The organism is Streptococcus pacificus, assembly GCF_016481305.1.
Lineage (GTDB): Bacteria > Bacillota > Bacilli > Lactobacillales > Streptococcaceae > Streptococcus > Streptococcus pacificus.
Map to the genome: position 1 here is coordinate 1 of NZ_JAENBO010000002.1, position 57470 is coordinate 57470.

General features: G+C 36.2%; 62 protein-coding genes and 1 rRNA gene (1 of these 63 running past the window's edge). 7 read left to right on the forward strand and 56 right to left on the reverse strand.

All coding sequences use genetic code 11. The annotated features are described in order from the left end of the window. The 4 genes from JHK62_RS03140 to JHK62_RS03155 all read right to left on the reverse strand — a co-directional run. Window positions 1–78 (reverse strand): 16S ribosomal RNA (locus tag JHK62_RS03140); the annotation flags it as partial. Window positions 79–380: 302 nt separating this feature from the next. Beyond that, window positions 381–929 carry a ribosome hibernation-promoting factor, HPF/YfiA family gene (gene hpf, locus JHK62_RS03145; protein ID WP_199575249.1) on the reverse strand — a complete coding sequence of 183 codons (549 nt, stop codon included), beginning with the start codon at window positions 927–929 and terminating at the stop codon, window positions 381–383. A 76-nt stretch (window positions 930–1005) separates the two neighbouring features. Next, window positions 1006–1668 carry a ComF family protein gene (locus JHK62_RS03150; protein ID WP_199575250.1) on the reverse strand — a complete coding sequence of 221 codons (663 nt, stop codon included), beginning with the start codon at window positions 1666–1668 and terminating at the stop codon, window positions 1006–1008. After that, the gene (locus tag JHK62_RS03155) at window positions 1668–2966 is read right to left on the reverse strand and encodes an ATP-dependent helicase ComFA (RefSeq protein WP_199575251.1); all 1299 of its coding nucleotides are present in this window, start codon (window positions 2964–2966) and stop codon (window positions 1668–1670) included. The genes JHK62_RS03150 and JHK62_RS03155 overlap by 1 nt, the downstream gene beginning before the upstream one ends. Window positions 2967–3022: 56 nt before the next feature. On the opposite strand from JHK62_RS03155, the gene JHK62_RS03160 reads away from it, so the two are divergent. Genes JHK62_RS03160 through cysK form a run of 3 tightly spaced genes read left to right on the forward strand, consistent with a single transcriptional unit; the run spans window position 3023 to window position 4620 of the window. Next, the gene (locus tag JHK62_RS03160) at window positions 3023–3649 is read left to right on the forward strand and encodes a YigZ family protein (protein ID WP_199575252.1); all 627 of its coding nucleotides are present in this window, start codon (window positions 3023–3025) and stop codon (window positions 3647–3649) included. Then, window positions 3633–3707, forward strand: coding sequence for a hypothetical protein (locus JHK62_RS07980; protein WP_425507444.1), 75 nt, complete (start codon window positions 3633–3635; stop codon window positions 3705–3707). The genes JHK62_RS03160 and JHK62_RS07980 overlap by 17 nt, the downstream gene beginning before the upstream one ends. After that, complete coding sequence (gene cysK / locus JHK62_RS03165) at window positions 3700–4620, forward strand: cysteine synthase A (RefSeq protein WP_199575253.1); 921 nt, start codon at window positions 3700–3702, stop codon at window positions 4618–4620. Before JHK62_RS07980 ends, cysK begins: the two co-directional genes overlap by 8 nt. 31 nt (window positions 4621–4651) lie before the next feature. Here the strand turns inward: cysK and JHK62_RS03170 are convergent, their stop codons facing one another. From JHK62_RS03170 to rpmG, 16 genes are all read right to left on the reverse strand, one after another. Then, window positions 4652–5008 carry a S1 RNA-binding domain-containing protein gene (locus JHK62_RS03170; RefSeq protein WP_199575254.1) on the reverse strand — a complete coding sequence of 119 codons (357 nt, stop codon included), beginning with the start codon at window positions 5006–5008 and terminating at the stop codon, window positions 4652–4654. Beyond that, window positions 5008–6405, reverse strand: a complete 1398-nt coding sequence (locus tag JHK62_RS03175; RefSeq protein WP_199575255.1) for a bifunctional Cof-type HAD-IIB family hydrolase/peptidylprolyl isomerase — start codon at window positions 6403–6405, stop codon at window positions 5008–5010. Before JHK62_RS03175 ends, JHK62_RS03170 begins: the two co-directional genes overlap by 1 nt. Before the next feature lie 30 nt (window positions 6406–6435). Continuing rightward, window positions 6436–7077: a response regulator transcription factor gene (locus JHK62_RS03180; protein ID WP_199575256.1), complete on the reverse strand. Its 642-nt coding sequence runs from the start codon at window positions 7075–7077 to the stop codon at window positions 6436–6438. Beyond that, the gene (locus JHK62_RS03185; protein ID WP_199575257.1) at window positions 7064–8077 is read right to left on the reverse strand and encodes an envelope stress sensor histidine kinase LiaS; all 1014 of its coding nucleotides are present in this window, start codon (window positions 8075–8077) and stop codon (window positions 7064–7066) included. The genes JHK62_RS03180 and JHK62_RS03185 overlap by 14 nt, the downstream gene beginning before the upstream one ends. Further along, on the reverse strand, window positions 8074–8772 hold the full coding sequence (liaF, locus tag JHK62_RS03190; RefSeq protein WP_199575258.1) for a cell wall-active antibiotics response protein LiaF: 699 nt from the start codon (window positions 8770–8772) through the stop codon (window positions 8074–8076). The genes JHK62_RS03185 and liaF overlap by 4 nt, the downstream gene beginning before the upstream one ends. 133 nt (window positions 8773–8905) lie before the next feature. Beyond that, on the reverse strand, window positions 8906–10762 hold the full coding sequence (gene pknB / locus JHK62_RS03195) for a Stk1 family PASTA domain-containing Ser/Thr kinase (RefSeq protein WP_199575259.1): 1857 nt from the start codon (window positions 10760–10762) through the stop codon (window positions 8906–8908). After that, window positions 10762–11499 (reverse strand): Stp1/IreP family PP2C-type Ser/Thr phosphatase, encoded by a 738-nt coding sequence (locus tag JHK62_RS03200; protein WP_199575443.1) that lies wholly within the window; start codon window positions 11497–11499, stop codon window positions 10762–10764. The genes pknB and JHK62_RS03200 overlap by 1 nt, the downstream gene beginning before the upstream one ends. 41 nt (window positions 11500–11540) lie before the next feature. Next, window positions 11541–12863, reverse strand: coding sequence for a 16S rRNA (cytosine(967)-C(5))-methyltransferase RsmB (gene rsmB / locus JHK62_RS03205; RefSeq protein WP_199575260.1), 1323 nt, complete (start codon window positions 12861–12863; stop codon window positions 11541–11543). Continuing rightward, entirely contained in the window at window positions 12853–13788 is a 936-nt protein-coding gene (gene fmt, locus JHK62_RS03210) for a methionyl-tRNA formyltransferase (RefSeq protein ID WP_199575445.1), read from the reverse strand. The genes rsmB and fmt overlap by 11 nt, the downstream gene beginning before the upstream one ends. Before the next feature lie 48 nt (window positions 13789–13836). Continuing rightward, window positions 13837–16227: a primosomal protein N' gene (locus JHK62_RS03215; RefSeq protein WP_199575261.1), complete on the reverse strand. Its 2391-nt coding sequence runs from the start codon at window positions 16225–16227 to the stop codon at window positions 13837–13839. Between the two features lie 40 nt (window positions 16228–16267). Next, entirely contained in the window at window positions 16268–16585 is a 318-nt protein-coding gene (rpoZ, locus tag JHK62_RS03220; protein WP_199575262.1) for a DNA-directed RNA polymerase subunit omega, read from the reverse strand. 21 nt (window positions 16586–16606) lie between these two features. Then, window positions 16607–17233 (reverse strand): guanylate kinase, encoded by a 627-nt coding sequence (gene gmk, locus JHK62_RS03225; protein WP_199575263.1) that lies wholly within the window; start codon window positions 17231–17233, stop codon window positions 16607–16609. A 170-nt stretch (window positions 17234–17403) separates the two neighbouring features. Next, window positions 17404–17871, reverse strand: a complete 468-nt coding sequence (smpB, locus tag JHK62_RS03230) for an SsrA-binding protein SmpB (protein WP_199575264.1) — start codon at window positions 17869–17871, stop codon at window positions 17404–17406. After that, a complete protein-coding gene (gene rnr, locus JHK62_RS03235; protein ID WP_199575265.1) occupies window positions 17834–20200 on the reverse strand; it encodes a ribonuclease R in 2367 nt (788 codons plus the stop codon). Before rnr ends, smpB begins: the two co-directional genes overlap by 38 nt. Before the next feature lie 48 nt (window positions 20201–20248). Next, window positions 20249–20485 (reverse strand): preprotein translocase subunit SecG, encoded by a 237-nt coding sequence (gene secG / locus JHK62_RS03240; protein ID WP_018369796.1) that lies wholly within the window; start codon window positions 20483–20485, stop codon window positions 20249–20251. Between the two features lie 47 nt (window positions 20486–20532). Next, window positions 20533–20679: a 50S ribosomal protein L33 gene (gene rpmG / locus JHK62_RS03245; RefSeq protein WP_199567817.1), complete on the reverse strand. Its 147-nt coding sequence runs from the start codon at window positions 20677–20679 to the stop codon at window positions 20533–20535. A 384-nt stretch (window positions 20680–21063) separates the two neighbouring features. On the opposite strand from rpmG, the gene JHK62_RS03250 reads away from it, so the two are divergent. Next, window positions 21064–21264, forward strand: coding sequence for a cold-shock protein (locus JHK62_RS03250; RefSeq protein WP_199575447.1), 201 nt, complete (start codon window positions 21064–21066; stop codon window positions 21262–21264). A 63-nt stretch (window positions 21265–21327) separates the two neighbouring features. Here the strand turns inward: JHK62_RS03250 and coaE are convergent, their stop codons facing one another. From coaE to rplK, 12 genes are all read right to left on the reverse strand, one after another. Beyond that, window positions 21328–21924, reverse strand: coding sequence for a dephospho-CoA kinase (coaE, locus tag JHK62_RS03255; RefSeq protein WP_199575266.1), 597 nt, complete (start codon window positions 21922–21924; stop codon window positions 21328–21330). Then, a complete protein-coding gene (gene mutM, locus JHK62_RS03260; RefSeq protein ID WP_199575267.1) occupies window positions 21921–22742 on the reverse strand; it encodes a DNA-formamidopyrimidine glycosylase in 822 nt (273 codons plus the stop codon). The genes coaE and mutM overlap by 4 nt, the downstream gene beginning before the upstream one ends. 9 nt (window positions 22743–22751) lie before the next feature. Beyond that, window positions 22752–23651, reverse strand: coding sequence for a GTPase Era (era, locus tag JHK62_RS03265; RefSeq protein WP_199575268.1), 900 nt, complete (start codon window positions 23649–23651; stop codon window positions 22752–22754). Window positions 23652–23666: 15 nt separating this feature from the next. After that, window positions 23667–24071: a diacylglycerol kinase family protein gene (locus tag JHK62_RS03270; protein WP_199575269.1), complete on the reverse strand. Its 405-nt coding sequence runs from the start codon at window positions 24069–24071 to the stop codon at window positions 23667–23669. Then, the gene (ybeY, locus tag JHK62_RS03275) at window positions 24055–24549 is read right to left on the reverse strand and encodes an rRNA maturation RNase YbeY (protein ID WP_199575270.1); all 495 of its coding nucleotides are present in this window, start codon (window positions 24547–24549) and stop codon (window positions 24055–24057) included. Before ybeY ends, JHK62_RS03270 begins: the two co-directional genes overlap by 17 nt. 109 nt (window positions 24550–24658) lie before the next feature. After that, window positions 24659–25618: a PhoH family protein gene (locus tag JHK62_RS03280; RefSeq protein ID WP_199575271.1), complete on the reverse strand. Its 960-nt coding sequence runs from the start codon at window positions 25616–25618 to the stop codon at window positions 24659–24661. A 114-nt stretch (window positions 25619–25732) separates the two neighbouring features. Next, on the reverse strand, window positions 25733–25948 hold the full coding sequence (locus tag JHK62_RS03285) for a YozE family protein (RefSeq protein WP_199575272.1): 216 nt from the start codon (window positions 25946–25948) through the stop codon (window positions 25733–25735). 69 nt (window positions 25949–26017) lie between these two features. Then, window positions 26018–26884, reverse strand: a complete 867-nt coding sequence (locus JHK62_RS03290; protein ID WP_199575273.1) for a CvfB family protein — start codon at window positions 26882–26884, stop codon at window positions 26018–26020. Between the two features lie 93 nt (window positions 26885–26977). Beyond that, window positions 26978–27535, reverse strand: a complete 558-nt coding sequence (frr, locus tag JHK62_RS03295; protein ID WP_199575274.1) for a ribosome recycling factor — start codon at window positions 27533–27535, stop codon at window positions 26978–26980. A 25-nt stretch (window positions 27536–27560) separates the two neighbouring features. Then, complete coding sequence (gene pyrH / locus JHK62_RS03300; protein WP_199575275.1) at window positions 27561–28289, reverse strand: UMP kinase; 729 nt, start codon at window positions 28287–28289, stop codon at window positions 27561–27563. Window positions 28290–28452: 163 nt separating this feature from the next. Beyond that, complete coding sequence (gene rplA, locus JHK62_RS03305) at window positions 28453–29142, reverse strand: 50S ribosomal protein L1 (protein WP_199575276.1); 690 nt, start codon at window positions 29140–29142, stop codon at window positions 28453–28455. Window positions 29143–29237: 95 nt separating this feature from the next. Then, window positions 29238–29663 (reverse strand): 50S ribosomal protein L11, encoded by a 426-nt coding sequence (gene rplK / locus JHK62_RS03310; protein WP_199567805.1) that lies wholly within the window; start codon window positions 29661–29663, stop codon window positions 29238–29240. A 243-nt stretch (window positions 29664–29906) separates the two neighbouring features. Here rplK and JHK62_RS03315 point away from each other — a divergent pair, with 243 nt between their 5' ends. Beyond that, complete coding sequence (locus JHK62_RS03315) at window positions 29907–30254, forward strand: DUF3397 domain-containing protein (protein ID WP_199575277.1); 348 nt, start codon at window positions 29907–29909, stop codon at window positions 30252–30254. Window positions 30255–30335: 81 nt separating this feature from the next. On the opposite strand, the gene JHK62_RS03320 is transcribed toward JHK62_RS03315, so the two are convergent. The 5 genes from JHK62_RS03320 to JHK62_RS03340 all read right to left on the reverse strand — a co-directional run bounded on the left by JHK62_RS03320 (window position 30336) and on the right by JHK62_RS03340 (window position 37038). Next, window positions 30336–31295, reverse strand: coding sequence for a Gfo/Idh/MocA family protein (locus tag JHK62_RS03320; RefSeq protein ID WP_199575278.1), 960 nt, complete (start codon window positions 31293–31295; stop codon window positions 30336–30338). A 191-nt stretch (window positions 31296–31486) separates the two neighbouring features. Continuing rightward, the gene (gene ahpF, locus JHK62_RS03325; protein WP_199575279.1) at window positions 31487–33019 is read right to left on the reverse strand and encodes an alkyl hydroperoxide reductase subunit F; all 1533 of its coding nucleotides are present in this window, start codon (window positions 33017–33019) and stop codon (window positions 31487–31489) included. 12 nt (window positions 33020–33031) lie between these two features. Further along, window positions 33032–33592: an alkyl hydroperoxide reductase subunit C gene (gene ahpC, locus JHK62_RS03330; protein ID WP_199575280.1), complete on the reverse strand. Its 561-nt coding sequence runs from the start codon at window positions 33590–33592 to the stop codon at window positions 33032–33034. Between the two features lie 288 nt (window positions 33593–33880). Continuing rightward, the gene (locus JHK62_RS03335; protein WP_199575281.1) at window positions 33881–34639 is read right to left on the reverse strand and encodes a protein NO VEIN domain-containing protein; all 759 of its coding nucleotides are present in this window, start codon (window positions 34637–34639) and stop codon (window positions 33881–33883) included. A gap of 65 nt (window positions 34640–34704) precedes the next feature. Next, window positions 34705–37038, reverse strand: a complete 2334-nt coding sequence (locus JHK62_RS03340; RefSeq protein WP_199575282.1) for an FtsK/SpoIIIE family DNA translocase — start codon at window positions 37036–37038, stop codon at window positions 34705–34707. Window positions 37039–37129: 91 nt separating this feature from the next. Between JHK62_RS03340 and JHK62_RS03345 the strand changes: the two genes are divergently transcribed. Continuing rightward, window positions 37130–37882 (forward strand): peptidylprolyl isomerase, encoded by a 753-nt coding sequence (locus JHK62_RS03345; RefSeq protein ID WP_199575283.1) that lies wholly within the window; start codon window positions 37130–37132, stop codon window positions 37880–37882. A 97-nt stretch (window positions 37883–37979) separates the two neighbouring features. On the opposite strand, the gene JHK62_RS03350 is transcribed toward JHK62_RS03345, so the two are convergent. The 12 genes from JHK62_RS03350 to JHK62_RS03405 all read right to left on the reverse strand — a co-directional run bounded on the left by JHK62_RS03350 (window position 37980) and on the right by JHK62_RS03405 (window position 49222). Beyond that, on the reverse strand, window positions 37980–38924 hold the full coding sequence (locus JHK62_RS03350; protein WP_425507443.1) for a metal ABC transporter substrate-binding lipoprotein: 945 nt from the start codon (window positions 38922–38924) through the stop codon (window positions 37980–37982). 1 nt (window position 38925) lies between these two features. After that, the gene (locus JHK62_RS03355) at window positions 38926–39762 is read right to left on the reverse strand and encodes a metal ABC transporter permease (RefSeq protein ID WP_199575284.1); all 837 of its coding nucleotides are present in this window, start codon (window positions 39760–39762) and stop codon (window positions 38926–38928) included. Further along, window positions 39759–40487 (reverse strand): metal ABC transporter ATP-binding protein, encoded by a 729-nt coding sequence (locus tag JHK62_RS03360; RefSeq protein ID WP_199575285.1) that lies wholly within the window; start codon window positions 40485–40487, stop codon window positions 39759–39761. Before JHK62_RS03360 ends, JHK62_RS03355 begins: the two co-directional genes overlap by 4 nt. 311 nt (window positions 40488–40798) lie before the next feature. Further along, a complete protein-coding gene (locus JHK62_RS03365; RefSeq protein WP_199575286.1) occupies window positions 40799–42112 on the reverse strand; it encodes a cell division protein FtsQ/DivIB in 1314 nt (437 codons plus the stop codon). Between the two features lie 11 nt (window positions 42113–42123). Next, complete coding sequence (locus JHK62_RS03370) at window positions 42124–43197, reverse strand: UDP-N-acetylglucosamine--N-acetylmuramyl-(pentapeptide) pyrophosphoryl-undecaprenol N-acetylglucosamine transferase (protein ID WP_199575287.1); 1074 nt, start codon at window positions 43195–43197, stop codon at window positions 42124–42126. A 1-nt stretch (window position 43198) separates the two neighbouring features. Further along, a complete protein-coding gene (murD, locus tag JHK62_RS03375) occupies window positions 43199–44554 on the reverse strand; it encodes a UDP-N-acetylmuramoyl-L-alanine--D-glutamate ligase (protein ID WP_199575288.1) in 1356 nt (451 codons plus the stop codon). 122 nt (window positions 44555–44676) lie between these two features. Further along, complete coding sequence (locus JHK62_RS03380; RefSeq protein ID WP_199575289.1) at window positions 44677–44937, reverse strand: DUF3165 family protein; 261 nt, start codon at window positions 44935–44937, stop codon at window positions 44677–44679. Between the two features lie 22 nt (window positions 44938–44959). After that, window positions 44960–46810 (reverse strand): translational GTPase TypA, encoded by a 1851-nt coding sequence (gene typA, locus JHK62_RS03385; protein ID WP_199575290.1) that lies wholly within the window; start codon window positions 46808–46810, stop codon window positions 44960–44962. Window positions 46811–46995: 185 nt separating this feature from the next. Continuing rightward, the gene (locus JHK62_RS03390) at window positions 46996–47388 is read right to left on the reverse strand and encodes a rhodanese-like domain-containing protein (protein ID WP_199575291.1); all 393 of its coding nucleotides are present in this window, start codon (window positions 47386–47388) and stop codon (window positions 46996–46998) included. A gap of 9 nt (window positions 47389–47397) precedes the next feature. After that, entirely contained in the window at window positions 47398–48369 is a 972-nt protein-coding gene (locus tag JHK62_RS03395) for an ROK family glucokinase (protein ID WP_199575292.1), read from the reverse strand. Then, window positions 48359–48568: a YqgQ family protein gene (locus JHK62_RS03400; RefSeq protein ID WP_199575293.1), complete on the reverse strand. Its 210-nt coding sequence runs from the start codon at window positions 48566–48568 to the stop codon at window positions 48359–48361. Before JHK62_RS03400 ends, JHK62_RS03395 begins: the two co-directional genes overlap by 11 nt. 120 nt (window positions 48569–48688) lie before the next feature. Next, the gene (locus tag JHK62_RS03405; protein WP_199575294.1) at window positions 48689–49222 is read right to left on the reverse strand and encodes a Dps family protein; all 534 of its coding nucleotides are present in this window, start codon (window positions 49220–49222) and stop codon (window positions 48689–48691) included. A gap of 371 nt (window positions 49223–49593) precedes the next feature. Between JHK62_RS03405 and JHK62_RS03410 the strand changes: the two genes are divergently transcribed. Next, a complete protein-coding gene (locus JHK62_RS03410; RefSeq protein ID WP_199575295.1) occupies window positions 49594–49863 on the forward strand; it encodes a prepilin peptidase in 270 nt (89 codons plus the stop codon). 399 nt (window positions 49864–50262) lie between these two features. On the opposite strand, the gene JHK62_RS03415 is transcribed toward JHK62_RS03410, so the two are convergent. The 7 genes from JHK62_RS03415 to JHK62_RS03445 all read right to left on the reverse strand — a co-directional run. Beyond that, a complete protein-coding gene (locus JHK62_RS03415; protein ID WP_199575296.1) occupies window positions 50263–51483 on the reverse strand; it encodes a dihydrolipoamide acetyltransferase family protein in 1221 nt (406 codons plus the stop codon). 14 nt (window positions 51484–51497) lie between these two features. Then, complete coding sequence (locus tag JHK62_RS03420) at window positions 51498–52529, reverse strand: alpha-ketoacid dehydrogenase subunit beta (RefSeq protein ID WP_199575297.1); 1032 nt, start codon at window positions 52527–52529, stop codon at window positions 51498–51500. 18 nt (window positions 52530–52547) lie between these two features. After that, window positions 52548–53471, reverse strand: a complete 924-nt coding sequence (locus tag JHK62_RS03425; RefSeq protein WP_425507445.1) for a thiamine pyrophosphate-dependent dehydrogenase E1 component subunit alpha — start codon at window positions 53469–53471, stop codon at window positions 52548–52550. A 180-nt stretch (window positions 53472–53651) separates the two neighbouring features. Then, entirely contained in the window at window positions 53652–54992 is a 1341-nt protein-coding gene (gene lpdA / locus JHK62_RS03430) for a dihydrolipoyl dehydrogenase (protein ID WP_199575298.1), read from the reverse strand. 262 nt (window positions 54993–55254) lie between these two features. Further along, on the reverse strand, window positions 55255–55722 hold the full coding sequence (locus JHK62_RS03435) for a VanZ family protein (protein ID WP_199575453.1): 468 nt from the start codon (window positions 55720–55722) through the stop codon (window positions 55255–55257). A gap of 122 nt (window positions 55723–55844) precedes the next feature. Continuing rightward, complete coding sequence (rlmN, locus tag JHK62_RS03440) at window positions 55845–56912, reverse strand: dual-specificity RNA methyltransferase RlmN (protein ID WP_199575299.1); 1068 nt, start codon at window positions 56910–56912, stop codon at window positions 55845–55847. After that, window positions 56909–57470, reverse strand: the 3' portion of a protein-coding gene (locus tag JHK62_RS03445; RefSeq protein WP_199575300.1) for a YutD family protein. Its footprint extends 29 nt past the window's final position; 562 of the gene's 591 nt are visible here — the last part of the coding sequence; its start codon lies beyond the right edge, outside the window; it ends in the stop codon at window positions 56909–56911. Before JHK62_RS03445 ends, rlmN begins: the two co-directional genes overlap by 4 nt.

A 57470-nucleotide genomic window follows, 5' to 3' on the forward strand; every position in this document is an offset into this window, starting at 1 on the left:
GATCAAAATGCGTTCCACTTGCATGTATTAGGCACGCCGCCAGCGTTCGTCCTGAGCCAGGATCAAACTCTCATTAAAGTTTGAGTCTTTACTCATTACTGTCGTCTGACAGATTTATTGCTTTTTTACTTTTTGACAGGTTACTTTCATAACCCTGCACGTTTGGTTTCTTGTCTTGTTCAGTTTTCAAAGGTCAAGCCTCTTTCGAGACAACTATTATATTCTAGCACCTCAGCTTTAATTTGTCAATAACTTTTTCTTAAAAATTATAGTTTTATTTCTACACGGCAAACATTAATAGCTGAGTAGTCAAAAACAATGGTCTTAAAAACCCCACCAGTAAAACTGGTGGGATTTTTATCTATCCATTAGTCTTGGAATTATTTAGCCTCAATAAGACCAATTTGTCCATCTTCTCTACGATAAAGAACGTTTGTAGTATTATCTTCACCATCAGTATAGATAAAGAAGTCATGACCAAGTAGTTCCATTTGTAACAATGCTTCTTCAACATCCATTGGTTTTAGAGTCACATTTTTTGTTCTAACAATTTTTGAAACTGGTGCTTCTTCAACTTCTTCTGCTTCAAAAACAGAAGAGAAAACTTCATGAGATGGTAGTTTTTCTCTGTGTTTTCTTTCAATTTTTGTTTTATTTTTACGAATTTGACGTTCAATTTTGTCAACAACCAAATCGATGGAACCATACATATCTTGTGATACATCCTCTGCTCTTAATGTGATAGAGCCTAATGGAATAGTTACTTCTACTTTTGATGTTTTTTCACGATAAATTTTTAAATTAACTCTTGCATCTAATTCTTGTTCTTCGTTAAAATATTTTTCGATTTTTGAAAGTTTTGCTTCAACATAGTCACGTATAGCATCTGTCACTTCAATATTTTCGCCTCGAATACTATATTTAATCATACTTATACCTCTTTTCTATTAATAGGGGTTCCCTTACTTATATTATAACGTTTTCATGGATATTTGCAAGTTTTTATTACCTCGCTAAGGAAAAACTAATGACTTTTCTGACACCGTTTTGGTATAACAATTTCTGAACACTTGCAATCGTAGCACCTGTTGTATAAATATCATCAACTAAAAGAATATTCTTTGCTGTTTTGACCTTTGATTTTAGCTTAAAAAGATCTGTAGTACTCAAACGTTCTATTTTTGTTTTCTTTGACTGAGCTATACTTTCATTTTTTATTAATATATCTTGGTAAGCTATTTTAGCAGCATCTAATAATCCAATAACTTGATTAAACTGTCGTTGGGAAAATCTTTTTTCTGTTGTTGGTATAGGAACAATTGTATAGTTTTTATAGTTTTTAAAAAAATTTTTGATATCTCTAGAGAAAACTTTTCTAAGGAGATAATCACCCTCAAATTTATATTGACTAAAAAAGTTCTTCATTGCATCATTGTAGAGATATAAACTTTGATGGGATGGCTTAACCCCCTTTTTTTCCCAATAATGGCAATCATCGCAAATCTCAGAACTTCCTTCTTTAAAACACAAAGGACAATGGCAGTCTGGAATTTTTGTAAATTGAGACAAACAATCATTGCAAACTGTTGGCGTTTCTTTTTGGAGTAGCATTATCTCAGATATTTTAAAGCTTTCCACCATTTGTTGTCCACATAAGAGACAATTCATTAAAATCCACCCTTTCGATTCATTAACTTAATGTCTTTTATAGCCCTTTTAATACTAATAGTTAGTCCATCATGAAAGAAGAAAAGGTCTCCAGTCGGTCTTTCACTACTTCTTCCGACTCTGCCAGAAATTTGTACTAGTGAGCTCTTTGAATATAGTTTATGATTGGCTAATAGGACAAAAACATCCACACATGGAAAAGTAACTCCTCTTTCTAAGATGGTTGTCGTAATCAAAATTCTTACTTTCCCTTGTCGAAAATCATCAACAATCGCTAAACGATCTTCTGATAAACTAGAGACAAAAGCGATGGTTTCTTGTGGAAAATAGCTTTTCATCACTTCTAATAATTGTTTTCCCAAAACGATATCAGGAATGAATACTAGTAAAGGAAAGGTCGTCTTTGCTTGTTGTTTAATTTTTTGTTGCAGTTTTTGAGGTAATTTCCCTTTGACAATATTTTCTCTTAGTTGCGATAACCACAATGGCTTTGGCACTACTAAGGGATTAGCATGAAATCGTCTAGATAAGTCAACTTTTCGCAATCTTTTTTTTGCCACTTCTCTATCTAGTTTATCTGTTGAGGTTGCGGTTAAAAATATGGTTAGGCCATCTTCTTTTAAAGCATTTGTCACTGCTTGGTATAAGCTGTCATTATCTACAAAAGGAAAGGCATCCACTTCATCAATAATGATTAAATCAAAGGCTTGATAGAACTTAAATAATTGGTGGACGGTAGCAACAACTAAAGGGGTTCTTTGATAGGGTTCTGAGGCACTATGGAGTAAACTAATCGGGCAAGAAAAATCACGAGAAAAACGCTGATGCAACTCACGACAAACATCAATTCTAGGACTTACCAGAGCAACACTTCGACCTGTTTTTAAGTAGCTTGAAACAATTGGATAAATCATCTCTGTTTTTCCAGCACCTGTCACAGCATGGACTAAACTATTGACTTTTTCTTTGGTAGCTTCTAGCAGTTTTTTTGACACTTCAGCTTGTAAATCAGTTAACTTCCCTTGCCAGTTTAAATAGTCTTTTTCAAGAAAAGGTTTTTGTGGCAGATAATAGAGTTTCTCTGAACTTGTTAGTCTGCCAAAAACCAAGCATTCTCTACAATAATAATCACCATTAGGCAAAGTAGCTTCATGATCAGCTTTTGAACGACAACGTCGGCAATAAAAAACACCACTTCGCTTTTCCATCGCAGGCATACTTTCAACGTGTTCTCTTGCAATTTCCGGTAATGTATTCTGGGTAAAAAGTCTACCATAATAATCATCTAAATTAGTCATTACTTTTATATTCGCTAATTTTTGTCAAAAAAATGGAAAAAAGGTAAAATAAAGCTATGAATTATAAAACAATTGCAAAAAATGGAGAAAATGAACAAGAGATTAAGAAATCACGCTTTATTTGTCAAATGAAACGTATTTCTTCTGAAGAAGAGGGAAAGGCTTTTATTGCTGACATTAAAAAGAAACATTATAAAGCTACCCATTCTTGTTCTGCTATGATTATTGGAGAAAATGGTCTTATTAAAAAAAGTAGTGATGATGGCGAACCGAGTGGAACAGCGGGTGTGCCAATGTTAACCGTTCTTGAAAAACAGCAACTAACCAATGTTGTTGCTGTAGTGACACGCTATTTTGGAGGCATCAAATTAGGTGCTGGTGGTTTAATTAGGGCTTATGCCGGTAGTGTCTCAGAAGCCATTAATACTTTAGGAAAGGTTGAAGTGAAACAATTGGAAGGTCTAAAAATACAACTATCCTACACCCAATACCAAACACTTTCCCAGTTTTTAGAAGCTGAAAACTTACAAGAATACCATACTGAATTTTTAGCTGATGTCACAACCTTTATTTACTTGGAAAAAGAAAAAATTGATGCTACAATGGCACGTTTAGTCGAATTTTACAATGGAAAAATAAAAACTTCTCTAGAAGGAAACCAAATTGTTGAAATTCCATTTTGATAGTGATAATATATTATCCTATAAAACCTTAAAAAGATTGGAGAATGTTTATGACTAAACTCTATAACAATATTACTGAACTCGTTGGGAATACACCGATTGTCAAATTGAATAAGTTGGTTCCTGAAGGAGCTGCCGATGTTTATGTTAAACTAGAATCTTTCAATCCAGGTTCCTCTGTAAAAGACCGTATTGCTTTAGGGATGATTAATCAAGCTGAAAAAGATGGTCTTCTAAAAGAAGGCGACACCATTGTTGAAGCAACTAGTGGAAATACTGGTATTGGTATTGCTTTTGTTGGTGCTGCAAAAGGCTATCGTGTGATTATTGTTATGCCTGATAGTATGAGTGTTGAGCGACAAAAATTAATTAAAGGCTACGGCGCAGAATTAGTGTTAACACCTGGTAGTGAGGGAATGCCTGGTGCTATTAAAAAAGCAAAAGAGATTATAGCTGAAAAAAATGCAGTTGCCCTCTCTCAATTTACTAATCCAGCTAATCCATCTGCCCATGAAACAACTACTGGACCAGAAATTATTGCTAGTTTTGAAAATATTGGTCTGGATGCCTTTGTTTCTGGTGTTGGAACTGGTGGAACAATCTCTGGGGTTTCTCACGCTTTGAAAAAATGGCAACCAAGTATTGGTATTTATGCTGTTGAAGCAAAAGAATCTGCTATACTTTCAGGCGAACCCAAAGGAAAACACGGGATTCAAGGGATTTCAGCAGGATTTATTCCAGATACATTAGATACTTCGAGCTATGATGGTATTGTGACCGTCTCAACAGATGAAGCCTTACAAACCTCTAGAGACGTTGCTCAAAAAGAAGGTATCTTAGTTGGAATTTCAGCAGGAGCTGCCCTTTTTGCAAGTATTGAAGTGGCTAAAAAATTAGGAAAAGGCAAGAAAGTCTTGGCGATTTTACCAGATACTGGGGAACGCTACCTTTCAACAAGTTTGTTCCAATAAAATAAATAAAGGTTGTCCATATGGACAACCTTTATTTATTTTTAAGAAAGTGAAGCGTCTCATTAATCCAATGAGGTAATTGATTTTCTAATGTTTGAAACCCAATTTTAATACGACCATTTGAAAAACGATGGCGATACGATTTGGATTGTTTTTCTTCTTCCAAACTTCTTAAAGAAAGGCTCACTTTATGATTATACTCGTCATAATCAATCACTTGAGCTAATACTTCGTCACCAACCTCAAGCATTTTATGAATATCATCAATATAACCAGCCTTAATTTCTGAAATATGAATCAAGCCTATTAAACCATTATCTAAATGAACAAAAGCGCCATATGATTTAATACCTGTGATTACACCCTTATGCTTTTCACCAATTTTCATTAGTCAATAACCTCTATTGTTAAAATGGTGACGTCTTGTACTGGTTTATCAGCAAAACCTGTTTCAACACTAGCGATTTCATCTAACACTTTATAAGACTCTTCTTCTAATAATTGACCAAACACAGTGTGACGATTATCTAGATGAGGAGTGCCACCTTCAGTGTAGCGTTTTGCTATTTCTTCTGGCCATCCACCTCTTACCATTTCTTTTGGACTATATGGTAAGGTTTTATTTTGTACAATAAAGAACTGGCTACCATTTGTGTTTGGTCCGGCATTTGCCATTGACAACGCCCCACGAAGATTATATAACTCTTTTGAAAATTCGTCTTCAAAACGTTCACCATAGATGGATTCTCCGCCCATACCAGTACCTGTAGGGTCCCCACCTTGAATCATAAAGTCATTTATCACACGATGGAAAATCACACCATCATAATAACCATCTTTACTAAGGGCAATAAAATTAGCCACTGTTTTAGGGGCATGTTTGGGGAACAATTTAAGTTTTAAATCACCCAAGTTTGTTTTAATAATGGCCACAGGCCCTTCACTTTTTTTCACATCTAATTGTGGAAAATGTAATTCTTTTTCTACCATTCCTAGCTCCTCCAAGGCATTAATAATGCCATCTTCTTCTACTGTTCCAGTAATATAATCTGCTTTTTCCTTGATTTCATCAATAGCATTGCCCATAGCAATGGTCAATCCTGCATAATCAAAGATTTCAATATCATTTTTTTCATCGCCAAATACGAGAACATTCTCTGGTTTTAAGCCTGATGTTTCAAGCACTTTAGCTAATCCAGAAGCTTTTGAAATCCCTTTTCTAACCACGTCTGAGGAATGCTTGTGCCATCTCACCAATCTCAACTCTTTAGAAAGATTTTCTGGTAAGGTAAGGCTATCTCCCACCTCTTCAAACGTCCACATTTGATAAATATCGTTAGTGTGATAAAAATCTGGTGCAACATCCAGTTCACCATAGACTGGCACAATTGCATCATCAATTAGAGTTGTCCTTTTTGATACCACTGCTTTTTGTGAGCCAACAAAACCATAGTCGATTCCAACTGAATGACACCAATTGACAAAGCCCTCCACCAATTCTTTAGGAATAGGATTTTTAAAAATTTCTTTTCCTTTTCCAGTTTCTACATAACTCCCATTAATGGTAACAAAGTAATCTGGTTCTAGTGCTTTAATTTCTGGAACAACCCCATAAATGGCACGACCAGAAGCAATCCCTGTTATAATTCCTTGTGTTTTTAGCGAGTTAAAAACTAACTTAATTGACTCTGGCATATAGCCTGTATCTTTAATGCGTAATGTATCATCTATGTCAAAAAAGACGGCTTTAATTTTCTTTGCTTTGTATTTTGTTTTTAAGTCCATAAGGCTCCTTCATTGTTTGTAATGGTCTAATTATTGATTATTCTCTGGGACCAGGTGATGTTGAAAGGCGTAAACAACAGCTTGAGTACGATCATCAACATTTAGTTTTGAGAGAATATTTGAGACATGGGTTTTCACAGTTTTCAAGGAAATAAACAGCTCATCAGCAATTGTTTGATTATCATACCCTTTCACCAAGAGATTTAAGATATCTCTTTCTCTAGCCGTTAAGTCATCGTGAAGCTCTGGGTGTTGTTTATGATGTTTGAATTTTTTATCAACCTCTGTCTCAATAGCCAACTCACCTTGATAAACTTTTTTGATGGCACGTAATATTTCAACAGCACTTGAAGTCTTCAGCATATACCCTCTAGCACCAGCTTCTATTACTGGATAAATCTTTTCATTATCAAGATAACTGGTAAGTACTAAGATTTTAGCGTCTTTCCACTCTTTTAAAATTTCTAATGTTGCTTTAACACCATCCATTTCAGGCATAACCAAATCCATGACAATAACGTCTGGCTTTTTTTCTATGGCTAAATGAACACCTTCAAGACCATTTTTTGCCTCAGCAATCACCTCAACATCTGGTTGCATATTTAAAAAACTACTCAAACCCAGTCTTACCATTTCATGATCGTCAACTAACATGACTTTAATCTTGCTCATCTTGTTCTCCTTCTTGCATCAGTGGCATACGAATGTCCATTGATACTCCTTTTCCTTTAGCACTTTTAATATCAAGTGTTCCTGCTAAATCATCAACACGTTCTTCGATATTTTTAAGACCATAGCTAAGACTTCTGGCCTGGTCAACATCAAAGCCTTGACCATTATCCACCATTTTTAATTGAATTTCAGAATCTTTTTGGTTGAGATAAACTTCTATTTGACTGGCTTTAGCATGTTTTAGCGTATTACTGATGAATTCTTGAGCTATTCTAAAAAGATTATCCTCTATCGTTTTAGGCAATTGTTTAATATTTTCCTTATAAACAACTTTAATCCCACTTTTATCGGTTAATTCCTGTAAAATCATAGCAAAACCTTCAGAAAGTGTCTTATCTTCTAACTCTGTTGGTCTAAGATGTAATAGCATGACCCGTAAATCATTTTGTGCATCCGTCAAAATACTCTCAACGGTTAATAACTGGTTTTTAAGAGTCTCCTTGTCTAGCTGATCAATATTTTGAGAAACCCCAGATAAAATCAATGCTGACGCAAACAACTCTTGACTGACCGTGTCATGAAGGTCACGAGCGATACGATGTCTTTCTTTCTTGACAATTTCTTCACTATTTTGGATGTAGGCATTTTCAGTACGTTGTAAATTAGCCACAAGATGTTTCATCTTATGCGATAAATGGCTGATATTATTTCCCAACTCACTAGTACTTTGTTTACTAATGGGTTTGTTATTGATAATTCTTCTTAAGTTGTTATTCAACTGTCTTTTACTGTATTCATCCATTAAAAACCAAACTATTAGTAAAAAGAAGGTTAAGGAGATAATAACAGAAAATGTCGAAAAAATAAACTTGATGAGAATAGACTGATTACTCACAAGAAGTTCTATATCAAGCCCTAAACTGTCAATAATAATATAGATGATTGATAAAATAGCAATGACGGCATAAAGGAATAAGAGAAGGACGGTATGTTTTTTCATGTGCGTCTCACCTCAACGTTTCCTGCAATAACACTGATAACAATTTTAACGGTTTTAACGGACTCATCGTAATCTTTTTCTTGAAATTTTATCGTCTCATTTCGCAAATCATACTCTGGAAAATCAAGAAATTGAACACTGCCGTATACACTACTAATGTCAAGTTTAATCCCAACATCAATGGGAACTTTGATAATAGTTGGTCCATAAATTTTTCGAATGAGAATGATATTATCATGTCCTGTTACAATGACTTGACTCAAATCAATCGTATCTGTGCCACTTAATCGGATAATATTGATATCATCAAAAGCATAAACAGAAGAATTGAGGTGATTGTTATTACCTATCCACTGATTAGCCATTGGTTTACTAGATAAACGACGCTCTTGAAATTTAATCAATGCATAACGATTTTTGCGTTTGACTTGTGAAAAATGATTGATAATCATGTATAAGATGCCCAAAATAATAGCAGTAATTACATAAGGATTCAACATCAAGATTAAAAAGAATAACAAAACACTGGATGTTAAAAAAAAGTTACCACGATTATCACGATTATAAAATCTTAATGCTAGTAGAGTCAAAACAACAATCAAGACAAAACCAGTTAAATCATTTGAAAGTATTGTCATAAAAGCTAAAGCCATCAAAACACTTTCAACAATTAAAAAAATTTGAAACTTTCTCATAGGATTCCTCATATCATGGTGGTCTATTCTTGTCATTTTAACAAAAAAACAAGAAAACTTCATCTTCCACCTTCAAAAAAATATCTTTAGGTGATGCCCCTCCCTAACAAGGGGCACCAACCTAAAGATAGTGTTACTGAGTGGTTTCTTCTTGAGAAGGTGTCGGTTCCTCAGTAGTTGTTGTTCTTGGACTTTCTGTTGTCGGTGCTTGCGTTGTTTTATTCTCAGTTGTTGCTCTGCTTGTTTCTTCATCATTTGTTGGTTGAAGATAGATGATAATGTCATCTTTTGCAGAAAGAATAATCTCCGCACCATAGTACGGTTCTTGTGCAACAATCAAACTAGATGTTGGTGGTGATTTCACTTCAACATAGCCTGTGCTAGTTGCTACAAAAGTCTTAATCCGAGATGTAGATATACCCAACTCTTTTAAGATATTAAGGGCGTTACCATAGGTATCACCGGTAATATTTGGCATAGTCGTAGAATCATTGACAGCCACTTCTAATGTGATTTTAGAAGAACCTTTTGGATTATAGGTTTTACCTGGAGCAGGTGTTTGTGCCACAATAGTATCTTTTTCAAACTCTGTTGTCGGCACTTCTTTAATCATGATTTTATCTCTTGGAACACCAAAATTTTGGACAAGTGAATCCACGATGATTTGATAAGGTTGTCCCACATAATCTTCCATGGCAAATGTTGTATTACCAATTGAAACATAGATATCAACATCAGACCCTTTACGTCTACTAACGCCAGCTGAAGGGTTGGTTCTCACCACATTTCCTTCTTCTATTGTTTCACTTTCAACTTCTTTTATTTCGCCAACAGAAAGCCCAGCATCCTTAATCATATCTTGCGCCACTGCTAAAGTCTTGTTTTCGACATCAGGCACTTTAACTGTACTTGGTTGCGTCAAAACAAGGTAGGCAAAACCAACAATAGCTAGAATAACAAGACCAAAGAATAACTTTAAAGCGATTGATAAAAAAGGATTTTTTCGTCTTTTCTTCTCTGTAGCTACTTCTTTTAACTCCTGGGTTTCCTCTTGTGCTTTTAAAAGTTCAGTTGTTGAAATAGTAGCTGTACTGGAAGTAAACTTAGGCAACACTTTGGTATCAGTCTGTTGCTCAAAAACAACTTTCCTATCTTTGATATGCTTTGGATCTAAAGCTGCCGTTAAATCACTGCCCATTTCAACTGTTGAAGAGTAGCGATTTTCAAGTTTTTTTGCTGTGGCTTTAATCACAACATTTTCAAGAGACTGGGGAACATTTAAATTCTCAGCTGTGATAGATGGTAGAGGATTTTGAAAATGTTGCAAGGCTATCGTGACAGCACTATCTCCATCATAAGGAATATGACCTGTCAACATCTCAAAAAGCATGATTCCCATGGCATAAATGTCACTTTGAACTGTGGCTTTAGAGCCTCTTGCTTGTTCTGGTGACAAATAATGCACACTACCTAACATAGAGTTGGTTTGTGTTAAACTAGTCTCAGCAAAAGCAACGGCAATTCCAAAGTCGGTAACCTTAGCCATCCCATCTGCTGTGAGCAAAATGTTCTGTGGCTTTAAATCTCGGTGAATAATGCCTTTTTGATGGGCCAATGTCATTGCTGATAAGACTTGTGTCATAATTGACACGACTTTTTGGTTAGATAGTGGTGCATGTTCTTTGATGAATTTTTTTAAATCTGGGCCATCAACATATTCCATGACTAGAAATTGTTGACCTTCTTCTTCTCCAATATCTCTTATCGCAACAATATTGGGGTGGTTCAGTTCGGCCATAGCTTTTGCTTCACGTTGGAAACGCGCTACTGCCACATGATCTGTTTGATAGTTGGTTCGAAGCACTTTGATGGCAACTTCTTCATTATCCAAAATCAAATCATTTGCTAAATAAACATCAGCCATCCCCCCGCGACCAATCGATTTGAGGATTCTATAACGCCCAGCAAATAATTTTCCTATCTGGATCATTAGGATTCCTCTCTTTCAATCTTAACAAGAGCAACAGTGATGTTATCTAACCCACCAGCCTCATTAGCCAGTTCAACTAATTTTTTTGTTTTTTCATCTAGACTCAATTCTTCTGCCAAGACAGAGATAATGGTCTCATTAGCCAACATATTTGTTAGACCATCACTATTAATCACTAAATAGTCTTCATCTTCAAGAATTTGAACGCCTAAATCAGGCTCAACAGGAGCTGCTTGACCAATTGACTGAGTGATAATATTTTTTTGTGGGTGAACGGAAGCTTCCTCTTCAGTTAGTTGACCAGCTTTCACAAGTTCATTAACTAGCGAATGATCACTTGTTAACTGTATATACTCACCGTTTCTAACAAGACCAATCCTTGAATCACCAACGTGAGCATATAAGGCGTTTTTATCTACAATAGCAACGGCTTCAATCGTTGTCCCCATACCTTTATAATCTTCAGATTTTCCTAAATCGTGGATTTTTTTATTTTCTGTTTCAATAATTGAAATAAGCCAATCTTTTATTTGATTTAATTCAGTAAAATCCGTATTGACCCACTCACGTCCTAGATCAGTAACAGTCATTTCACTGGCAATATTCCCAGCTCTATGACCTCCCATACCATCTGCTAGAACAATAAGGGTAATCCCACTTTTATTATCAAATTTATTGATAAAATCTTGATTATTGGAACGCTTTTGCCCAATATCTGTTAACAATGAAATTTTCATATGATTCATACTTTTTCTGACTTTGTCAGTCTCCTTTCAAACTATGAAATACGTTTTATTTGCCCGATAAAGAAACCATCTGTATGGTATTGTTCCGGGGTGATACTTATAAAGCCATTTTTAGTAATATCCTTAAGAGGATGTTTTAATGCCACTTGTTTGAAATTGGGGTGATTTTCTAAAAATTGAGAAATCACCTGATTGTTTTCTTCTTCAAATAGTGTACAAGTACTATAGGTTATTATACCACCTTTTCGTAGTGTTTGACAAACACTAGCTAGTATTTGCAATTGAATCTTTTGCAATGCCATTAAATCATCTTCTTTTTTTTGATACTTGATTTCTGGTTTACGTCGAATGAGACCTATTCCAGAACAAGGAGCGTCAACTAGAATCTTATCAAAACTGTCTTTAGGAAAATGCTTGTGAACTGTTGTTGCGTCTAGTTTCTTTGTTTTGATTTTATCAGCCACCTTCAATCGTTCAGCATTTTCTTTGACAAGGTCTAATTTATGATCATAAATATCTAGAGCAGTTATTCTACCACTTGTTAGATACGAAGCCATGTGAACTGTCTTTCCTCCTGGTGCACTACAAGCATCAAGAATTTCTTCATCCCCTTTTATCTTTAGGGTAGGAGCCACCAATTGACTAGACTCGTCTTGAATAGTTATCTCACCGTTTTTAAAAACGTCTGTGTTGGACACATTACCTGATGTTTTTACTAAACCAACAGGGGATACTACGGATGGACTAGCATCTAATACTTCTGCTAGTTTTTCTTTGTTCTCAGATTCTACCACACGAAAACTAGTTTTGTTGCGAATAAAAAGACTCTCAAAAATAGCAATTGCTCGCTTTTCTCCATATTGGGCAATCATTTTTTTAACTAGCCAAACGGGTAAAGAATATTGAATAGAGTATCGTTTATTAACTCGTTTGATGTTTAAAAAATCAGGTCTTTGGGTTCTTAAAAATTGGCGCAAGACCGCGTTGATTAATTTTTCCTTGCCTCGATTGTGACCTTTATCTTTAGCAATAACGACTGCATCGTTTACAATAGCATGATCTGGTATTTTGTCTAAATAGATGATTTGATAAAGACTCATCATCAAAAGATAATAAAGCCATGGTTCTAATTTATTGCGATCTTCAATAAAATGGGAAAGATACCATTCTAAAGTGATTTTTCGAGAAACAGTGCCATAAACCAGTTCGGTGATAAGAGCTTTATCTTTATCAGATAATTGACTATTTGCTAAGTGTTGTTGCAAAAGAATATTAGAATAGGCACCGTCTTCAAAAATAGCGCAAAGAATAGCTAACGCTTTTCCTCTAGGCATTTTTTTCCATTTATTTCCCAAAAACATCACCTACTTCAATCGTTCTTCCAACACCATTTAAAAAGTCAGTGATTGACATTTTGGGCTTTCCTGCTAATTGAACAGTTTTTAAGGAAATAGCGCCATCAGATGTGGCAATAATTAATTCTTTTTTAGTTTTTACAATGACTGTGCCAGGTTTCCCTTCTCCTATTGTTTCTTTGGCTTCATAAATCTTAAAACGTTTCCCATTTAAAAATGTATGAGCTACTGGCCATGGATACATGCCTCTAATCTGATTAAAAATACTTCTAGCAGAGTTTTGCCAGTCAATTTTTTCTTCTTGTGGCGTGATATTAGGTGAAAAAGTCGCCTTGTCTTCTTCTTGAGCAATAGGGATTAAATCTCCAGCAATATAGGCTGGTAAAGTCTCTAAAAGTAAGTCTCTACCAATGACAGCCAATTTATCAAATAAACTACCCACATTATCATCATCCGTAATAGGGAGTTTAGCACTTGAAATCATTGCACCAGCATCCATTTGTTTAACCATTTCCATAATGGTCACTCCCGTTTCCTTTTCATCATTCATGATAGCATAATGAATAGGAGCACCTCCTCGATATTTAGGAAGAAGCGAGGCGTGAACATTTATCGCAAAATCAACTGATTTCAAAAATTTTTCTGGTAAAAATTGACCAAAAGCAGCCGTAACAATACCATCAGCTCCTAAAGCCATTAAGTCATCCAGTTCCTGACTTCCTGATAACTTTTCTGGTTGGTAAACACTAATTCCATGCGTAAGAGCTAATGTTTTTACTGGTGTCATCTTGATCTCTTTTTTGCGACCAACTGCTCGATCGGGTTGTGTGACCACTGCAAGTATTTCATAATCAGTTTGTTCTAACAGCCCTGCTAAAACAGTAGCTGAAAAATCGGGTGTCCCCATAAAAATTAGTTTTGTCATCATACTTCCCTTTCCTTATTCAAACTATTATAGCATAAGACGTAGCAGCTACATAAAGTTTTGAGGTTCATAATCAATTGCTAAACGTAACTGTTTGTTTTCTTTAGCTTGGGTCAACGCTAAAATATGATTCATCGCTTCTTCTAAATGGTCTTCAAAGCGATACTTGATGATTAGTTGATAATGATAGTAATTATTAGTTCTTGCTACTGGTTTTGGTGTTGGACCAAGAATCGTCACTTGATGGCTGAGTTGATTCTTTAAAATGTCCAGGACCTCGTAGGATTTTTTGATCACTTCTTCTTCACTGCGATGTGATAAGGTTAAGCCAATTGTAAAGAAATAAGGTGGGTAACCCAGTTGATGTCTTAACTTCATTTCATAGTTATAGAAACCCTCATAATCCTGATTTTTAGCTAGTTGAATCGCATAATGATTAGGGTTATACGTCTGAATAATCACTTCTCCTGATTTATCAGAACGTCCCGCACGACCTGCTACTTGGGTTAAGAGCTGGAAGGTCCTTTCAGAAGCACGAAAATCTGGCAGATTAAGAGAGGTATCAGCATTTAAAACACCAACAAGAGTAACATTTGGAAAATCAAGCCCTTTTGCAATCATCTGAGTTCCTAGAAGAATATCAGCTTCTTGTCTTTCAAACTGTGCTAAAAGAGATTCGTGTGCTCCTTTTTTTCTCGTTGTATCAACATCCATTCTTAAAATTCTGGCAGTTGGAAAGGCTTGTTGTAACTCATCATAAGCTTTTTGAGTCCCTGTACCATAGTATCTGATGCTTTTACTACCACAGTTTGGACAGGTTCTTGGAATTGCTTTTGAAAAGCCACAATAATGGCAATTCATCGTCTTTGTTGTCATGTGAAGCGTCAAAGAAATATCGCAGTTTGGACATTCGTCAACATAAGCACACTCACGACACATGATAAAACTAGAATAACCTCGTCGATTTAACATCAAAATACTTTGTTCTTTTTTCTTGAGACGGTCGGCAATTTTTTCAAGCAATAAAGGAGTATAGTTGCTCAATTCTTGTTGGCCTACATAATCTCTAAAGTCAACAACGCTGACTTTAGGAATGGTTGCATTTGGAACTGCTCTTTTTGTCAAATGAAGAAAATGATACACATCTTTACTAGCACGTGCTCGGCTTTCAATACTTGGGGTTGCACTTCCCATGATTAAAACAGCTTGATGGTATCTCGCTCTTATAAGAGCAACATCACGCGCATGATATCTTGGATTTGAATCTTGTTTGTAAGATGACTCATGCTCCTCATCAATAATAATGGCACCAATATTATCAAGTGGTGCAAAAATAGCTGACCTTGCCCCAACGACAACCTTAGCTTTTTTGCTCTTAATCTTTCGCCATTCATCAAATTTTTCGCCTTCAGATAAGCCTGAGTGCATGATAGCGACTTGATTACCAAAGCGCGAAATAAAGCGACTCGTCATTTGAGGTGTAAGAGAGATTTCAGGTACCAAAACAATGGCTGTTTTCCCCATTTTCAAAACCTGATCAATCACATGTAAGTAAACTTCTGTCTTCCCACTACCCGTTATGCCTTCTAACAAGTAGGGTTTGTTAGCTTTTCCTACCTTTGCAACAATTTCATCTACAATTTGTTTTTGCTGATGGTTCAGCTGTAAAAAGTCTGTTTTAGAAATACTATCAAAATAGGTCTGATTGCGATTGATTTCCACTTCAGAAACTGTGATTAGCTGATTGTCAATGAAATAGTTAACGACACTTCTTGAAAAGTGTTGGTAGAGATCAGATAATTTCCCTTGTTCAGGGTGTTCTAGGAGATATTCTTTCAAAACTAGTCTTTTTTTAGCGCGTGTAGAAATCTCTGCCTGTGATAAGCTCTTTGAAACATCGTAGTATTTTTCAACTTTTATTGTTTTTTTATCTTTGGCCTCATAGGTTACTGAAATTTGCCCTGAAGCGATTAGCTTAAGGCTTCTTTTTTGGTCCTCATCAGACAAGGATGAAAATAAAATACTTTCTTGATCTTTAAAAATAAGTTTAACATCTTCTTTATCTCTAGTATTTTTTGGTGTTAAACGCTTGTCATAATTAGAGTTTAAAAGATTAGGAATCATTGCTTTTAAGATAGAGACTTTATAAGAAAAAACCGTTTTTCTCATCTCAGATGCTAAATAAAGCTGTTCTTCATTTAGTACTGGTGTAAAATCTAACACACTAACAATCTCTTTTAGATCATTTGACTCATTTGATTCAGAAGAATCAATATGAAGCACAAACCCTTGTAACAAACGATTACCACGCCCAAAAGGAACATGAACTCTTGAGCCAACAGCAACGAGGTCGAGTAAGTGATCTGGAATCTTGTATGAAAAAGGTTTATCTGTTTGCATCGATGGGATATCAACGATGACTTGAGCCGTTTTTTTCATTAGCTACCTCCATACGAAAAATCTAAGATTGTTAACAATCTTAGATTTTTTCACCTTCTTCTTCTTTTTCTTTTGCAATTTGTTCTTTTATCTTACGTTCTTCAGCTTCTTTAGCAAGTTTCTCTGCTTCAATCTTGGCACGTACTGCAGCACGTTTTGCGACTGGGTCGGGATGGATAACAACATTTCCAGACTCAATTTCTTCTAAAGCACGTAAAGTGGATTTCACTGATTTGAATTCTTGTGTTGGGGTTGCTCCCATCTCCAATTCGTGAGCTCTTTTGGCTTGGAGAACACAAAGTGAATATTTAGATGGTACTTTATCTAATAAAGTATCAATGGAAGGTTTTAACATCATAAGTTTGATCTCTTTTCTATATTATCTCACAGGTATTTCTTTGGGTATCATGGCATTATAATGACCAATCACACGCTCAACTCTAAAATGTTCAACTTCTATAATTCGCTTAACACGTTCTGCTGCTAAAGCCACTTCGTCGTTAACAACAGCATAGTCGTACTCGCGCATGAGGGCAATTTCTTCTTTGGCCCGTTCAATTCTTTTAGCAATCATTTCCTCGCTATCGGTTCCACGACCAATTAAACGGCCTTCTAACTCTTCTAAGTCAGGTGGTGTCAAGAAGATAAAAACACCGTCAGGAACTTTCTTTTTAACTTGAAGGGCACCTTGAACTTCAATTTCTAGGAAAACATCAATGCCTTTATCAAGCGTTTCATTGACATAAGTGAGAGGGGTTCCGTAGTAATTGCCAACGTATTCTGCATACTCCAACATCAACCCTTTTTTAATAAGGTCCTCAAACTCTTCACGCGTCCTAAAGAAATAATCAACACCATCTACTTCCCCAGGTCGTTGAGGTCTTGTTGTCATCGAAACGGAGTACTCAAATTTATGATTGGGTGTTGAAAAAATTTCTTGTCTAACTGTGCCTTTTCCAACACCAGATGGTCCAGAAAAGATGATTAATAACCCACGTTCAGACATTCTATTCTCCTTATCATTTTATTCTCTTTAGTCTATCAAAAATCGATCATTTTTTCAAGTTTATTTCACAAAGACTAGCCTCTACTACTTGTATTCTCGCCATTTATTTTCTCTTTTTAAAAGATTGTTATAGAAAGCTTTTAATAAACTCTATGACATCCATGAGTCACTTATCGTTTGTTAAATTGTTTCATCTGACGGTTGATGTCTCTTTCTTGCTCACGGCGCTTGATGGTTTCTCGTTTATCATAGTCATGTTTACCTTTTGCTAAACCAATCAAAACTTTAGCAAATCCATTCTTAAGATAGACCTTCAAAGGAACAAGGGTCATCCCAGTACCTTTTAATTCTTTTTCAATTTTTTCAATTTCTCTTTTTTTGAGTAATAATTTTCTGGTTCTATCAGGATCTTGATTCCAGATATTTCCTTGTTCATAAGGGGTGATATGCACATTATTAAGCCAGACTTCACCATTCTTAATTTGGGCAAAACCATCTTTTAAAGTGATTCTTGCTGCCCTGACACTTTTAATTTCTGTTCCTGTAAGCACAATGCCAGATTCATAGGTGTCGATAATATTGTAATCATGCCTTGCCTTTTTATTTTGTGCGACGAGTTTTCCCTCTTCTTTTACCATGGCCTCCTCCTTTTTTAATCACTTCCTTGTATTTCATTTTTTCGCCTTTTTTCTTGGGAATGGCCTTCGTGATTTTTTTATTAAGTGATTGTTTATTAGCTTTTTTCTCACCGTGTTTGGTTAAAGGGTTCTTTTCTTTGGCTTTTGAACGACGGCGATGGTTTTTTTCGACTTTGATCCGTTTTTCTACAACGTCAAAATCACTTGGTAGATATTCAAAATCAATGTCACCTGTTTCTTTATCGGCATTAACCAGTTTGACTCTAATAGGTTGACCAACTCTAAAAACCTTGCCTGATTTTTCTCCTTGTAATAACATGCCACGTTCATTGTAATGATAATACTCTGGTAGGTTAGTGACATGAATTAAACCTTCAATGGTATTTGGAAGTTCAACAAATAGGCCAAACTTAACGATACTACCAATAATACCATCAAATTCTTCACCTACATAAGCAGACATGTATTCTGCTTTTTTCATTGACTCAACGGTTCTTTCAGCATCGACAGCTCGTCTTTCTAATTGTGACGATTGACTAGCAATTTCTGGTATTAGATGGTTAAAATGGTCTATTTTTTCGTGAGAGACATTTTCATATTCTCTTATCAAGCGATGAACCAGTAAGTCTGGGTAACGTCTAATAGGACTTGTAAAATGCGTATAGTACTCAGCTGCCAAACCATAATGACCATGATTATGCTCAGAATATCTAGCTTGTTGCATGGAGCGTAACAACATCATTGAGAGGACTTCACTACCTGGTTGCCCTTTTATGTTTTTCATAAAGGTTTGAAGAGCTGTTTGGGTGATTTTATTAGCCGTTCCTTGAATTTTGACACCAAAAACACTGGCATAGTCAATAAATTTTTGAACTTTTTCAGCTTTAGGTTCTTCGTGAACACGATAGATAAATGGTAGTTCTAATTTGGCAAAATGTTCAGCAACACATTCATTGGCGGCTAACATAAAGGATTCAATCATCCTTTCAGACAAACCACGCTCACGCACAGCGATATCAATCGGAAAACCTTTGTCATTGACAATAATCTTAGCTTCTGTTGTGTCAAAATTAAGACTTCCTCTTTTTTCGCGCATTTTTTCAAGACGGTTGTGAAGCACCACCATCTGCTCGACACTTTCTTTAATAGCTGAGTAGGTCTGTAGCAATTCTTCGTCACCAGCAATCATTTGGTTGACATCACTATAGGTCATTCTATAAGTGGTATTAATCACTGACGGCGCAATCTGATAGCGAACAACCTTGCCTCTTTGATTAATTTCCATGATGGCTGAAAGTGTTAGGCGATCAACATTTGGATTAAGCGAACAAATACCATTTGACAAACGTTCTGGTAGCATAGGAACCACACGGTCTGTCACATAAACACTGGTTCCTCTTGCTAGTGCTTCCTTATCAAGTGGCGAGTTTTCTGTCACATAATAGGAAACATCAGCGATGTGAACTCCCAACTCAAAATGACCATTATCAAGTGCTTTGATATGAATGGCATCATCTAAGTCTTTGGCATCTGCACCATCAATGGTAAAGGTGATTTCATTTCTTAAATCAACGCGACCAAGATAATCTTTTTGGCTTGGTTTATCTGGTATGCTATTGGCTTGTTTGATGACTTCATCAGGAAATTTAGAGGCAATGTCCATTGACTCTAAAACTTCTAAGACATCAATACCGACTTCGCCTTTATGGCCAATAATATCAGTAATTTCTGCTACAAAGTAATCATTTTCTTTAGTTGGGTAACTACTGATGTCAACTTTTAAAACTTCTGTCCCATCTAAAACAAGTGGTGTCTTTTTGAGATAGATTTTTTGACTAATTTTTTGGTTTTTACTCTTAATATAACCGATAAAACCATTTTTTTCTGTGCTTGGGACAAAGGAGCCGACAACCGTTTTAATACTTCGTTCAACAATTTCAACAATTTCTGCTTCTGCCGAGGAATCACTCAAACGATTAGCCACTTTTTTAATGCTGACTTTAACAATGTCACCATCAATGGCATTAGCGGTATCTTGTCGACTGACAAAGAGGTCTGCTTCTTCACCTTCAATTGAGATAAAGCCAAAACCAGCACGATTAGCTCTAAAAACTCCTTCTATTAAAATAGGGTCTTTCTTTTTCTTTGCCTCTTTTAAAGAGATATCTCCTTGGTCGTTAAACCACAAGATCCCCTTGTTATCTAATTGGGCAATTATCTTAATAAGATCACGAAAACCAGTTGACGTATCAACCTCTAAGGCCTTGGCGATAGTGTCAACACTAGATGGTCCGTGTTCTTTTAAGTAGTTCAATAATAATTCTTTCATTTGTTCCTTTCATTAAAAAAATGAGCTAGACAATGTCAAGCTCACCTTTTATTTACTTGATAAAATAGCTAATGCAAGTGCAACTAAGAGCCAGACAAAAACTAAAATTCCGGTAAAGCGTTGCATGAATGCTTCAAAACCACGCGCCTTTGTTCGTTCAAACAAAGCTTGTGAAGCACTATTGTCAAAAACATTACTACTTGGATTTTTTTGTGGTTGCATAAAAATTGCAACAATGATTATACCAGATAATATCAATAATATGTTTAGTAATAAGCTATACATGAGTCATCTCCTCTACTGTCATCTTGGTCATTCTATCATAATTTTTACTAAGATTCAAGATGTAAGGTCACTTTTCTTTCTTTTGGGCAATACTTTAAAACCTTGATTTTTTCAGGGTGATTGGTTTTGTTTTTACTTGTGATGTAATTTTTACTACCACATTCTGTACAAGTTAAATTGATTTTAATACGCACCTTATCACCCACCTTTCTTTCAATTGAGCTAACCTAAAAAAATATTAATATCTTCTTTAATCCTTTGAAGGATTTGACAGCACCAAAAGACTAGAGTCATTATATCATAGAATGTTCACTTTAGGGAATAGACAATAGAGAATAAAAGTAAAATAACTGTTTGTGACTGAGAGATTTAACTGAGTAATAACTTTGAACCTGCACTCATTGTGGTCTTAAAAACAGCGCCATTAAAGAATTATCAATAAGTTTTGCTATATGAGTGGACAAAGGCATGAAATGATGTTATACTGACTCTAGTAGATTGATTAAGAGTAACATTTGTGTTTTATCATATTTTGTCTCAAAGATTTACCAATATTAAAGAGAGGAAGTATGTATACTATGACACAAGGTACAGTAAAATGGTTTAATGCTGAAAAAGGCTTCGGTTTTATCAGCACTGAAGAACATGGCGACGTTTTCGCACATTTCTCAGCAATCCAATCTGATGGTTTCAAAACATTAGATGAAGGCCAAAAAGTGACATTTGATATTGAAGAAGGCGCTCGTGGACTTCAAGCAGCAAATATTACAACAAACTAAAACAAAGCCACTGTTAAGTGGCTTTTTTCTTTTCTTCAACAAGAAGTTGTTCTTACTTTAAACTTAAGAGGACACTTGTTTTAAAAGTGCCAACACTTTTTGTTTAGTAACTTCTTTTGAGCCATTGTTATCAATAATCACATCAGCCTTTTTCTTTTTTATTTCCAAACTTTCTTGGGCATTGATTCTTTCTAAGGCTTCTTCTTTAGTGTAGTTGTTTCTTGCCATCAAGCGTTTTAACTGGGTTTGTTCATCGACATAGACGAGCCAAACCTCATCAACAGAAGCCTCATAATGCCTTTCAAATAAAAGAGGAATGTCCATGAAAAAGAGGGCATTTTTTTGACTAGCACGTTTTCTTTCCATCGCTAATGCTTCTCTTATGATGTCATCTTGGAGCTGTGACATTTTTTTTTGGACGTCTCGATTAGAAAAAAAGAGGGCTGATAATTTAGGACGATCTAGTTCCCCATCACTTTGAAGTATCTCATCGCCAAAAAAAGCAACTAAGGCACGATAGAGTTTGCCACCTTTTTTTTGGAGGTTATGAACCACCTCGTCAGCATCAATCACTACAAAACCTTCTTCTTTAATCATTTGACTTACCAATGATTTTCCAGAAGCAATCCCTCCTGTTAGGCCAATAATTGTTGTTTTCATCTTTTTTGACAAGACGGACAAAAGTGTGTCCCTCTTCCTCCTAACTTTATTTTTTCAATTGGTGTTTGACAGTTAAAACAGGGTAAGCCTTGCCTACCATATACTTTTAAGAAATCCTGCATCTCTCCTGACTCTCCCAGGGTGTTTTGGTAGGTTCTAATAGTAGACCCTCTTTTAGACACTGCAAAAGCCAATAAATCAATAATCGCTTGGCGCAACTTCTTCACCTGATGTGTTGTCAGTTGTGAACTGACAGTTTTAGGGTGAATTTTAGTGGCAAACAAGACTTCATCCACATAGATATTGCCAAGACCCACGACCAAGGTTTGATCAAGCAGGTAAGATTTAATAGGACGACTAGATTTTGATAGTGCTTTTTTAAAAGGGGCTAATTTGAATTCACTTTCTATAGGTTCTGGTCCCATTTTTCTTGCTTCAAAATAGTGATACAGTTCTGTTTTGGCATAGAGTGCCATCGTGCCAAACTTTCGGACATCCTGATAAACCAAGGTAGAGCCATCAGATAATTCAAAAAAGGCATGAAAATGCTTGTTTTTAGGTACTTTATCGGTAAAACTAAAATATTTGCCTTCCATACGAAGATGGGAGATGATGACATTATCTCCAAAGTCTATGAGAAGATATTTCCCTCTTCTTTTGACTGCTATAATCGGTTGATCAATGATTGCTTGGGTGAATTGTTTTTTATCTGTTTTAATCATTTGAGGATAGGAAAAGAAGACCTTTTTGATCTTCTTTCCCACAAGTAATTTTTCTAAACCACGTCGAACAGTTTCAACTTCTGGTAATTCAGGCATCTTAACTCCTTAGTATTCTTTTTTGTTGTAACCAAAATCCGCTAAATCAAGTTTTTTATCCCGCCAGTTTTTCTTAACCTTAACCCAGGTTTCTAAAAAGACCTTGTCTCCAAGCATTAGCTCGATATCTCTACGGGCGAGACTTCCAATCTTTTTAAGCATGCTTCCGTTTTTACCGATGATAATTCCTTTTTGACTATCTCGTTCCACCATGATTGTCGCTCTAATATGAATTTTATCAGTTTCCTCATCACGTTTCATTGACTCAACAACAACTGCTACTGAATGAGGAACTTCTTGCATGGTTAGATGAAGAACCTTCTCACGAATCATCTCAGACACTAAAAAGCGTTCAGGATGGTCGGTAATCATATCTTCTGGGAAATATTGAAAACCTTCTTCAAGATTATCAACCAAGATACTCATCAAACGCTCAACATTATTACCTTGAGTGGCTGAAATCGGAACAATTTCTTTAAAATCCATCTGGCTTCTAAAATCATCAATTTGTTCTAACAACTGATCAGGATGAACCTTATCAATTTTATTAATCACTAGGATAACAGGAATTTTGGCCGCTTTTAAACGTTCCATAATCATGTCATCCCCTTTACCACGCTTTTCATCAGCAGGCACCATAAAAATAACGGTTTCCACTTCTCTTAAGGTGCTATAAGCTGACTCCACCATAAAATCTCCAAGAGCCGTTTTAGGCTTATGAATACCTGGGGTATCGATAAAAACAATTTGCTCTGTTTTAGTCGTGTAAATCCCCATGATTTTATTACGGGTAGTTTGCGCTTTATTACTCATGATGGCGATTTTTTGTCCCATCACATAATTTAAAAAGGTTGACTTCCCAACATTTGGGCGTCCTAAAATGGCTACAAAGCCTGATTTAAATGTCATTTCATTCTCCAATACTCAATCAAAAATAAGGTTCCAAATTTTTGGAACAAAAATAACGAGACCTGTGATTACTGCATAAAAAGAGACCAGTAAAACAGCTCCTGCTGCCATATCTTTGGCATTTTTAGCTAACATTGAAAAGTGATAGTCACTAGCTAAATCGACCACATTTTCAATAGCAGAGTTTAATACCTCAAAAGAAATCACTAAAAAGATACTCAACAATAGCAATAACCATTCAATAGCTGATAATTGGAAAAAAAGGCCTGCAAGAGAAGCTAAAAGAGCAGATAAAAAATGCTTTTTCATGTTTCGTTCTTCTTTAAAGGCCGTAAAAATACCTGTCAAAGCAAATTCAAGACTTGCTATTAGGGTTTGGTTTTTCCATTTTTTCTTTGTTTTCTTATCTCGTGAGGCCATAAGCAGTCAATATCTCCTCTTGTAGCGTGAACATTTCTTTTTCTTCTTCAGGGGTATAGTGATCATATCCGTTGATGTGTAAAAACCCGTGGACTACCAAAAAGCCCATTTCTCGCTCATAACTATGACCATAGTCTTGGGCCTGTTCTTTAGCTTTATCTATCGAGATAAAGAGCTCACCAATATAAGCATTCATTTCTAGAAGTAACTCAGATAGGTCTGGATTTTCTGCCAAATCATCCTCTGAAAATGAGATGTCATCTTCTGGTTTATATTCTAGACTAATCACATCGGTCGGTCTATCGGTATCTCGATAATAACGATTTAACTCATGGCTACGTTCATTGGTCACAAAAGTAACAGCCATTTCCTTATCTGTTTTATTAATTTTCTCAGCTGCTAAATTAAGCAAATCAAGAGTTTGCTTCTTAATCACGTCAGAGACTGTATTTGTCTCGTCAACCATCTCTATATACATATTTTTCTTCTTTCACTTTATGATACTTTCATTATACCATAGACCAAGCATTATTGCTTCTTACATATAAAAAAGCAGCAAGGGCTGCTCTTATTTTTAAAAATTATTTTTAGTTTGTGTCATTAGGTTCGTAAGCATTGATAATTTCAGCCACAACGGGATGTCTCACCACGTCTTTAGCAGAGAGGTGAACAAAATCAATAGCCTTGATGTTTTTTAATTTTTCTCTAGCATCAATCAAACCTGAGGTCACATTTTTGGGCAAATCAATCTGACTGATATCGCCGTTAACAATCATCTTGGAGTTAAAACCTAGACGAGTTAAAAACATCTTCATTTGCATGATTGTAGTGTTTTGAGCCTCATCAAGAATCACAAAGGCATCATCTAACGTCCGTCCACGCATATAAGCCAAAGGCGCGATTTCAATAATCTCACGCTCCATCAAACGATTGGTCTGCTCTTTTCCTAAAATCTGATAAAGAGCATCGTAAACTGGACGAAGATAAGGATCAACCTTTTCTTTTAAGTCCCCTGGTAAAAAACCAAGGCTTTCTCCAGCTTCAACAGCAGGACGTGTTAAAATAATGCGCTTGATTTGACCACGCTTTAATGCCGTCACTGCTAGTGTAACTGCCAAAAAGGTTTTTCCTGTCCCTGCTGGACCTATTCCAAAAACAACATCATGCGACTTGATGGCATCAACATATTCTTTTTGACCTAAGGTTTTAACACGAATGGGCTTGCCAGAATTGTCTTTAACAATCTCTTCTTCATAGAGAGCGACAAACTTATTAATTTCCTTATTTCGAGCCATAGAAAGGGCCGTTACCACATCTGGTGTGTTGATTAACATCCCTCGACCGACAAGAATTAACAGGGCTTCTATGACTAGACGGGCTAATTCTACCGCTTCTTTTTCACCAATAATTTGAATGTTTTCAATGCGAGCGTGGATGGTCACATCTAATTCTTTTTCGATGAGTTTTAAATGACGTTCATTACTACCAAACAGGCTAAACAAATCATCTGGATGGTTTAAAGTAATATCAATAGAATAATCTTGCAAAAAGTGTCTCCTTTAATTTAAACTCTTTTCTTCATTATATAATAAACACAACAAAATACCTAACAAATGTCTTAGCTAGTCCATACCAGTTAAATAATGGATGTTTCAATCTTCTTAATGATTGAGGTAGTCTTCCCAAATCTGATCAAATTCATTTAAAGGGAAGCTAAAGCTAGCGTCTTCTTCCAAAAAACGACTAATACGATCAAAATCACTTGTTTGCTTGGGAAAATCTGGTTCTTCGAAAACATAATCAGCTAAAATGGCTAAAGGGGCATTGCTTTTGGGGTTTCTTTGAGTCATTAGCCAAGTGTAAAAACTTTTTCTCATGATAGTCCTTTCTGGAAAGTATAGTTGTCATTCGACTAGATAAAATGACTTTTTATCACGTCATAAATTTTAGGATTTTGGAGTGATTAAGGTCACACCTGTCGTGTCTTGCTTAATCTTTTTAGCTTTCATCAAACCACCTAGGGCTTTTTTAAATTGGCCTTTGGAAATACCAAAGGTTGTTTTAATCTCTTCTGGGGATGATTTATCATTTAAGGTCATAAAACCGCCATTACTTTCCAGATAGGTGAGAATCATCTGTGCATCATTTTCAAGCATTTCAAAAGAACGTGGTTTCAAAGAAAGGTTCAATGTTTGATCGATCTCACGGTAGCCAATGACACGAACACTTAATTCTTGCCCAAGTCTTGGTTCGGTATATCTTTCACTAGGATGAATAAAACCAAGCATATTATTATCAGGCAAGTAGACAAAGGTGCCGGACAATTTCAAACGATAAACAATCGCTCTTAATTGTTGGTTATGCATATTGTCATAGGCACGACCCGCTAGTTTTTGAAAAACTTCAGGTTGCGCTGGTTGCGCCCAAATACGTCCTTTAGAATCAACGTCTAAAGCAACTAATAATTGATCACCTTTTTGTGGCCATAGTTGTTTTAGTTCTGGCAAGATATCAAGAGAAACAACAACTTCTTTATCTGGAAGACCGGTATCAACAAAAACGCCCAAATCTTTTCTAACGGCAGTTACAATCCCCCAACCATAATGATTTCGGGTGGCTTCAATGGGTTTTGTCGTTAGTCGCATTTTTTGATGTTTATCAGTGTATGAAAATCCAGTCACCATTTCACCAAGCTGGTGTTCTCCTTCTGATTTAGAAAGAGCAAAAGTCACCCCTTCTTTTTGGACAAAATAGAAATTCTCATTGGCATCTGTCACAAGACCTGTCAGTCTAGTAGCAAGTAATTCGTTCATTTTTTTACCTCGTGTTTAGTGTTAAACACATTTCTTTTTAATAGGGATGATTAAACGATAGGAAAAAGGGATTTGCTTGCAAATCCCTTTGACTTAGACTTCAAGCAACTCTTTTTCTTTTTCTGCTGTCATCTGATCGATATGTTTAATGGCATCGTCTGTTGCTTTTTGAATATCTTTTTCTAGCGTTTTTAACTCATCTTCTGTGATTTCTTTATTCTTTTCTTGTTTTTTAGCCTCATCCATAGCATCACGACGGATATTTCTAATCGCTATTTTAGCATTTTCACCAACTTTTTTCACTTCCTTGGCTAATTCTTTACGTTTATCTTCTGTTAACGCTGGAATAACGAGACGAACAACGCTACCATCTGATTGAGGAGTAATGCCGATATCACTCGCATTAATGCTACGTTCGATTTCTTTTAAAATGGATTTGTCAAAAGGTGTAATGAGTAGCACACGTGCTTCTGGTACAGTAATTGAAGCCATTTGATTGAGTGGTGTCATTGCACCATAGTATTCCACTTGAATACGATCAAGTAAGCTTGCATTGGCACGGCCAGCACGAATACTAGCATACTCACGACCAAGCGCTTGAAATGATTGTTCAAATCTCTCGTTTGCTTTAGTAATAATAGCGTTTGTCATTATTTCTCTCCTTAAATAAAAGTTATTATTGATGTTTGTTTGATACAGTTGTTCCGATAGGTTCTCCGTAAACAACGCGTTTGATATTTCCTGGTTGATTTAGATTAAAGACAACTAAATCGATATCATTGTCCATTGATAGTGAGCTTGCGGTTGAATCCATAATCTTAAGCCCTTGTTTTAAGACTTCAATATGAGTTAATTCGTCAAATTTGAAGGCATCGGCATTTTTTCTAGGATCATCATTGTAGACACCATCAACGCCATTCTTTGCCATTAAAATGGCATCAGCTTCGATTTCTACTGCTCTTAGAGCTGCTGTTGTGTCGGTTGAGAAATAAGGAGATCCTGTTCCTGCCGCAAAAATGACGATTCGATTTTTTTCTAAATGTCTAAGGGCACGTCCCCTAATATAAGGTTCAGCAATTTGTTGCATATTGATAGCTGTTTGTACACGAGTTTCTACACCATATTGTTTTAAACTATCAGCCATCACTAAGGCATTCATGACTGTTCCAAGCATGCCAGTATAATCCGCTGATACACGGTCCATCCCCGCTCTTGCCGCTGGTTCACCACGCCATAAGTTCCCACCACCAATAACAAGTGCAATATCAATACCTTCTGAGTGAACTTCTTGAATTTCCTTAGCCATCTTCTGAACGGTTGGCAAATCAATCCCAACCCCTCTTTCACCAGCTAAAGCTTCACCGGATAATTTTATCAACACACGTTTATATTTAGGTTTAACCATATCACTACTCCTTACTTTATCTGTACTATTTTATCATATTTTATATTTTTTAGATAGTTAAATCTATAGAGAAAGACAGGAAAATAGCAAATTGAAGTTGCAGTTATTTCTTATCTGTCATTGTCATGAAAAAAACACTTGCCAAAAGCAAGTGTTTTGATGATTAAAGTGAGCTTGTATCAACTTTGATACCAACACCTTGAGTTGTTGTAATTGAAAGGTTTTCAATATAAGTCCCTTTAGAGGTTGCTGGTTTAGCTTTAACAATTGTGTCATGGAAAGCTTTAAAGTTTTCCACTAATTTTTCTGAGTCAAATGATACTTTACCGATAAGTGCTTGAACGTTACCTGCTTTATCAGCACGGTAAGTAATTTTTCCACCTTTAGACTCTTCAACAGCTTTAGCAACATCCATTGTTACAGTACCTGTTTTAGGGTTTGGCATAAGGTTACGAGGTCCAAGAACACGTCCTAGACGTCCAACAACTGCCATCATGTCTGGTGTTGCAATAACAACATCAAACTCTAACCAACCACCTTGAATTTTTGCCACAAGGTCGTCTTCACCAACAAAATCTGCACCAGCAGCTTTTGCTTCTTCAGCTTTAGGACCACGCGCAAAAACAAGAACGCGAGATGTTTTACCAGTTCCATTAGGTAAAACCATAGCGCCACGAATTTGTTGGTCAGCTTTTTTAACGTCAATGTTAAGGTTATATGCCACTTCAACTGAAGCGTCAAATTTTGCGAAGTTAGTTTCTTTTGCAAGTGCTACAGCTTCTTCAACGCTGTAAGCTTTTGTGCTGTCAATTTTTTCAAGAGCAGCACGTAATTGTTTGCTTTTTTTAGCCATTTTAAAATTCTCCTTGTAATGTGGTATTATCGATTTAAAATCTCCCACGTCACTCATCCAATTATGATGAAGTCTTGCGGGTAATGGGGTTACGATTAATCAGTAACGTTGAATCCCATAGAACGAGCAGTACCTTCAATCATACGCATTGCAGACTCAATGTTTGCAGCGTTCAAATCTGGCATTTTAGTTTCAGCAATTTCTTGTACTTGTGCACGAGTAACTGTTGCCACTTTAGTTTTGTTAGGTGTTCCAGAACCTTTTTCAACACCTGCAGCTTTTTTCAAAAGAACAGCAGCTGGTGGTGTTTTGGTAATGAAATCAAATGATTTATCTTCATAAACTGAGATAACAACAGGGATAATCATACCAGCTTGATCAGCTGTACGAGCGTTAAACTCTTTTGTGAATCCCATAATGTTAATTCCTGCTTGACCAAGTGCTGGTCCAACTGGTGGTGCTGGTGTCGCTTTACCAGCAGGAATTTGAAGTTTGACAATTTTTTCGACTTTTTTCGCCATTTTAAAATCCTCCTGTTGTGGTTCTTTCGGTAATTAAGATTTTTACCTCCCACAGTTATGCTAATATAGCATACCTTACTATTATATCTTAAAATCAAGAAAAAGCAAGATATTTTTCCTATTTTTTCTCAAGAATGCTAAAAAAATGAGATGAGACGCTTATCACTTATTCTTCTATCCCTGAGCATCATTATTTTTGATTTTGTCATTTACAATTAAAGCGATTAACGCTAAAATAGAAACATGATGATATACAAATTAATGGCAGTACTTTTTATTATAATAACACCCATTTTCTCATTTATTGTAGTGAAGTTGTTGGGACTTAGTAAATATAAGATTAACTTAGCAGACCTCTCTCTCCCTCTTTTTGTTGGAGAAATTTATCTGGTGTCTAAGAACTTTTTTACACATAGTTTTATTTTTTACTATCTGATTGTAATGTCACTTCTTGCTATCGGATTAACGATTTGGCTACTACGTTCTAAAAAAGAATTCCACTATCGTCGCTTCTTTAAATTCTTTTGGCGCGCTGGATTTATCCTAACCTTTTTATTTTACCTTGCTACTGTTGTCGCTATTTTTCTTTAGATAAAACGATAACAAAAGCATCCATCTCTGCAACGGAGATGAGATGCTTTTTTGTTTGCTGATAGGTAATTTCTTAAATCCTTATTTTCCCCAAGAACGATAAAGCTCTTCAATGATTTTAATGCCAGATAAGGTCAATTCTTTTGTCATCACTGAACTTGTTGTTTGCTCTTCTAGAATCATTTGACTGACATGATAAGCTTCTGCTTCAAAATCACTTTGCATGCCCGCTTCAATAATCTCATGACTATCGTCTTCTCTTATCAATCTGGCATGGGTTGCCTTCCAAAAATGAGGGATTTCAATACGACCTTTAGTACCAACAATGACCATTTCATGTGGTAATTTAACATGTGTGGTTAGATAGACATTCACCAAAACATCATTGGACAGTTTTAGCAGGATTTTTGATTGGCTATCACTTTGACCATCAGGAAAACTTGCGACACCGCTAAATGAAGTAATCGTCGCATCAAAGATATACTGCAAGTAAGATAGGGCATAGGGTACCATAAAATGCACTGTCCCACCTCCAAGAGCTAAATCTCTAAACCAAGTGACATGGTCGATATTATCATAGGCAGTAACCGAAGAAACAGAGACAACCTGCCCAATCGTACCTGAAGCAACAGTCTTTTTGATTGCTTGAGTCATTGGGATAAACACCGATTTTTGAGCTTCCATCAAGAAAAGTTTGTTCTCATGCGCTAAATCAAACAGTTCAACAGCTTGCTTATAGGTAAGTGTGAAAGGTTTTTCAACCAAAACGTGTTTTCCTGCAAGGAGTGCTTCTTTGGCTGTGGGATAGTGTGCTTGATTGACATTGGCAACATAAATAACATCAATATCAGGGTCTTTTAACATTTCGTCAAGACTCCCATAAGCCCTAGGAATCCCATGTTTACTAGCAAAAGCCTGCGCTGATTCAAGTGAACGACTTGATACTGCTATCACCTCACCATTTCCAGCGAGCCTTACGCCCTCAATAAAACGAGGTGCCACCTGAGCAGTTGATACAACACCATATTTCACCTTAGTCATAACAAACTCCTTTACTTTTGATAAGACTATTATAACACGCAAAAAGAAAAGACATAAACAGAAACATTTTATTAATGTGTGACACTTTTCTTATCATCCTTTTGATGCTTGTCTTGACTAAAAAAAGACAAACTCATAAAAGAGCTTGTCTTCATTTGAAATCTATTCTATTAAACGATTTTTAAATTGCTTTATTGTCTGATCAAATAATCAAAGGCACCAAGTGCAGCTGTTGCACCAGAACCCATTGAGATAATGATTTGTTTGTAGGCGGAATTAGTACAATCACCGGCAGCAAATACACCAGCTATGTTGGTTGAACCGTGGTTATCCACTTCTATTTCCCCTCTATCAGTTAAAACAATACCACTATCTTTTAACCATTCTGTATTTGGGACTAATCCAATCTGAACAAATACTCCTTCCAAATCTAACCTTGTTTCTTGGTTGGTTTCTCTGTCAACATAAATGAGTCCAGTAACATGGCTATCTCCAACAATTTCTTTTGTCGTCACATTTTTGATGATGGTTACATTATCTAGTTTTGACGCACGATCTTGCAAAATCTTATCAGCTTTTAACTCTGGTAAAAATTCTAAAACATAAACATGACTAGCGAGACCAGCTAAATCAATGGCTGCCTCTAATCCTGAGTTCCCACCACCAATCACAGCCACATTTTTATCTGTAAATAAAGGGCCGTCACAGTGTGGACAGTAAGTCACACCTTTATTGCGGAATTTTTCTTCACCAGGAACATTAATATTTCGCCATTTTGCACCCAGTGATAGAATAACCGTTTTTGATTTTAGAACAGCACCATTTGCCAACTCTATTTCAACAACATCTGAGCGTTTCAAAGAAACCGCTCGTTGAGATTTCATAATATCAACATCGTAGGATTTGGTGTGCGCTTCTACTTGGGCCATCAATTGAGACCCTTCCGTATAAGTTGTCCCAATCATATTTTCAATCCCAACGGTCTCTAATACTTGACCACCAAAAGTTTCCGCTAAAAGACCCGTTTTAATCCCTTTTCTTGCTGCATAGATTGCCGCACTGTTTCCTGCTGGGCCACCACCAACAACTAAAACATCATACAGACCTTTGTCAGAAAAGTTTTCCATTGATAAAGGTGCTGTCACCAAGTCTAACAGTTGCTCAATCGTATTACGACCAGATGTTAATTCCTCACCATTTAAATAAACAGTTGGGACAGCCATAATTCCTTTTGCTTCAATCTCATCTTTAAACATGCCACCTTCTACCATAACGTGTGAAATGTTTGGGTTGAGAACCGACATAATGTTTAGTGCTTGTACAACATCTGGACAATTGTGACAGGATAAACTAACATAAGTTTCAAAGTGTAGGTCTTTATCGATTTTCTTAATGCGATCAACCACTTCCTGTTCAATTTTTGGTGGACGACCAGAAACTTGTAGTAAAGCCAGTATAAACGATGTGAACTCATGACCTAAAGGAAGACCAGCAAATTCAACGCCACTTTCTTCCCCTTTTTTAGCTATGCGAAAACTTGGGAGACGATTGAGTTTTCTTTCTTCAAAACTAATACGATCTGACATCCCAATAATGTCATTAAGAAATTCTTTGACCTTTGAAGAATTGTCATCATCTGATAAATGTGCTTGAAAGACAATATCCGACTCTAGTAGGGCAAGATACTGTGCTAATTGATCTTTAATACCTGCATCTAAAGCCATAAGCCCGTCTCCTTATATTTTACCAACTAAGTCAATGCTAGGAGCTAGGGTTTCATCCCCTTCTTTCCATTTTGCAGGACAAACTTCATTTGGATGTTTTCTCACATATTGTGCTGCGCGAACCTTATCAATTAAAGTACTAGCATCACGGCCAATACCACCAGCATTGATTTCCATCATTTGAATAACGCCATCTGGATCAATGATAAATGTCCCACGTTGAGCAAGACCATCTTCACCTAATACATCAAATCCATTTGATAATTCATGTGATGGATCGCCAATCATGGCATAAGTAATTTTTCCAACAACATCAGAATCATCATGCCAAGCCTTGTGTACAAAATGAGTATCTGTTGACACAGAATACACCTCAACCCCTAAAGATTGTAAGGTGGCATACTGTTCTTGCAAATCACCTAACTCAGTAGGGCAAACAAAAGAGAAATCTGCAGGGTAGAAGCAAAAAATAGCCCATTTCCCTTTCACATCTTTATCTGTTATAGTGATAAATTTCCCATCTTTATAAGCGGTTGATGTAAATTCAACCATTTGTTTTCCGACTAATGACATAGATTAGTCCTCCTTCTAAATTTAAAATGCTTTTATAAATTCATTATAGGAAAAAAATCTTTTAAAGTCCAATAAACACTGGGATTTTCATGATAAAAGTACAGACTTTTATCTTTAAAGAGAGATTAAATAGAAAACGCTTACTTCCATCCTGATTTTTAATGTTAACAAGACAGTAATGACAAGTGCGAATCAAAATTTCCAATACTTATCAGTTTTGACGTAGACTTTAAGAATTTGCTATAAAAAATCCCTATCATTTAAAAATGATGGGATTGTGATTTGTGCTTAAATGTTATCAACGAGATGGTATTCTACTATTGGTTTGGGTTCTTTTGTTAATTTTTTGAATTCCAAATGATGTATTGGATTATCAATTAAGAGTATTTTGGGTGATTCATCTAGATTGGTTACTAAGGAAATAACATAATTTTTTCTATATTGTTTTGCTTTTTCATATTCTTTTTCTGTCATTCTAAAAGTACCATGTTTTGCTCTAATTCCTTTCACTTCGGACAAATAATGGTTATTACCAACACTTATTTGAAAATCATAACCATCACCATATAATCTAGCATCTTCTAATATCCCTTTTCTAAAAAGGGTTTGCTCTTTATAATGACTCATGAAATAAAGTTCTGCTTCAAGGCCTGTTTCTTGTAATCTCTTAAAGCGTGATGAAATGATAGGTTTGTCAATGACAGTTATAGTAGAGAGGTGATAATTCTCCTTAAGATATAATTTAACAATATCAGCAAATTCTTTAGCATTTGCTTGACCAAATAAACTATCAATCAACTCTTTTCGGTGACGATAAACATCCGCTTTTTGCCACCAACCACGTCTACCATTGTCAAAGTATGGGTCAAATAAATCCATACGATTCTTGACAACACCACTTGTCGCTACTAATTTTAAATCAACAAAATAGCGATAAAAATCAGTCTTTGTGTTAAAACCAAACTCTTGAACAAATGCCATATTAAACTTAGCTAAACCATAACCAATTAGGTTCAACACTTCATAATTTTTATGTTTGCTTGCCATTATTTTCTCTCTCTTCTTTCACCAAACTTTTTAAAAAGAGAGGGACAAATTTTCATCCCACCCTTTTATTTCCCTTGTAATACTTTTCGTGGTTTGGTGCCTTCGGCTGGACCGATGACGCCTGCTTCTTCTAGTTCTTCCATTAAGCGTGTTGCTCGGTTAAAGCCTACGGATAGGCGTCTTTGTAACATGGAAGCACTGGCTTTTTGTGACTCAATAATCAACGCTTTGGCTTCTTCAAAAAGAGGGTCGCCTTCACTTGATGAACCGTCACTTGAGGTGTCATTTTCTGAGACCTCGCCTGGATCAAAGCTTTCGTCATAATCTGCGTCAGCTTGTTTTTTGATGAAGTCAACAATTCTTTCCACCTCATCATCAGAGATAAATGAGCCTTGCAAGCGAACAGGATGGTTTTCATCAATGGGTTTAAAGAGCATGTCGCCTCGACCAAGGAGTTTTTCTGCCCCATTTTCATCTAAAATCGTACGGCTATCTGTTCCACTTGATACCGCAAAGGCGATTCGGCTAGGGACATTGGCTTTAATCAAACCACTAATAACGTCAACACTTGGGCGTTGTGTGGCAAGAATCATGTGAATCCCTGCTGCCCTAGCTTTTTGGCCCAAGCGAATAATCGCATCTTCAACTTCTTTACTGGCCACCATCATCAAGTCAGCCAATTCGTCAACGATAACAACAAGGAGGGGTAGTGGTATTTGTTTCACTTCTGAAGCGAGGTTATATTCTGCTACTTTTGCATTATAACCTGCAATATTTCTGACACCGATTCGGCTAAAGAGCTCATAGCGGTTTTCCATTTCATCAACGACTTTTTGAAGTGCCTTACTAGCTTTTCTAGGATTGGTCACCACAGGAATCAAAAGATGAGGAATATCATTGTAGACGGATAATTCAACCATCTTTGGATCAATCATCATCATTTTTACCTGGTCTGGTCTGGCTTTCATCAAGATACTTGCGATAATGCCATTAATAGCAACCGACTTCCCAGAACCAGTTGAACCGGCAACGAGCAGGTGCGGCATCCGTGCTAGGTTAAAGGAGCGACTAGTGCCATTAACAGCTTTTCCAAGCGGTACTTCAAGCAGTTTTTCTGGATCTGTTTTTGACTGCTCCCAAAGTTCTCTAAAGGAAACTGTTGCCACTTCTGAGTTTGGCACCTCAATTCCCACCAAGGACTTCCCTGGAATTGGTGCCTCAATACGAACGTCTTTTGCAGCTAAAGCAAGTGCCAAGTCATCAGCCAAGTTAGAAATGCGATTGACACGAACACCAATGGCCGGTTTGACCTCATATTTAGTCACAGAAGGGCCTATCTCTGCTCTTTCGACAACAACTTTAATGCCAAAGCTAGCAAATGTTGCTTCTAAGACTTTGATGTTGTCACGAACTAGTTTTTTCTCACGTGTCTGGTTTTTTGGTTTGTCGGTATCAAATAAATCGATGGTTGGTAACTGATAATGGAGCGTTTTTTTCGGAGTGAAATCAACATCTATTGGCGTTTCATCATCCTCTAGAGGAACTTCTTCTTTAAGATCATCATCTAGGTCATAGGTGATTTCTTCTTCCTCATCTGCAACATAGCCTACAATTTCAGGCTCTCGATAGCTTTTTGGTTCAAAAAACTTATCCTGAGCTCCTAAAACCGCACCTTCACTAGAAAACGTTGCATCATCTAAGTCTTCTTCTGCCACTTCAATGGCAGCAAGAGCTTTTTCTTCTTCTATGCGTTTCTTTTCTTCTTGTTTGAGAAAGCGTTCTTGTCTTTTTCGTTCATTTCTGGCTTTCATTTTTTGAGCCATCTCTTTGACAAATTCAGTAATATCTCTAATATTCCAAGGTGTCATTAAGAATAACCCTAATAAGATAAAGAGGGCTCCTATGAAGAAACTACCAATGTTTGAGAATAAAAAAGAAATGGGTTTGTATAAAAGGGCACCAACCATGCCACCACCAGTGAATGATTTGACCTGAAAAGCCATTAAATCATCAACGATGACTTTCATTGTCCCAGCAAAAATCTCCTTGCCTCTCATGATTGACAGTGAAAAGAAATAAGCATGCCATTCTAAAAGAAGCCCCATGAGTAGCATGATAAAGCCTCCTAAAAGACCGTCTTTTTGACGAATCCATTTGAAAGCATATAGATAAATAAGATATGAAAAAATAACGAGGTAGGCTAGGCTACCAAATAAAAAACGGATGACATTGTAAATCGTCGTCCCAAACGGTCCTAATTTAAAAATCGCAAAAAAGAGAACAATCTTCATCCCAAGCGCTAATAGTAAGCGTTTGGTGGCCGCTTGTTTTTCTTTTTCTGCTTTTGTCACATAACGTTTTTTTGCTCTTGTTTTTCCTGAATTTTTCGATTTAGCCATGCTTTTATTATAACATGTTTTTAAGTTTTAGGTAATATCAGATAAATATGGTAAAATAAAAAATAATACATTATCATTTGAAGGAGTTCCCATGAAAAAAATTATTCTTCTAGCTCTTGCTTTACTACTTTTTTTAGCCGGTTGTAGCAGTGAGACAAAAGAAACTCAAGAAACAACGCAAAAAGATCCAGCTACAGAGAGACTTGAAATGCTCAACAAGGCTGATTTCCCGCAGCTATCAACAACGATTGCTGACAATGAAGCAGCTGTTAAGATTGTCACTTCTAAGGGTGATATCACAATTAAACTCTTTCCAGAACTAGCCCCTTTAGCCGTTGAAAACTTTTTAACACATGCCAAAGAAGGCTACTATGATGGTGTCATTTTCCACCGAGTGATTGATAATTTCATGATTCAAACAGGTGACCCTAAAGGAGATGGGACTGGTGGGGAGTCCATTTGGCAAGGTAAGGATGAGAACATTGATGCTGGTAACGGTTTTGTCAACGAACCATCTGATTACCTCTATAATATCCGTGGTGCTCTTGCTATGGCTAACGCTGGACCTGATACTAACGGCAGTCAATTTTTTATCAACCAAAACACTTTTGACCAAACGTCAAAACTGGACCCAAGATATTTTCCGAAAAAAATTATTCAAGCCTACTCAAACGGCGGCAATCCTAGTTTAGATTTCCAGTACACTGTTTTTGGTCAGGTGATTGAAGGGATGGATGTGGTAGATAATATCGCATCTGTGCCAACTGATGATAAGGATAAACCTCAAGAAGAAATTGTGATTAAAAACATTGAGATTACAAAAGACTATACTTTTAAGCATTAACAGACACTAAAAAAAGCGTTAGCAATGGCTAGCGCTTTTTAAAGGTATTGTAATTATGTATTAACCTTTATTTTCTTTATTTTTTGTTTCTTATTTCTTATTGTCCTAAACCTTCAGCAATTTTGTTAAGGTTCCATTCCATCATCGCATAGTATGAATCCCCATCTTCACCTTCTTCAGCCACAGAGTCTGTGAAGATTTCAGCGTAGATTGGGATATTTGTGTCTTTAGACACAGTTTCCATTGGACGACGGTCAACTGAACTTTCAACAAAGAGAGCCTTAAGGTCTGTTGATCTTAATTTATCTACTAATGTAGTAATTTGTTCAGGTGTTCCTTCTTCTTCAGTGTTGATTTCCCAGATGTAAGCTGATGGAACGTTGTAAGCTTTTGAGAAGTACTTGAAAGCACCTTCACTTGTAACAATCAACTTACGATCTTCTGGAATAGCATCAAAAGCAGATTTTGCTTTTTTATCTAATGCTTCTAATTTTTCAACATAAGCATCTAGATTTTTTTGGTAAGCATCCTTATTGGCTGGATCTTTTTCCATGAGGTGTTTACCGATATTCTTAGCGTAGATGATACCATTTTCAAGACTTAACCAAGCATGAGGATCTTCTTTTCCTTCTTCGTTTTCTCCCTCAAGATAAATGATTTCGACACCATCACTGGCTGCAAAATAATCTTCATTTTCTTTTTTACCAGCATTTTCAATCAATTTTGTGAACCATGCGTTTCCACCTGTTTCAAGATTGATACCATTGTAAAAAATAAGATCTGCATCAGTTGTTTTACGAACATCTTCTGATAAAGGCTCATATTCATGTGGATCTTGACCAATTGGAACAATACTATGAAGGTCTACAAGATCTCCAGCAATGTTCTTAGTCATATCAGCTAAGATTGAGTTGGTTACAACTACACTAATTTTTTCATTAGTATCAGCTGCTTCATCAGCTTTTTTGCTAGTTGAACATCCTACTAAAAGTACAATTGCAACTAAGGCTCCTAAGAAGCCTAAAAATTTTTTATTTATCACGTTAACTTCTTCTCTTTCTAAAAATTTGTTGTTTTGGAGAAATAAAGAAAGAAATAATGAAAATCACTGCGGAAGTCAAGACAATACATGAGCCGACGGCAATATTAAAGGTATATCCTAAAAAGATACCTAAAACTGAAGCGACAGCTCCTATCGTCGAAGATAGTATCAGCATGTATTTTAGCCTATTCGTATACAGATACGCAGTTGCAGCAGGAGTAATCAGCATGGCAACAATGAGGATGGTTCCAACACTTTGCATAGCTGTTACGGCTACTAAGGTCAAACAAATCATCAAAAGGTAGTGGTAGAACTGTACATTCACACCTGTTGATTTTGCAAACACAGGGTCAAATGAAGTTAGTTGTAATTCCTTGAAAAAGACGATGATGACTAGTAAAACAATACCAGAAATCAGAATTGTTAACCACTTATCACTATCTTGGACAGCCAAGATATTCCCAAAAAGGATGTGAAAAAGGTCGGTTGAACTTTTGGCAACACTAACAAGAATAACGCCTAATGCTAAAAAGGCACTAAATGTTATCCCGATAGCTGTATCTCCTTTGAGAGAACTATTTTCCTTTACAAAGGTGATAATAATTGATGCTAAAAGTCCAAAAATTGTAGCGCCTAAAAAGAAATTAACTCCTAAAATATAGGACATCGCAACACCCGGTAGTACAGCATGTGAGATGGCATCGCCCATGAGCGACATGGATCTTAAAATAATAAAACACCCAACTGCCCCTGAAACAATACCTACTACAATCGCTGTCACCAAAGCATTTTGTAAAAAGTGATAGGATTGCAAACCATTAATAAAATTTTCAATCATGGTTTCACCTCGCCTTCTACAATAATTGATTCCCCATAAGCTTCTTTAAGGTTTGACATAGAATAGACAGCCTCAACATCGCCATATGCAATCAATTTGCGATCAAGTATGATGAGTTGATCAAAATATTGATGAACCTTACTCAAATCATGATGAACTACTAAAATGGTCTTACCTTCCTCTTTTAACATCTTGAGGATATCAACGATGATACTCTCACTGACAGAATCGATCCCAACAAATGGTTCGTCTAAAAAGATGTAATCAGCTTTTTGAATCAGACATCTTGCAATCAACATTCTTTGGAATTGTCCTCCAGAAAGACTGTTAATTGGTCTATCTGAAAATTCTTCTAATCCCACTTGTTTAAGAGCAACTTCGACTGCTTGCCAATCTGATTTAGAAAGGTATTTGAATAATCCTATTTTCTTATATAACCCAAGTGAGACACATTCTTTAACAGTCATTGGGAAACTGAGATCAATTTGACTTTTTTGCTCAACATAAGCTATTTTCTTTAAAACTTGCCCACTATCTTGTCCGTCTAGTTTGGTATGCCCTCCATGTTCTACAAGATTCAACATCGCCTTCATCATTGTTGATTTGCCAGCACCATTAGGACCAATAATCCCAATAATGCCTGTTTTATCAATCGTTAATGAGAGATGTTCTAAAGCAAGATTGTTTCCGTCGTATGATACGGTCAAATCTTCCATAATTATCATTATTAATCTCCTTAATGAGCTAACAATAATTACAATCAATTCAATTATACCTATCTTTTTTTAAAACGTCAACTTGAAGTCGCAAAGTCCCAAAACTAAGTCAATAGCATCTTTAAACACTTTTCTTTTTGGAGAACTATAATACAAGTCAATTCTGCCACTAAGCAAATTTCAAAAAAACAAACCTATACTACCTTCAAATACTACATCACTGACTTGATTTTATAATGATTATTTTATTTCAAAAAAAAATCCAAGCGTTAGACAGAAAATCTAGCGCTTGGAGTGCATACCATCTAGTGGTCTTTTTATTATTCACTAATAGTTGGATCAATTGGTTCGACAGTCTGAACTGGTTCTTCAGGTACAGGCTCTTCTTGACTAACTTCGTTATTAAGTTCTTCCTCATTAGCTTTTTCTTCAGCTTCAGCGGCAGCCTTCTCTTCTTCTTTTTTAGCAATATTGTCAGCTTTAACTTGATCAGAGAGTGCTTCCAAATTGTCACTTGTCGCATAAACGCCAACTTCCATATCAATAATACTACCAACTGGAACTTGTTTAGCAATATCATTGTATAACGGCATTTTAACATCTAATTGAGATAGAGGAACTCTTACTTTATTACCATCTCGCATCTTGACATCAAGTAAATCTTTGGTAGTTTTTGAGTTTGCTAATTGAATGGACTCGATGTTATCCACAAGTTCCTTATCTAATTTCATTAATTCTTTGACAAGTAAGGAAACGTCTTCTTTTTGAACTAGGTTAACCAACAAGAACTGCTCGGGCATTTGAGCTTTTGTAATTGTTGGCATTATCTCACCTGTCTCTATCACTGGTTGATAGCCTGACTCTAATTGCTGATAAGCAACGATACGATATTCTGAAACAGTAATGGTAAATCGATTTGGAAATTGGTAACTAATATTAGCACTTTTAACCCAAGGGTTACCTTTAACGACAGCTTTTTCATATTGTTTTTTGTTGGTGATTAAAGAAAATATATAATCGCTATCTTTGATCCCAGAAGTGGCATAAATCGTTTCTTCATTGCTATAAGTCATACCAGCCACCGAAATCTGCTTTTGCTTGCTGTAAGGTGTGCTCATGAAAATTGAGAAGAGTAATAAAAGCGAAAAGCCAACTAAAATAGGAAGGGCTTTTTTTATTTTCTCATCTAAAACAAAAGCTTTTCTAGGATGGGCTTTATTAGATTTTTCACCACTCTTATCTAGCTTGTCTTCTTTTTTTAGACTAGGAAGTAAACTCTTTTTTTCTTCCTCAATAGCCTCATCTTCTATAGGAGACTCATCATTTTCAAGAGAGATTTCTTTCTCATCAGCTATTTCTTTTTCATCAGAGACTTCAGATAATTCTTCTCCAAGTGCTTCCTCAGAGAGCTCTTTTTCCTCCCCATTATCAGAAGATTCCTCTTCTACTTCTTTTTCTTTTTGTCGTTTTAATTTGGCTTTTTCTATTTCTTCCTTCTTTTTTTGAAGTTCTTTTTCTTGTTTTTCTTTTTCCAATCGTTCTTTTTCTTGTTTACGCTTTTGAAATTCAAGATTTTTTTTCTGCCACTCTGTTAAAACGTCCTCTTTTTTAGGGGTTTCTTTTTTATTTGACATCTAATTTTCCTTTAGTTTTTTTCTGATATGTCTTTCATTAAAATCTGATAAAATTCCTCTAACGAGGTGGTTTCTTTGCTATTTGCCATCGTCTTTACAAAATTTTCTTGATGGCTTAGGATAAATTCAACTTGTTCATAAAAACTTTGTTCTGTCAGTTGATTTTCTGCTAATTGTAGGGCGTAGCCTTTATTTTCAAAATAAGCAGCATTTTCTAATTGGTCACCACGACTGGCCTCTTTCCCAAGAGGAACGATGAGGTGAGGCTTTTTCATAGCTAATAGCTCAAAAATAGTGTTGGACCCACCTCTTGTCACAACAAGATCCGCCATTGCCATCAAACCTTCATAGGTGTCAGTCACATAGTCAACACGGTAAAGGTTCGGACGCAATTGATTTAATGCCTTATCCCCTGAGATGTTAATGATGTTGTAGCGTTTTGTCAGTTCTTTTTGATGGGTAGAGATGAAATTATTAAACACTTTAGCTCCTGCAGAACCTCCGATAAATAAAATCGTCTTTAAGTCAGAACTGAAGTGTTCCTTTACTTCTGTCAAAAGTGGACTCACTTGAGGTGGTGTTTGAGAAATCTTCGTAATCGCCCCAACATGTTTTAACTTTGGAGAATGATGTTCTTGTTCGAAAGTCGTATACATCAAAGTAGCCAGTTTATAGGCAATTTTATTGGCAAGTCCCATTGACAAATCAGATTCATGAACATAGATAGGAATGCCGATAAGTTTAGATGCAATGACAGGAGGGACTGAAACAAAGCCTCCTTTAGAAAACAAGGCTTTCGGTTTTAGTGTCATTAAAATAAAAATAGATTGTAGAATCCCAAAGAAAACTTTGAAAAAATCAGCAAGATTTTGCCAAGAAAAATACCGGCGTAGTTTCCCCGTTGAAATACTATGGAAGGTCACTGATTCTTTAAACGCTTGAAGTTGTTCAAATTCAACACCATGTTTATCACCAATATAGTGTACTTCAAAACCATCTTCAATCAGTTTTGGAATTAATAATAAATTCAAAGTCACATGACCAACAGTGCCACCACCGGTTAAAACAATTTTCCCTTTAGCCATCTCAAACTCCTTTTAACTCATTGAAGGTCGCAATAAATTCATCGCCACGCACCTCAAAATTATCATACATATCCCAACTAGCATTAGCGGGGCTTAGTAAAATCGTATCTCCTTTAGAGGCTGTCTTAAAAGCTAACCGTGTTGCCTCTTTGACATCTTTAGCTTGAAGATAAGGCACATTAGCCTTTTGCGCAGCCTTTATCATACGAGGAGCTGATTGTCCAATAAGAATCATGACTTTTAAGCCTTTGATATCTTCAACTAATTCATCAAATTCATTCCCGCGATCTAATCCACCAGCAATAAGTAAAACATTTTCATTATTAAAACCAGAAAGAGCCTTTTGTGTCGCCAAAATATTGGTCGATTTACTGTCATTGAAGAAAGAAACGCCTTCGATGCTACCAATGGACTGTAAACGGTGCTTTACCCCACCAAAATGAGATAAAACGTTCACAATTGTTTGATTAGAGACCTCAAATAATTTTGCAACAGCAATGGTCGCCAAAGCATTTTCGATATTATGTAAGCCAGGGACACCTAACTGATCAACCGACATAATCTTTTCCTGACGATAATAAAGATTACCCTCTTTCAGATAAGCCCCGTCCACTACTTCTTCAGTCGAAAATGGGACTAAGGTTGCTTTAGTAGTACTTGCTAATGTTTTTAACAAGTCTTGGTTAACATTAATAACGAGAAAATCAGAAGCGGTCATTTTTTGCTGAATTGCCCATTTAGCCTTAACATAGTTATCAAATGACCCATGATAATCGATATGGGTAGGCATAATATTAGTGATAACAGCAATATGTGGTTTAAAAGCTTCAATTCCCATCAATTGAAAGCTAGACAATTCCATGACTAAAACATCATTTTTTGAAACAGATTGTGCCACTTCACTGGCTGGAAAGCCAATATTCCCAGCAAGATGGGCAGCTACTCCACTAGCATTTAAAACATTTTCAATCATTGTTGTTGTGGTTGTTTTACCGTTAGAACCAGTAATACCAACAATTGGTGCTTCTGAAATTAAATAAGCAAGCTCAACCTCAGTATAGATAGGAATCTCTTTAGACATAGCTAATTGGAGCATAGGGTTGCTATAAGGAATGCCAGGGTTTTTGACGATAAAGCTAAATTCTTCATCCAATAATTCTAGCGGGTGATGACCACAAATCACTCTAATACCTTCAGCTAAAAGAGATTTAGCACCAGGATTATCTTCAAGTGGTTTAGCATCATTAACAGTCACTATTGCTCCCAATTTAGTGAGTAATCGTGCTGCTGCTGCTCCTGATCGGGCTAAGCCCAAGACTAAAACTTTCTGATTATTAAATTGCGATAGTTGTTTCATTTTTCTTTCCCATTCGTTCTTGACGTTGTTTCTATTTTACCTTTAATCAGCCACTTTTTCAACCGTTATTAGATGGTAAAAAGGTTTGTTTATTGCTTTTATTAAGCAGATTAAAAAGATAGCTATTGGCTATCTTTTGTTTCTATTTTATTTGACAATTTAACCACATCTTTTACAATGTAAAAACCAGCGACCAGCATGCCTAAAATCACATAGACTTCTGGCGGTGATTCGATTAGTTTAATCGCACCCATTCCTATGACAAAGACAGCAAAAGAAATAATCGCAACTATCATAATCATATTCATAGTGTTTTTTATTGTCTTGGAAGCGACAAATAGGTAATACAAAACAATCAAAATAGCAATTATTAAGTAAAACATCTATTTCTCCTTCCAAACAATATTATTCTTCTGATTCTGAATTTTTCTTCTTTTTAGATGCTTTGGCACGAAGATTCTTATCAAGAATTTGCTTACGAAGACGAATAGATTCAGGTGTGACTTCCATATATTCATCATCATTTAAAAATTCTAGTGATTCTTCAAGGGTTAAAATACGTGGTGTTTTGATCACTGAAGTCTGATCTTTAGTGGCAGAACGAACGTTTGTCATTTGTTTTGCCTTGGTAATGTTGACTGTCAAGTCATTATCACGAGAGTTCTCTCCGATAATCATCCCTTCATAAACTTCTGTTCCTGGATTGACAAAAATGGTACCACGTTCTTCAATAGACATGATGGAGTAGGTTGTTGCTTTACCCGCATCAATAGACACAAGGGCACCGCGATGACGACCTCCAATTTCAGCTCGCACAAACGGCATGTAACTGTCGAAGGTATGGTTCATGATACCATAGCCACGAGTCATTGATAGAAATTCTGTTGTGTAACCAATCAATCCTCTAGCGGGCACCATGAAAATCAAACGTGTTTGACCATTGCCGGTAGATTGCATATCAATCATCTCACCTTTTCGTTCTGATAAGGATTGAATAACTGATCCTTGGTACTCTTCTGGCGTGTCAATTTGCACGCGCTCAAACGGTTCCATCTTAACACCATCAACTTCTTTGATGATTACTTCTGGACGTGAGACTTGAAGTTCATAGCCTTCACGTCTCATGGTTTCAATTAAGATAGACAAATGTAATTCACCACGACCTGACACGGTCCATTTATCTGGGGAGTCAGTTGGGTCAACACGAAGAGAGACATCGGTTTGTAATTCTGCTAATAAACGCTCTTCCACCTTACGAGAAGTAACAAATTTCCCTTCACGTCCTGCAAAAGGAGAATTATTAACTAAGAACGTCATTTGAAGCGTTGGCTCGTCAATATGAAGAATAGGTAGTGGCTCAACAGCATCTGTTGGTGTCACTGTTTCACCAACGAAAATATCTTCCATTCCTGAAACAGCAATCAAATCTCCAGCTTTTGCCTCTTTAATCTCACGACGCTCTAGGCCAAAGAAACCAAATAGTTTTGTTACTCTAAAGTTTTTTGTAGTGCCATCTAATTTTGAGAGGGTTACTTGGTCACCGACTTTTACTGTTCCTCTAAAGACACGACCAATCCCAATACGACCAACAAAATCATTATAATCTAATAATGATACTTGAAATTGAAGGGGCTCATCTGAATTATCAATAGGAGCTGGAATGTGTTCGATAATGGTATCAAATACAGGGGCCATTGTTTTTTCTTGGGCACTAGGATCATCTGATAAAGAAGATGTTCCATTAATAGCTGAAGCATAAACAACAGGGAAATCAAGTTGTTCATTATCAGCTCCAAGTTCGATAAATAGCTCTAATACCTCATCAACAACTTCTGCTGGACGTGCTGATGGTTTATCAATTTTATTGACAACAACGATAGGAATTAAATCTTGCTCCAAAGCTTTTTTCAAAACAAAGCGTGTTTGTGGCATGGTTCCTTCATAGGCATCAACAACTAAAACAACACCATCAACCATCTTCATAATACGTTCCACTTCTCCACCAAAGTCAGCATGCCCTGGGGTATCCATGATATTAATACGTGTATCGTTATATAAAACGGCTGTGTTTTTAGCTAAAATAGTAATCCCACGCTCTTTTTCAATATCATTTGAATCCATCGCGCGTTCATCTAGTGTTGTTCTAGCATCTAAGGTTTTTGATTGTTTTAATAATTCGTCAACAAGTGTGGTTTTCCCATGGTCAACATGGGCGATAATAGCAATGTTACGAATGTCTTCTCTTAATTTGGTCATATAATCCTCTATATCTTTTAAATTCAACTCATGAATTATATCATAAATTTACTCAAATAACAGTGATAAGGTGGTTGTAAATGTTTTCAGAAACAATAAAACTACTTTTTAATGCTGATTTAGACTGAAAAATTGGAAAAACAAGAAGCTCTTAGCCCCTTGCTTTTAGTAATGATTAAGCATGATTACCCTTTTTTCTTTTTGCCATCCCAGTAATCATAACCAAATTTCAAGACATAAATCTCTTGAAAACCTGCTTTTTTGAGCTCTACAACTGCTCGACCAACCCCTTTACTACGATTACTGTCATATAGTAAAACAGGTTTATCTTTTCTCAAAGCGGACAAAGAAGTTTTAAATTGACCAATTGGAAAATTTCTAGCTCCCATAATATGCTCACGTTTAAAGACTGATGGTTCTCTGATATCAATTAATTGTCCTGTTCTCATCAAGGCTGCAAATTCTTCATTTTCGATAAATTTAGAGGCTTTTCTAATTCTAAAGTAGTTCCAAATCGTCCATCCGATAAAACCAATCACACCAATCCAAAGTATAATTGTCACAATATTGTTTGTCATAACTCTCCTTTATTCTTCCATTAACTGACTCGCTAAGCTGGCTGCACCAATAATGCCTGCATCATTTCCCAACTCCGCTATTTTAATTTTGGTTGATTGTCTAACTTGTGGGAAGGTAAATGTTTTAAAATATTTTTCAATACGAGCACGTAAAAATTCTCCAGCTGCAGATACCCCTCCACCAATCACAATACTATCAGGGTTTAAAATATTACTAATATTGGCTGTAGCAAGACCGAGATAAAAACCTACTTTTTCCACAATACTGTTAGCAAAACTATCACCAGATTCGGCAGCAACAAAAATAGCCTTACTTGTTACTTCTTCACCATTATCAAGCGCTAACTTAATCTTTGAATCTCCTTCATAGGCTTCTGCTAATTGACGTGCTACACGGACCACACCTGTTGCTGAAGCAACTGTTTCAAGACAGCCATGACTACCACAAGTACAAAGAAAACCATTGGTAGGTTCAACAATCATATGGCCAATTTCACCACCGGCACCAGCAACACCATGAACAAGTTTGCCGTCAGTGATGATTCCACCACCCACACCAGTTCCAAGAGTCATAAAGACAACATCAGAATGATTATTGCCAGCACCAACCCAGCGTTCCCCTAAGGCTGCAACATTAGCATCATTATCAATGGCAAAAGGAATGCCAATTTCTCTTTCAATGACTGAGCCAACTTCTTGTGTTTTGGCCCAATTGAGATTGTAGGCACCTGTCACCGTTTTTAACTGACGATCAACTGCTCCAGGAGAACCCATACCAATACCAACGAAATCATCCTTTGTCAGACCATAAAGATCTAAACGATGTTTAATAGACGCAACAATATCAGGAACAATATGTTTGCCATCTTCTAAAATATTGGTTTCAATTGCCCACTTTTCTTGAAGGTCACCTTCTAGTGTTAGAATACCAAATTTGATGGTGGTTCCACCTAAATCAATTCCTAGTAGCTTATTTGCCATTTTCTTTTTCCTCTTCTATCCTGTGCTCTCGCCTTAAAATCAATTCAGCAATCAGATAATCATCTTTTTCAATCAAGCCATTATCATAGAGTCGTTCTAACTCAATTTTCATCATTTCAATATCATAAAGACGCTTGCCGAGATAGACAAAAATGCCAAAATGCTTTAGTAACTGCTGCACATCATAAAGTGTTTTCATACACTGATTTTACCAAAAAGAGCCCCTTTTTTCAAGATATAATGCAATCGGTTTCTATAAAAGAGTAATTGTTGGCAATAAAAAAACCTAGAAAAATTTTCCTAGGCTTTTTGGTTATCATTATCTAATTCCTGGTTTATTGCCAAGCTCTGCTTGAAGCATCCATAATGTTTTTTCTGCATCAGTTTGAGCTGCTACAAATAAATCATTTGAAGGATCATCGCCTTCTTCATCCGTCACATCTAGACCTACTTGGTAAAGGTTAGCTAAATAGCTATAAACTTCTACCAAACGATTTAAGTGATCTTCAATAGTTTTATCAAAAGAACCAGGTACTTCTTCTAGTTTAGAGTGCTCATCAAATTCTTTAAGAGTAGAATAAGGTGCTCCTCCGATAGTAATTAAACGTTCACTAATTTCATCAAGATGTTCATTTAAACCATCCATTAACTCATCCATTTTTGGATGAAGATGGAAGAATCCTCTTCCTCTCATATACCAGTGGATTTGGTGAACGATTGAAGCCGCCTTAGAAAGATCAGCAACAGTTTGATTTAAGACCGCTTTTGTTTTAGAATTGCTTTCTGTTTCTTCCTTTTTTGTAATGTTATGAACGACTGATGCATAAATTTTTTCAACACTAATTGTACTCATATTTCTCTCCTTATTTAGAATTATTATTATTTACATTTTTATTGTAACGCTTTTCTGATTAAAAAGCAACTGTTTTGATTGTTTTAGAAACTATTTTCGAATAAAGAATTATGACCTTTTTCATAAAACGATTATATTTCTTCTGTCAAGCCTTTAAGAATGGCTTAAGCAAACAAAAAGTCTATCTTTCAAGACCAAAGATAGTTACCTCCCTACTATTAGTTATGATGATTGCTTTATTAATAATAGTTAAATGGGAGATTATCACAAATACTACACCACTCATTTGGATAATAGGCATCAGTTTATTACTCAGTCTTTATGATATTTTTTACCAAGAATATCCTGTCATTATTTGGGTGATATTTACTTTGAGTACAATCCTTTTTTATCCTATAACACTGACTGCGATCACTTTATTTTTACTGGCTCTTTTAGCAGAATTTCGAGAGATTAAAATAGGAAGTGGTGATTTGTTTTACCTTAGTACAATCAGTCTAACTATTACTATTTGGCAACTCTCTTGGCTCATTCAACTGGCAAGTCTCATGGGAATACTAATCATTTTACTAGGGCAAAACAATAAAAGACCTGTTCCCTTCATTCCCTTTTTGACCTTGGCTTATTGCCTTATCCTTTAAAACACAAAAGGTATTTTATAAACTTCTGTTGCCACTTCACCCAATTACCAGTTAGTTGAAAGAAAAATGATCCCCTTATAAGCCATTTTTCTAAATTAAAAAAGATATGGTTTTAAATGACATTAAAGACTAGTTTTCTTATAAAATGTGATGTCTTTTTTGATCATAGTGGTCATCCATTTTTATTGGATTTTCTCCTGTTTTGGAGAGATAAAGATACACTCGTTAAGATAAAGTTGCCAGTCAACACAGACTCATTTCGTATCTAGTGAATAAGCTTTTTAAAACATAGTAAAACACTCCTGATTCAATCTTACTTGATGTCATCAGAAGTGTTTTTATTGCGTCTCATTCGATTAGCGCTGTAGTATTAATCATTTGCCCTATCGCTACTTTTAATTAAAATAACAATTGGTAAGGATCTTCTAAATAATCAACAACACTTCCCAAAAACTCTGCAGCAGGTGCCCCATCTATAATCTGATGGTCAAATGTTAGACTGAGTGGAAGATAAGATTTTTTCACCAGTTGATCATTTGAATCTAAATCCAGTTGTTTTTGGGTTTGGCCAACTCCAAGGATTGCAACTTCAGGTGAATTAAGTATTGGAGTGAAATATTCAACACCTGCAGCTCCTAAGTTGGTAATTGAAAATGTTGAACCAGAATAAAGGTTTGAAGGAAGTGTGCCTTTACGCGCCTGAGTTGATAATTCTTTAATAGACTGACCTAATTCTGATAATGTCATTTTATCAGCATTTTTAATGACAGGTACAACAAGTCCATCATCAAGTGAGGTAGCCATACCGATATGAATTTCTTCATTGGTGATTAATTGACCATTTGAATACCAAACATTGATATTTGGATGATTTCTCAATGCTTTGGTAACTGCCTTAGTGAGTAAAGTTGTTATGCCAAGTTCACCATTTTCCAATGGCATTTTGACACGTCCTTTAATTTCTGTTCTAAAATCAAGTAATGATGTGATGTCTGCTTTCCTATGTAGGGTTAGTTGCGCTGCATTTTGCAAACTAGACATCATTCTTGTTGCAATTGTCTTACGCATACCTTCAAGACCAGTTCCATAAACTTGATTATTTTGAACTTGTGTTTGTAAGACAGAGTCTGTGCTTGGTTTAAAGTTTTCAACATCCCTTCTTGTGATACGACCATTTCCTCCGGTTCCAGGGATTTCTTCAATGTTATAGCCTTTTTCTTTAGCAATTTTTCTTGCCAAAGGGGTAATGAAAATCCGATCTGATCCTGAACCTTTAGTTGCTATTTTTTTGACTTCAGTGGTTGAAGTTGATTCCTTATCAGCTGACTGCTTTTCAGGCTCAGCTTTCTGGTCTTGTCCCTCTTGCAAAGGAAGTTCTTCTCCTTCTTGTCCAATGAAAGCTATTGGTTCTTTACATTTTACAGTATCTCCTGCTTCATAAAGAATTTTTAAGACCGTTCCAGATGCAGGACTTTCAACATCACTGGTTAATTTTTCTGAACTAATTTCTAAGATGGGTTGTCCAGTTGAAACAGCATCTCCTTCTTTTACCAACCAATTGTTAATAACACCTTCTGTCATGGTTAGTCCAAGTTTGGGCATTACTACTTCTTTAGCCATAATGTACCTCCCTTCTATGCTTTCAAATCTTCAATGAGTTCAGAAGCACTATTTAATACTTTTTGAGCATCAGGAATATACATTTGTTCAAGATTTGAGGCAAATGGAACGGGTACATTAGGAGCACAGACACATTTAATTGGTCCATCCAAATAATCAAATGCTTCATCCGTAACAACAGAAGCAATATCAGTTGCAGTGTTGTTATGAGGGTTAGCTTCATCAACCACAATCAATCGACCAGTTTTCTTAACAGATTCAATGATAGTTTCCTTGTCCCATGGTGCAACTGTTCGAAGATCAATAACTTCAACTGAAATACCATCTTTCTCAAGCTTGTCAGCTACTTCGAAAGCAACATATAACATTTTACCAATGGTGACAATTGTTAAGTCCTTCCCTTCTCTTTTTACTTCAGCTTTTCCAATTGGAACAGTATAATAGTCCTCTGGCACATCACCTTTCATACCATATAAGGTTTTATCTTCTGAGAAAATAACAATATTATCATCTTCAATCGCTGATAATAATAAGCCCTTAGCGTCATAAGGTGTTGCTGGAACAACTACTTTGATTCCAGGAATGGCACCAAAAAGACCATAGTATGAACCTGAGTGTTGAGCGGCTGCAGATGCTCCAGCACCATGCATGGTTCTAACAGTCATCGGAACTTTTGCCTTTCCGCCAAACATATAGCGCATTTTCGACCCTTGCCCTAATAAAGCATCAAAACAAAAACCGATAAAGTCATTAAACATTAATTCAGGGACTGGTCGTAAACCAGTTAAGGCCATCCCTACAGAGGCGGACATATAACCATGTTCTGAAATTGGGGTATCAATGACACGATCACGACCATATTTAGGCATCAATCCTTTAGTGACGCCCATAACACCTCCCCATGCCTCTTGATTTTCATCTTCAAGGTGATTTACCGTGACTCCACCAGCTATATCTTCACCAAGTAGAACCACAGTGTCATCTTTTGCCATTGCTTGATCAAGTGCTTCATTAATAGCCTTCATAAATAATACTTGTCTAGACATTGTAAATCCTCCTTCATATTATTCTGCAAAGACGTCTTCTAATAAGGCTTCTGGTTTAGGAATTGGACTTTCTTGGGCAAATGCAATTGCTGCTTCTATGTCGTCTTCAGAGTCTTTCTTAATTTCTAATAGCTCTTCTTCTGTGAGTATGCCTTCTTTCAAAACATAATCCTTGAAAACTTCTAAAGCATCGACATCAGCCCAATCTTTTTCAATCCCTTCTGGAGCTTTGTATTTCTGCTCATCTCCCTCAAAGTGTCCGTAATTACGATAAGTTACTGCTTCAATTAAAGTTGGCCCTTGACCACTGCGAGCGCGTTCAATAGCATCTTTAGCAACTTCATAAACTGCAAATAAATCTTTACCATTGACGCGGACACCAGGCATATTATATGCTAACGCTCTTTCAGCAATTGTTGGCGAACCGGATGAATACCATTGAGGTGTCGATTCGGCAAATAGATTGTTTTCATTAACAAAGATAACAGGAAGTTTCCAAATAGAGGCCATATTCAAACATTCATGGAAGTTTCCTTCATTGGCAGCACCATCTCCAAAGAAACAGACTGCTACACTATCAGTTTTTAAATATTTATTGCGCATGGCAGCTCCGATAGCTAATCCAAAACCGCCACCAACCATTCCGTTAGCTCCCAGAATTCCCTTATCTAAGTCAGCAATATGCATGGAGCCACCTTTACCTTTACCGAGACCGGTAGATTTACCAAAAATCTCCGCCATCATTCCTTTAAGGTCTCCACCTTTTGCAACACAATGACCATGACCTCTATGTGTTGAAGTGATATAATCTGCATCTGTTAGATTAGCACAAACACCAGTAGCAATAGCTTCCTCACCAGCGTATAAATGAACAAATCCTGGAATGTCACCCGCCGCAAAGAAGCGACGGGCACTCTCTTCAAAATTGCGGATATCCCACATTAACTTGTAAATGGATTTCACTTTTTCTTTTGGGATATCTCCTGCTTGTAAATCCTCAATAGTTTTAACGGTAACATCAAAAGTTTCAAAGGTATTTAGTTGACGTTTTGACGCCATCAACTCTTGTGGTAAGTCTTGATAATGTGACATCATAAATCCTCCTTCACTAATGCTCTAGATTTATTGGGTAACGACATTTTTTGAGACTTCTTGAATAAGTTCTGATACTGTAGGGTGGGCAAAGATAGATTCAACGACTTGGTCGTAGGTCGCTTCAGCATCTTTCAAAAGAATGAGACTCTGCAATAGATCCGTGCTATGAGGCCCAACAATAATAGCCCCTAAAATGAGATGGTATTTTTTCTCTGAAATCAGTTTAACGAATCCCTTTGTTTCATTTGAAGCAATTGCTCGACCATTATATGAAAAAGGAAGTTCCTTAACGATTAGATCATAACCAGCTTCTTTGGCCTCGGCTTCTGATAAACCAAAAGAGGCCACTTCAGGATTTGTATATAACGCTCTAGGAACAGAGGTTTGATCAAGTACTTCCTCAGCATTTCTTAGAATGGCTTTTACAGCTTTAATCCCTTCTTTACTAGCAACATGCGCTAACATATACGAATCAATGAGATCTCCAATGGCGTAAACTCCTGCCTGAGAGGTTTCATAATAATCATCCACTTTTACAAATTTCCGACTTGTCAACTCCAAGCCCATTGCTTGAGCCAAATCAAGGTTGGGCTTACGTCCAGTCGCAACTAGTAAGTGACTGTAATCAATTTCTTTAGAGTCTAAAACGACTTTATCATTCGTGATTGCTTGAATTTTGGCATGCTCAAAAATCTTAACACCCAAGTTGGATGTTAATTCTTTTTTTATTATCTTGCGAGCAGCCTCATCCTCTGTCAGTAAAATCTGAGGAGCTACTTCAACAACCGTTACATCGACTCCTAATGGTGCCATGGCAAAGGCTAACTCAATAGCAATAACACCACCACCAATGATTACTAATTTTTGAGGCAATTCTTTGACATCAAAAAAGGTATCTGTCGTCAAATAGGGAACCTTATCAATGCCATCGATTGGTGGAACAAATGGGTGGCTACCCGTTGCTAAGATAACGTTTTTCCCTGAAAACAGCTGATTATTGACTTTAAATTGTTTGTCTTTAACAAACTCAGCTTCTCCTTCAATAAAATCAATGTTTAATCCTTTGAAGGTTGAATGAATTCCTGCCTGTAAAGTTGATACCACCTGATTTTTACGATCAACTAATTTTGAAAAATCAATCCTCCTTATTTCTGAATCAATGCCAAATTGTTTGGCTTCCTTAAACGTTTGAAGCCAGTGACTGTGTTGTAAATAGGCTTTGGACGGAATACAGCCTACATTTAAACAGGTACCGCCAATTTTAGAGCGCTCAATAACGGCTACCTTTTTTCCATTTTTAGCTGCTTCTTCCGCTGCTACATAACCACCTGGCCCCGCACCTATAATTAAAATGTCATATTGTTTCACTTTTTCACTCCTTTCTTAAATCTTAAAGTAGCAAAAAATTAGAAAACGTTTTCATCAATTTAATTATAGCACTCTTAAAATATAAGTTCAAAAAAATAGCCCGAATTATTTTGTCAAGTAAAACAAATAATTTATCTCACCTACTCACCCTTTTTACGCCATTTAAAATAGTTCAAATAGTTGTTATCAAATTGATAGTGCATAAGCCATCCTTCTTAGATTCTCATTGAAAGGAAATATGTCATCATAAAAAACCTCTGTTTTAAAACAGAGGTTTTTTATGACGTTGATGCTGATGTTTCATCCATTTATAAGTCAATAAAGCTAGTAAACCACCGAGTGTATTGGTCCATAAATCATCAATTTCAAAAACGCGATTTGCATCAATTAGAAGGTCTAAAATTACTTGAGTTGACTCAATCCCCAAGCTTATGAAAAAACTAATCAAGATAACTTTTTTAACTGTGCTTATTCTTGGAAACAAGAACAAAATACCTAAAACAAATGGGTAAAGTAGCAAAACATTAGTGAGATTTTGAAAAATAATCCAGAGCAATTCCCAACTGTTTGCCGCTTGACTGGCATTAATCACTGAGTTAAAAGGTGTTAAAAGAACTACAACACGACCATAATGTTCTATCCCGGGTGTCTCAAACCCTGAAATATCAATCTGAGGCGTAAAACAAAGTAGGGCAATTAAGAAAGCATAAAGTCCTACCAAAAAGAACATCAGAAAACGATAGTTGGGTTTTAAATGAAACTGTCGATCAACGATTCTTTTCAAATGAGTTAAATCCTTCCTCTTTTTTTGTTCAATTTGACATCAACAATAAAATCTACTCGTTTAGCTTGTTATTTTACTGTCATCTCTTTTTTCATTGTTTTTGATCTTAATTGACCACAAGCCGCATCAATATCGGTACCATGTTCTTGTCTGACCACACAATTAATCCCATGTTTTTTTAGCACATCGTAAAAAGCAGATACTCGATTTTTAGGACTTCTACTGTATTGATCGTGCTCTGACACAGGATTATATGGAATTAGATTGACATAGGACAACTTTTTAATGTCTTTTAATAACTGGCTTAATTCAGTCGCTTCTTTGACACTATCATTGACTTCATTTAGCATGATGTATTCAAATGTCACTCGACGATTGGTCGTTTGAATGTAGTAATGAATAGCATCAAATAATTTTTCAATCGGAAAAGCACGATTAATCTTCATAATGCTAGTTCTTAAGTCATTATTAGGGGCATGAAGAGAAACAGCTAGGTTAACTTGAATCCCTTCATTAGCGAACTCTTTTATTTTGTGTGCTAACCCTGACGTAGAAACAGTGATATGACGTGCACCAATAGCGAGACCATTATCATCATTGATTGTTCTTAAAAACGCAAGGACATTTTTGTAGTTATCAAACGGTTCACCAATCCCCATCACCACGACATGACTCACGCGCTCACCTAGGTTTCTGTCATCAAAGTATTTTTGAACCAACATAATTTGGGCGGTTATTTCACCACTTGTTAAATCTCTTTGTTTTTTAATGAGACCACTAGCACAAAACGTACAGCCAATATTACAACCGACTTGCGTTGTTACACAAACAGATAAACCATAATGTTGCCTCATCAACACCGTCTCAATCAACATCCCATCAGGTAATTCAAACAAGTACTTGACAGTACCGTCAGCAGATTCTTGAACAATTTTTTGAGCCAGAGGATTAAGACAAAACTGCTCCTTTAACTTATCAATCGTTGATTTGGAAACATTTGTCATTTCGTCAAATTGTTGAATACGTTTACGATACAACCAATCCCATATTTGTTCGGCACGAAACTTTTTTTCACCGTTATCTAATGCCCACTTAATCACTTCTTCACGAGTGAGCCCATATATAGAAGGTTTCATTTGTTATTTCCTTTTTTCCTAATAATAAAATCTTTTTCGCCACTTTTTTGCGAAGTCTCTTTTTGAGGATTTTTAATCTGTTTTTTACGTTTGGCTTTCTTAAGCTGGAAATTTTGATTTTTGGACAATTCTTTTTGATTATTATCTGTTTGAGAAGCTTTAGTATTTTGATTTGATGTTTTTTTACGTCTTGGTCTACGTTTTCTAGAACGTCCTTTAAATTCTTCCTTAGGCATTTCTTTTGGCGCTTTGTTTTCTAACACAAAATAAGCACAACCAAAGCTACAGTATTCTTTTATATAATCCTCTAGTCGACTAATTTTCAAAGCATTAGCCGTCTTTTTATCATCTTTATAAAACCCTTTTAAACGCAGTTGTTCACTGGCCCAGTCGCCAACAATATAATCATATTTTAACATTAATTCTGAAAAGCGTTGACTAAAACTGGTTGTGTCAAAAGCATTTTTAAAGTTTTCTAACATGGTAAATTCAATATCATCCGATTTAACAATATTGTCAAATGACACAAATTGTGGCCCAGGAAACTTATTGTAATTA

Excerpts from the sequence above, each read along its gene's own strand:
- hpf (WP_199575249.1), bottom strand. The coding sequence starts at position 929 with ATGATTAAATATAGTATTCGAGGCGAAAATATTGAAGTGACAGATGCT.
- JHK62_RS03150 (WP_199575250.1), bottom strand. The coding sequence starts at position 1,668 with ATGAATTGTCTCTTATGTGGACAACAAATGGTGGAAAGCTTTAAAATA.
- JHK62_RS03155 (WP_199575251.1), bottom strand. The coding sequence starts at position 2,966 with ATGACTAATTTAGATGATTATTATGGTAGACTTTTTACCCAGAATACA.
- JHK62_RS03160 (WP_199575252.1), top strand. The coding sequence starts at position 3,023 with ATGAATTATAAAACAATTGCAAAAAATGGAGAAAATGAACAAGAGATT.
- cysK (WP_199575253.1), top strand. The coding sequence starts at position 3,700 with ATGACTAAACTCTATAACAATATTACTGAACTCGTTGGGAATACACCG.
- JHK62_RS03170 (WP_199575254.1), bottom strand. The coding sequence starts at position 5,008 with ATGAAAATTGGTGAAAAGCATAAGGGTGTAATCACAGGTATTAAATCA.
- JHK62_RS03175 (WP_199575255.1), bottom strand. The coding sequence starts at position 6,405 with ATGGACTTAAAAACAAAATACAAAGCAAAGAAAATTAAAGCCGTCTTT.
- JHK62_RS03180 (WP_199575256.1), bottom strand. The coding sequence starts at position 7,077 with ATGAGCAAGATTAAAGTCATGTTAGTTGACGATCATGAAATGGTAAGA.
- JHK62_RS03185 (WP_199575257.1), bottom strand. The coding sequence starts at position 8,077 with ATGAAAAAACATACCGTCCTTCTCTTATTCCTTTATGCCGTCATTGCT.
- liaF (WP_199575258.1), bottom strand. The coding sequence starts at position 8,772 with ATGAGAAAGTTTCAAATTTTTTTAATTGTTGAAAGTGTTTTGATGGCT.
- pknB (WP_199575259.1), bottom strand. The coding sequence starts at position 10,762 with ATGATCCAGATAGGAAAATTATTTGCTGGGCGTTATAGAATCCTCAAA.
- JHK62_RS03200 (WP_199575443.1), bottom strand. The coding sequence starts at position 11,499 with ATGAAAATTTCATTGTTAACAGATATTGGGCAAAAGCGTTCCAATAAT.
- fmt (WP_199575445.1), bottom strand. The coding sequence starts at position 13,788 with ATGACAAAACTAATTTTTATGGGGACACCCGATTTTTCAGCTACTGTT.
- JHK62_RS03215 (WP_199575261.1), bottom strand. The coding sequence starts at position 16,227 with ATGAAAAAAACGGCTCAAGTCATCGTTGATATCCCATCGATGCAAACA.
- rpoZ (WP_199575262.1), bottom strand. The coding sequence starts at position 16,585 with ATGATGTTAAAACCTTCCATTGATACTTTATTAGATAAAGTACCATCT.
- gmk (WP_199575263.1), bottom strand. The coding sequence starts at position 17,233 with ATGTCTGAACGTGGGTTATTAATCATCTTTTCTGGACCATCTGGTGTT.
- smpB (WP_199575264.1), bottom strand. The coding sequence starts at position 17,871 with ATGGTAAAAGAAGAGGGAAAACTCGTCGCACAAAATAAAAAGGCAAGG.
- rnr (WP_199575265.1), bottom strand. The coding sequence starts at position 20,200 with ATGAAAGAATTATTATTGAACTACTTAAAAGAACACGGACCATCTAGT.
- secG (WP_018369796.1), bottom strand. The coding sequence starts at position 20,485 with ATGTATAGCTTATTACTAAACATATTATTGATATTATCTGGTATAATC.
- JHK62_RS03250 (WP_199575447.1), top strand. The coding sequence starts at position 21,064 with ATGACACAAGGTACAGTAAAATGGTTTAATGCTGAAAAAGGCTTCGGT.
- coaE (WP_199575266.1), bottom strand. The coding sequence starts at position 21,924 with ATGAAAACAACAATTATTGGCCTAACAGGAGGGATTGCTTCTGGAAAA.
- mutM (WP_199575267.1), bottom strand. The coding sequence starts at position 22,742 with ATGCCTGAATTACCAGAAGTTGAAACTGTTCGACGTGGTTTAGAAAAA.
- era (WP_199575268.1), bottom strand. The coding sequence starts at position 23,651 with ATGACATTTAAATCAGGCTTTGTAGCCATTTTAGGACGCCCAAATGTT.
- JHK62_RS03270 (WP_199575269.1), bottom strand. The coding sequence starts at position 24,071 with ATGGCCTCACGAGATAAGAAAACAAAGAAAAAATGGAAAAACCAAACC.
- ybeY (WP_199575270.1), bottom strand. The coding sequence starts at position 24,549 with ATGTATATAGAGATGGTTGACGAGACAAATACAGTCTCTGACGTGATT.
- JHK62_RS03285 (WP_199575272.1), bottom strand. The coding sequence starts at position 25,948 with ATGAGAAAAAGTTTTTACACTTGGCTAATGACTCAAAGAAACCCCAAA.
- JHK62_RS03290 (WP_199575273.1), bottom strand. The coding sequence starts at position 26,884 with ATGAACGAATTACTTGCTACTAGACTGACAGGTCTTGTGACAGATGCC.
- frr (WP_199575274.1), bottom strand. The coding sequence starts at position 27,535 with ATGACAAACGCTATTATTACTAAAGCAAACGAGAGATTTGAACAATCA.
- pyrH (WP_199575275.1), bottom strand. The coding sequence starts at position 28,289 with ATGGTTAAACCTAAATATAAACGTGTGTTGATAAAATTATCCGGTGAA.
- rplA (WP_199575276.1), bottom strand. The coding sequence starts at position 29,142 with ATGGCTAAAAAAAGCAAACAATTACGTGCTGCTCTTGAAAAAATTGAC.
- rplK (WP_199567805.1), bottom strand. The coding sequence starts at position 29,663 with ATGGCGAAAAAAGTCGAAAAAATTGTCAAACTTCAAATTCCTGCTGGT.
- JHK62_RS03315 (WP_199575277.1), top strand. The coding sequence starts at position 29,907 with ATGATGATATACAAATTAATGGCAGTACTTTTTATTATAATAACACCC.
- JHK62_RS03320 (WP_199575278.1), bottom strand. The coding sequence starts at position 31,295 with ATGACTAAGGTGAAATATGGTGTTGTATCAACTGCTCAGGTGGCACCT.
- ahpF (WP_199575279.1), bottom strand. The coding sequence starts at position 33,019 with ATGGCTTTAGATGCAGGTATTAAAGATCAATTAGCACAGTATCTTGCC.
- ahpC (WP_199575280.1), bottom strand. The coding sequence starts at position 33,592 with ATGTCATTAGTCGGAAAACAAATGGTTGAATTTACATCAACCGCTTAT.
- JHK62_RS03335 (WP_199575281.1), bottom strand. The coding sequence starts at position 34,639 with ATGGCAAGCAAACATAAAAATTATGAAGTGTTGAACCTAATTGGTTAT.
- JHK62_RS03340 (WP_199575282.1), bottom strand. The coding sequence starts at position 37,038 with ATGGCTAAATCGAAAAATTCAGGAAAAACAAGAGCAAAAAAACGTTAT.
- JHK62_RS03345 (WP_199575283.1), top strand. The coding sequence starts at position 37,130 with ATGAAAAAAATTATTCTTCTAGCTCTTGCTTTACTACTTTTTTTAGCC.
- JHK62_RS03355 (WP_199575284.1), bottom strand. The coding sequence starts at position 39,762 with ATGATTGAAAATTTTATTAATGGTTTGCAATCCTATCACTTTTTACAA.
- JHK62_RS03360 (WP_199575285.1), bottom strand. The coding sequence starts at position 40,487 with ATGATAATTATGGAAGATTTGACCGTATCATACGACGGAAACAATCTT.
- JHK62_RS03365 (WP_199575286.1), bottom strand. The coding sequence starts at position 42,112 with ATGTCAAATAAAAAAGAAACCCCTAAAAAAGAGGACGTTTTAACAGAG.
- JHK62_RS03370 (WP_199575287.1), bottom strand. The coding sequence starts at position 43,197 with ATGGCTAAAGGGAAAATTGTTTTAACCGGTGGTGGCACTGTTGGTCAT.
- murD (WP_199575288.1), bottom strand. The coding sequence starts at position 44,554 with ATGAAACAACTATCGCAATTTAATAATCAGAAAGTTTTAGTCTTGGGC.
- JHK62_RS03380 (WP_199575289.1), bottom strand. The coding sequence starts at position 44,937 with ATGTTTTACTTAATAATTGCTATTTTGATTGTTTTGTATTACCTATTT.
- typA (WP_199575290.1), bottom strand. The coding sequence starts at position 46,810 with ATGACCAAATTAAGAGAAGACATTCGTAACATTGCTATTATCGCCCAT.
- JHK62_RS03390 (WP_199575291.1), bottom strand. The coding sequence starts at position 47,388 with ATGACAAACAATATTGTGACAATTATACTTTGGATTGGTGTGATTGGT.
- JHK62_RS03395 (WP_199575292.1), bottom strand. The coding sequence starts at position 48,369 with ATGGCAAATAAGCTACTAGGAATTGATTTAGGTGGAACCACCATCAAA.
- JHK62_RS03400 (WP_199575293.1), bottom strand. The coding sequence starts at position 48,568 with ATGAAAACACTTTATGATGTGCAGCAGTTACTAAAGCATTTTGGCATT.
- JHK62_RS03405 (WP_199575294.1), bottom strand. The coding sequence starts at position 49,222 with ATGAGTACAATTAGTGTTGAAAAAATTTATGCATCAGTCGTTCATAAC.
- JHK62_RS03415 (WP_199575296.1), bottom strand. The coding sequence starts at position 51,483 with ATGGCTAAAGAAGTAGTAATGCCCAAACTTGGACTAACCATGACAGAA.
- JHK62_RS03420 (WP_199575297.1), bottom strand. The coding sequence starts at position 52,529 with ATGTCTAGACAAGTATTATTTATGAAGGCTATTAATGAAGCACTTGAT.
- JHK62_RS03425 (WP_425507445.1), bottom strand. The coding sequence starts at position 53,471 with ATGTGGGATATCCGCAATTTTGAAGAGAGTGCCCGTCGCTTCTTTGCG.
- JHK62_RS03435 (WP_199575453.1), bottom strand. The coding sequence starts at position 55,722 with ATGTTCTTTTTGGTAGGACTTTATGCTTTCTTAATTGCCCTACTTTGT.
- rlmN (WP_199575299.1), bottom strand. The coding sequence starts at position 56,912 with ATGAAACCTTCTATATATGGGCTCACTCGTGAAGAAGTGATTAAGTGG.